A 57,671-nucleotide genomic window follows, 5' to 3' on the forward strand; every position below is an offset into this window, starting at 1 on the left:
CCACGGCGACGATCAGCGCGGGTAACCCATTCGCCGCAAACGACGTGATCCGCATCGCCGGGGCGACCGGTGCGCTGTCGGCGCTCAATGGCGATTGGCGTCTGAGTTCAGGCGCCGCAACGACCGTCACGTTCGACGTCGGCAGCATGCCGGACGGGAGCGCTACCGGCACGATGACCGCGCTGCGCGCCCCGGCGGGCTGGGTCCAGGCCTTTTCTGCGACAAACAAGGCGGCATTCAAGTCGGGGGATGTAACGGCAACCGGGAAGCTTCTGCGCCTCGACGATTCGGCTGCCACCTATGCGCGCGTGATCGGCTACGAAACGATGTCGGATGTGGATAGCGGAACCGGGCCGTTTCCCACCGAGGTACAGCAGGCCGGCGGCGGATATTGGGGCAAGAGCAGCGTGTCCGGCGCGACGGTGCGTGCGTGGCGTATTCGGGCCGATGCGCTGGGATTCGAGATTTCCGTACAGTATGACGGCACGAACTGGATCACCGCGTGGTTCGGCGACTTGATTCGCGAATTTCCAACGGACGAGGCCGCGGTACTGCTGACGTGCGGCGCCTCCGCGACAGTTTCAAATATGGGGCTACTGCCCCTGTTTGGCGCGACTAGTGGTCATTTCATGCCCAGAGCCTGGACACAGGCGGCTGGGGCCATTCAGGCGCGGAAGTTCGGGCACCCGAATAGCTCGGCGGGCGCGGGTTATGCCGGGCTCGACTATCCCGCCCCCGGCAGCGGGCTGTTGTATGCCACGCCCATCGAGGTATGGGAGTCCGGCGCTGTGCTCCGCGGCGTGCTGCCTGGGCTTTATGCACCGATCCACCCTGCCGCACAACTGACGGACGGAAGCGCGGAGCCAAGCGTTTCAGGAATGCCCGGTCGGCGGTTCGTCATTCAAAGAACGTCCTACGCCGGATCGAACTACGCCTTCGCAATTGACACGACGGGGCCGTGGAGATGAGCGGAAAAATTCTGCGCCGTCTGGTGGTGACCGATGCTGTCGCCGGCGGTCGAGGATTCCTTGAGGGGACGACCAAGGTAGTGGGTACGCCAGACGCGCCCGTGAGTCGGCGCGTGCATCTGATTATGCAGATAAGCGCTCGTGCCGAGCTGGCATTCCCCGGTCGAATCGCCCGCAGTGCGTGGTCCGATCCCGTCACCGGCGCGTGGCGGTTCGACTATATCAACGCGGCGGCCAAGTTCGCCGTACTCGCGTATGACCACACCGGCGTCAATGACCCCGCCGCAAAGGTCGGGCTTATTCCAACCCCCATGCCGGACGTTATCTGACTATGGACATCTCGACCGCGCACTCTAACGCCCGCAACGCAGCTGCCCGACTGCCCGCACTGCAGGCCTCGTTCGATCTCCTCGACTCCGGCCCCGGCGCACCCTACATCGAACTCTACGGCACCGTTCGCCCAGCCCCTGGCGCCGCCCCCGGCGGTTCGCCGCTCGTCACCTGCACCATGTCCAATCCGCCCGGCACCGTCGACGGCGCGCTGTTCCGCATCGTCCTCACGACGCCGATCGAAGGGCAGATCGCCGTCGCGGGCGACGCCGTGTGGGCGCGCATCTACGACGGCGCGGGCGCCTGGTGGGCCGACGCCTCGGTCTCCGACGATGCCGGCAGCGGCGAAATCAAGCTGCAGGTGGTAACGCTCGCCGTGGGGGCCTTCGTGCGCATCACGTCCGCGACCTTGCAGGGGTAATCGGTGGCCGTCGATCTGCGTTTCTGGCGTGCGGTTACGACGACCCCTGGGGCCGTCGAGCTCCGCTTCGCCGACGCCCCCACGCAGACCGACGTTACCGGCTCGCTCGCCGCAACCCTCCCCGCGGCACAGCCGCCCGCACTGGCCCTCGCCGCCACGGGCGACAGCTATGTCCTGGTCACCGGCACGCTGTCGGCCAGCCTCCCGCCGCCGACGCTGTCGCTCACGCTGGATGCGATCGAGGCCCCCGTTGGCGTCACAATCGACGCGACGCTACCCGCGCCGATTCTCCCGGCCCTCGAGCTGGCTGCCCTCGGCGAGCAGCTGCAGGCCGTCACCCTCGCGGCGACGTTCCCCGCCCCACAGATCCCGGCCCTGTCGCTCGACGCCGCCGTGACCTACGACAGCGCGCTCCCCGACGCCGTCGGGCCTCGCACCGCTCCCCGTCACGCCTCGGCGCTCGCCATTTCCGCGGGCCTCGCGGCGCACCAGCAGGCAATGCTGGCTGCGCACACGCCGGGCAACGCCACGCATGCACAGGCCCTGCCGCTGGCGATCGGGGCCCGGCCGCGCGACCAGGGAATGCTGCCCGCGCAGCGCCCGCTCAACCAGCGCCACCAACACGGCGGCGCCCTCGCGTCCGCCCTGCGTCCGCGCCATGCCGACCATGAGCGCGCCCGTCGTGCGCTCCGGCAGCGGCATCAGTCCGGACTCGCCGCCGCTGCTGGTTCCCGGCCCCGTCATGCGGAGCAGATCCGCACGCGGCAGCACCGGCGCGCCGATCACCAGTCGGGGCTGCCACTCAACTGTGCCGCCCGTACGGCCGCCCACAACGGCCTGCCCACCTCCACCCGTCGCAGCGTCCGCCACCAGCAGGCCATTCCGTTGCCAGTGGGGATGTGGCGCCCCGACCCCGGCGTCGAGCCGCCGGTTCCGAATCCCTACAGCAGCCCCGTTCATCTGCTGTTCTGGCGTCTCAATGACGGCACGACGAATCTGCGGTTCGGTAACCGGCCGCCGGCGCCTGGGGTCGTTATCCCCGTTCCGGAGTACTACTTTGTGATCAACACCGTTACGTTCGTTCGCGCCGACACGGGAGCCCCTGTCGCTGCTCGCCAGTTCTCGGCCAGCATCGACGTCGATAGCTGGACGTGGAGCTGGAGTGCGACGTTGCCCATCACTGAACTCGGCGCCGTGAAATCTCCTGCCCTGGGTGAGCAGTTCGAACTCATCGCCACCTTGAACGGGTCCCCCCTGCGCCTGGTCGTCGAAAAAATCAACCGCGATCGGCGCTTCGGTGATGGCAGGGTCAGGGTGTCCGGCCTCGGCCGCGCTGCGTGGCTTGCGGATCCGTACGCGGCCGTCGAGACCCGCTCAAACGCCCAGGCACGAACCGCCCGCCAGCTCCTCGAGGACGCGCTCACGACCAACGGAGTCTCTATTGGCTGGACCGTCGATTGGCGTATCACCGACTGGCTCGTCCCCGCTGGCGCATGGAGCCATCAAGGCACCTACAAGGACGCCGCGAATCGTATCGCCGAAGCGGGCGGCGCGTACGTACAGGGCCACGACACCGAGCAAACTCTGATCGTGCTGCCGCGCTATCCGGCTGCCCCGTGGGCTTGGGCCTCGCTCACGCCCGACCTCGAGCTGCCCGAGGATGTCGTCGAGGTGGAAGGCATCGAATGGACCGATCGTCCCGCCTACAACGCCGTCTATGTCACGGGCGGATCCACCGGCGGCCGCCACGACCGCATCCTGCGCACCGGCACCGCCGCCGACCGCATCGCCCCGCAGATTGTCGACTCGCTCGCAACGGCCCCCGAGATGACTCGGCAGCGCGGTCTCGCCGCGCTCGCCGACACCGGCCGCCAGGCGCGCATCACCCTTCGGCTGCCCGTCCTGCCCGAGACCGGCCTGATCACCCCGGGGAAGCTCATCCGCTACGTCGAGTCCGGCACGTCTCGTCTTGGGCTCAGTCGCGCCATCGAGGTGAGCCACGACTTCCCGCAACTCTGGCAAACGATACAGGTGGAAACACATGAGCTGGAACCCGTATAAGCGCCTCCTCGCACTCCTCCCCGGCGCGCCGCTCCTCACCGGCGAGGTCGTGGCCGCGCACGCCGACGGCGTCACGATTCAGCTCAGCGACGGCGCACAGCTACGCGTCCGCGGCGAAGCGGCAGTCGGGGAACATGTGTATGTACGAGCGGGAGTGATCGAGGGTCCGGCACCCGCCCTGACGGGCGTCGATCAGACGGTGTAACTCGCCGACAAGGTGTTGGATCAGGCGCAATTCGTTTGCGCAGGGTCCAAGCTCAAGCGAGCGTCAATTTTCGCGCAATTCAGTGCCAATTATCGCGCGCCGCTACAATGAGCGGGATTTTCCGGTCCCGACGGGGCATGCCGGGCGTGACATGCTCCATGGGTATAATTCCCGATTTGCATGTCCGCGGGCGGCTGCCGTCCGCGCGGGCGCGAGGTGTCGGGCGAATGACGGTAAGGAAGCGCGGGATGCGAAGCTGGATCATGTGGTTGGCACTGCTGGCCTTACCCGCGTGGGCGGGCGAGGACGAAGTCGTGCTCTATCCCGGCTACGGGGATGTGCGCGGGGCTGCCGTGGAGGGGCGCGTGATCGAACGCCACGAGTCGGGCGAGGCGCGCGTCGACGATGGCAGCTGGCGCAATCTCCGGCGCAACGCGCGCTTGCTGAAGAACGACGAGCGCGGGCAGCGCCCCGTGACCGTCACGGTGGCCAGCCGCGAGTGGGAAACGCAGAGCGATGACGAGGGCTATTTCCGTGTCGAGCTGGATGCGGCGGCGCCCCTGGCCGAAGGCTGGCACGAGGTGCTTGCCCGTAGCGGCGATGCGTCGGGCCGCGGCGAACTGCTCGTGGTGCCGTCGGCGAACCGCAGCGGGCTGGTCTCGGATATCGACGACACGATCCTCGTCAGCGAGGTCAATGACAAGCGGCGCCTGCTGGCCAACAGCCTGCTGAAGAATCCGGCGCAGCGGCAAGCCGTGGCCGGGACGGCCGGGCTGTACGCGCAGCGTGGCGCGCTCAATCCGCAGCCGGCGGCCGCGCCACTGTTCTACCTTTCCGCATCGCCGCGGCAGTTGCAGCGGCCGGTCGGCGAATTCCTTCAGCGCAACCGGTTTCCTGCGGGGGTGCTGCTGATGAAGCGGGTGACCGACGACGACAGCAGCGATCCCCTGCTCGACCAGTTCGCCTACAAGACGCGCCGGATCGAGGAGATCTTCCGGCGCCTGCCCGATGTCCGCTTCGTGCTGGTCGGCGACGACGGTGAGCGCGATCCGGAGATCTACGACCGGGTACGGCGCCAGCACCCCGGTCAGGTCGAGGCGATCTGGATCCGCCGCGTACACCCCGATCCGCGGCGGGAAAGGTACGAGGGCCAGCGCGACCTGGCCGAAGTGCTCCGCCAAGCTGCCATCCGGTGACGAAATGAAGCGATACCTTCTCGCAATACTTGCGTGCGTTCCGCTGCTGGCGACGGCCGGCACGGGGACCTTTTCCCTGCAGTCCCTTTCCGCCGACGAGCTGCAGTCGCGCCAGCAGGCGGACCTGGCGGCCGTTCTGCGTTATCGCAGCGGCCTGCGCTCGGTGATCGAATTCGCCGCCGGTCAGCCCCGGCTGTTCCCCGCCGTGCGGGCGTCGGACAAGCGTCTGCTGTCGCAGGAGGAGCGCGATGCGGTGCGGGCGGTGTGGCGCCGCCTGCGGGATTACTTCGTCGCGCTCGACTCCATCGCCGCCCTGCACGCGGATTACCGCCGACTGGGCGACGAGCGGCAGCGTGCCGCGTCCTTCCTGGTCAATCAGGCGGCCTTTCTGGCCCAGTACCGCAGCGCACTGGAGTTCATCGATGTTGCACGTCACGAGCCCGGTCTGGACGTGCTGTTCAATGAGCCCTTGCCCGATGCGGGCGGCGCGCCGCGCAGTTTCGACCGTTTCAAGTTCCGCTTCCTCAACGTCGCGCGGGCCACGGAGTTCGCGGCGCGGGAGGTGTTGTCGCGCCACTACGGTGGCGCCGCGGACCCGGCGCTGGCCGACGTCGTCCGCGAGGACGCAGGAGTCATCGCACGCATGGGGCGTGGGCGCGGCGAGACGATGACCGTTGCCAATGCCGTGGACGTGGTGCGCAAGAGCGGGTTCGGCCTGTGGTTTCCGGTGCAGGCGGGCGTGGCCGAGTGGATGGGCGACACCAAGGTGCTCCGTCTGCAGCGCAGCCTGATTTCGGCCGAGCAGATCGCGACCCTGCCGGGCCGGCTCGAGCCCGGCGACATCCTGCTCGAACGCCGCGAGTGGTATGTGTCGAACGTCGGTCTGCCCGGCTTCTGGCCGCACGCGGCGCTCTACATCGGCTCTCCGGCGGAGCGCGAAAGCTACTTCGATACCCCCGAGGTGCGCGACTGGGTGCGTGCGCAGGGAGAGCCGTCGGGCTCCTTCGAGCGCCTGCTCGCCCGCCGCCACCCGCGGGCGCAGGCCGATGGCGCGGCGGAGCATGGGGGGCATCCGGCGCGTGTCGTCGAGGCGATCAGCGAAGGGGTGGCCTTCACCACCATCGAGCATTCGGCCGATGCGGATTCGCTGGCGGTGCTGCGGCCGCGGGTGTCGCGCGTGGACAAGGCGATGGCGCTGTTGCGGGCCTACGGCTATGCGGGACGGCCGTACGATTTCAACTTCGATTTCCGCAGTGATGCGGCGCTGGTGTGTTCGGAACTGGTCTTCAAGGCCTACGAGGCCGAGGGCGGGCGCCGCGGCCTCGCGTTCCCGGTGAACGAGGTGCTCGGGCGCCTGGCGACCTCGCCCAACGACATCGTCGAGCAGTTCGACAGCCAGTTCGGCTCCCCCGCCCAGCAGACGGACCTGGTGCTGTTCCTCGACGGCCAGGAGCGGGCGGGGCGGGCGGTCGATGCGACGCTGGAAGAATTCCGCCGCAGCTGGCGGCGGCCGAAATGGCATCTGCTGACCCAGGCCCGCGTGACCGGGCAGGGGCTGTGAGCGCCCGCGACACGCCCTGTCCGTTCAAGGCGGTGTCGGCGATCGCTCTCCGACCCGACGGACGTTACCATTGGACCGTTCGTCATCACGGTGGTGACGGTGATTACCGATTCGGCAAGGGAAGGGAAATGTTTGGAGACAGCGAGCGCGAGCTTACGCATACGCGCCAGATCACGTGCCGCGCCTTTCGGCGCAAGGACGGTCTGTGGGAAATCGAGGCGACGGTAGTGGACGAGAAGGGCGAGGACGTCCCGTTCCGTTCGCGCGAGCCGGTACGTGCCGGTGAGTTCATGCATCACATGGGCATCAATTTCCTCATCGACGAGAATTTCACGATTCTCGACGTACGGGCCGCGATGCAGGCGACGCCGTGGACGGGGTGCGGCGAAGCGGTGGATGCCTACCGCCGCCTGATCGGGCTGCAGATCGGGCCGGGCTTCGGGCGGCTGATTCGCGAGCGTATCGGCAGCGAACACGGCTGCGCCCATCTCACCGACCTGATCACGCAGGTCGGCAACACCTACACGCAGGCTTCGTGGCCCGACCGCGTGGCGCGGCAGGTCGCCATCGACCCGGACCCGCGGCGCTGGCCGGATTCGCGTGCCTTGGCCTTTGTCGGCGAATGCCGCGTGTGGAAACGCGACGGCGACACGCTGCGGCAGGAATATCCGGAACTCGCCCAGCAGTGAGGCCGGCCCGGCGTCCGCGCGGATCGATGGGCGCAGGACGCCGCAGGTCGGCCGCGGGGCGGTGAAGGTTCCGCGGGCAAAATGAGCCGCCTCGACAGCGGCGGATCGGCGGTCTAGGCTGAGTCGGGTGCGGCCCTTTCGTCGCCGTGCCGTTTGCGGTGGGGATGCAGCATGCCGACACCAGCCTCCGATCCTTCACCCAAGGTGGTCGCGCTGCGGCCCGACCGGGAAGTCCTCACGCGACAGCGGCTGCCTTATTTCGTCGGGATCTCGGGCGAGACGGCCGGCAGCCGCGGGCTGTCCATGCACATGGTGGTGATTCCGCCGGGCGGGGTTGCGGCGCCGCATCGGCACCGCGGTTACGAGACGGCGATCTATGTGCTCGAAGGTCGCGTCGAGACGCGCTTCGGGCCCGGTCTGCGCGAGCGGGTCGTGAGCAGCGCGGGGGAGTTCCTGTTCATCCCGCCGGACGTCCCGCACCAGGCCTTCAATCTCAGCGACACCGACCCGGCACGGGCGATCGTCGCGCGCAACGATCCTGCGGAGCAGGAGAACGTCGTGCCCTACGACCCCGCCGAAGATCCCCGCGCGGGCAGCGGCTGAACCGGTTCCGGGCCGGCCGGCGGGCCGTCGCCGCAGTGCGGGGCGCAGTGCGGGCAATTCTTTCCTACGATAAGGTCTACCCACCCGTGAGGGGCCGGATAGGGCTGCGGCGCCTCCGGGCGGCGGAAGGCTGCATCGTGGTGCATAGTATGGCGATGCACATTGAATGGGCGGCGTTTGCACCGCCGTAGTGCGGCCGCGTGTGAAATTCGCTGGAGCGGCACGGAATGGTGCTTTGCCTGTGGGGAATTTCACCCTGGCATGGTCTTCGCTGATGTCCGATGAATCGCAACCGGATCGAATCATCATGACGACGCTGTTTTTCGACGAAATGCACGACGGGGACGCGACGACGCGCCCGCACTACCTTCCGTTCGAAACCTGGGCTCGCGGGCTGTCGCCGGATGTGATGGCGCGCAAGCGGGCGGAGGCGGACCTCGCGTTCCGCCGCCTGGGCATCACCTTCGCCGTGTATGGCGAGGAAGCCGGCACCGAGCGGCTGATTCCCTTCGACACCATCCCGCGCATCATCCCCAATGCGGAATGGAAGACGCTGCGCGCCGGGTTGAAGCAGCGCGTGAAGGCGTTGAACATGTTCCTGGGCGACATCTACAACGGCCAGGACATCCTGCGTGCAGGCCGCATCCCGGCCGACGAGGTGCTCGACAACGCGCAGTTCCGTCCGGAGATGAGGGGCTTCAAGGTGCCCAACGGCATCTACGCGCATATCGCGGGCGTGGACATCGTGCGCGCGGGGGCGGGGGAGTTCTACGTGCTGGAGGACAACCTGCGCGTGCCCTCGGGCGTGTCCTACATGCTGGAGAACCGCAAGATGATGATGCGGCTGTTCCCCGAGCTGTTCGCGCAGCAGAAGATCGCGCCGGTGGAGCACTACCCGGACCTGCTGCTGGAGACGCTGCGCGCGGTGGCGCCGGCCGGCGTGGATGATCCGACCGTGGTCGTGATGACGCCGGGGGCATTCAACTCGGCCTACTTCGAGCACTCCTTCCTCGCCCAGCAGATGGGCGTGGAGCTCGTCGAAGGCCGCGACCTCTTCATCGACCACGACGCCGTCTATATGCGCACGACCTGCGGTCCGAAGCGCGTGGATGTGATCTACCGCCGCATCGACGACGACTTCCTCGATCCGCAGGTCTTCCGCGCGGATTCGATGCTGGGCGTGCCGGGGCTGCTGAAGGCCTACCGCGCCGGGCGCGTGACGCTGTGCAACGCGATCGGCACCGGCGTCGCCGACGACAAGTCGATCTACCCCTACGTCGGCGAGATGGTGCGCTTCTACCTCGGCGAGGAGCCGATCCTCAACAACGTGCCGACCTGGCGCTGCCGCGAGAAGGACGACCTGCGCTACGTGCTGGCTCATCTGCCGGAACTGGTCGTGAAGGAGGTGCATGGCGCCGGCGGTTACGGCATGCTGGTCGGGCCGGCCGCGACGAAGGCCGAGATCGAGCAGTTCCGCGCGGTGCTCGTCGCGCATCCGGACAAGTACATCGCGCAGCCGACGCTGGCGCTGTCGACCTGTCCGACCTATGTCGACAGCGGCATCGCGCCGCGCCACATCGACCTGCGGCCTTTCGTGCTGTCGGGCAAGGAGGTTTCGCTGGTGCCGGGCGGGCTCACGCGCGTCGCGCTGCGCGAGGGCTCGCTGGTGGTCAATTCCTCGCAAGGCGGCGGGACCAAGGACACCTGGGTGCTGGAGAACGGCCATGCCGAACCGCACCGCTGAGTCCTCCCGCCTTCGCCCCCCGACCACGACCGCCGCGCCGGAGCCCGCATCATGCTGAGCCGCACCGCCGATCACCTCTACTGGATGGCCCGTTATTCCGAACGCGCGGAAAACCTCGCGCGCCTGCTGGACGTCAATTATCAGATGTCGCTCGTGCCGCACGACGCCGAGACCGAGCGCAGCAGCTGGAACGCGATCATCGCGCTGAACAGTCTCGAATACGCCTACGCGAAGCGGCACGACGAGGTCACTGCGACCAAAGTGCTGCACTTCATGCTGCGCGACGAGACGCATCCGTCGTCGATCTACAGCTGCCTGCGCGCGGCGCGCGAGAACGCCCACGCGGTGCGTGGCACGCTCACGGCCGAGATGTGGGAGACGATCAACGAGACCTGGCTGCAGCTGCGCGACCAGAGCTTTGCCGAGATCCATGCCGGCGGGATCGCCGCCTTCTTCGACTGGGTGAAGCAGCGCGCCTCGCTGCTGCGCGGTGCGATGTTCGGCACGATGCTGCGCGACGAGGCCTTCCAGTTCATCCGCCTGGGGGCCCTGCTCGAGCGCGCCGACAACACCGCACGCATCCTCGATGTGAAGTACCACAGCCTCGCCGGCGCGCAGCAGAGCCAGGGGGACGACCTCGTCGATGCCAACGATTTCTACCATTGGGGCGCGCTGCTGCGCTCGGTGTCGGCCTTCGAGGTGTATCGCAAGGTTTATCGCGACGTGATCACGCCCGAGCGCGTCGCCGAACTGCTGATCCTGCGCGAGGACCTGCCGCGTGCGCTGCATTCGTGCATGGGGGGGATCGTCAGGGTCCTCGAAAAGGTGCGCAACAGCCGCTCCGACGAGACGGTGCGCCGCGCCGGCCAGCTGTACGCGACGCTGCGCTACGGCCGCATGGACGACATCTTCGAGCGCGGGCTGCACGCGTGGCTGGACGCCTTCATCGATTCGATCGGTGATCTGAGCGTGCGGATCAGCGAGGACTTCCTCGTCGGCGCCTGAGCCGGGCGGGCGAAGCATATGACACGCCGCGGCGGGTGCCTTCCAGCCGCAGCACCGAACGAGCAATTGCCATGACCTACTGTGTTGCGATGCGCCTCGAAAAGGGGCTGGTATTCCTCTCCGACTCGCGCACCAACGCGGGCGTCGACCACATCAACACGTTCCGCAAGATGCGCGTCTGGCAGCGGCCGGGCGAGCGCGTGGTCGTGATGTGCACGTCGGGCAACCTGTCGGTGAGCCAGTCGGTCGTGAACATCATCAGCGAGCGGCTCGCACTCACCGATTCGGCGAACCTCTTCAATGCGCCGAACATGTTCGAGGTCGCGCGCCACGTCGGCGACGTCGTGCGCGAGGTGCACCGGCGCGATGCGGACGCCATGCACGAGTTCGGCGTCGAGTTCAACGCCTCGCTGATCGTGGGCGGCCAGATCTACGGCGAGGCGCCGCGGCTCTTCAACGTCTATGCCGCAGGCAACTTCATCGAAGCCACCGAGGACACCCCCTACATCCAGATCGGCGAATCGAAGTACGGCAAGCCGATCATAGACCGCGTGCTGCGCTACGGCTCCACGCTCGCCGACGCGGCCAAGTGCGCGCTGGTGTCGATGGATTCGACGATCCGCTCGAATCTGTCGGTCGGCCTGCCGCTCGACCTGTGCGTCATCGAGCGCGACGCGCTGACCGTCAAGTCGCACGTCTCGGTCAACCTGGATCACGCCTACTACGCGCAGATCCGCAGCCAGTGGGGCGAGCGGTTGCGCGAGGCCTTCGCCGAGCTGCCGAACCCGGACTGGCTCTGAGCACGCCGCGTCGCCGCGGTCCGCCTGGCGCCCGCAACCGGATCGCATCCCCGAACGTCGCCGGCGGCTTGTCCGGCGACGCCCCGACAATTAGCGGAGACCCAGCGTGTCGATCCACGTCGCCCTGAACCACGTCACCCACTACAAGTACGACCGCCCGGTCCGGCTCGGACCGCAGGTCGTGCGCCTTCGACCCTGCCCGCACAGCCGCACGCGCATCCTGTCGTATTCGCTGAAGGTGCTGCCCGCCAAACATTTCATCAACTGGCAGCAGGATCCGCAGAGCAACTACCTGGCGCGCCTCGTGTTTCCGGACACGACGCAAGCGTTCCGCGTCGAGGTCGACCTCGTCGCCGAGATGGCGGTGCTGAACCCCTTCGACTTCTTCCTCGAACCCGAGGCCGAGGATTACCCGCTCGCCTACAACGCGGAACAGCGCATCGAGCTCGCGCCCTACCTGCACCGCATGAGCGTCGGCACGGGGCTGGGCGAGCGCTTCGCTGCGTATCTGGGGGTGATCCCGCGCGACAGGCGCCGCACGGTCGACTTCCTCGTCGAGCTGAACGCGAAGCTGCAGCAGGATATCGGCTACCTGATCCGCCTCGAGCCCGGCGTGCAGACGCCCGAACAAACGCTGGAGAACGGCAGCGGCTCGTGTCGGGACTCCGCCTGGCTGCTGGTGCAGCTGCTGCGCCACCTCGGGCTCGCAGCGCGCTTCGTGTCCGGCTACCTGATCCAGCTCGCCGCCGACGTGAAATCGCTCGACGGCCCGAGCGGACCCGAGGTGGATTTCACCGACCTGCACGCGTGGTGCGAGGTCTATCTGCCGGGCGCGGGCTGGATCGGCCTCGATCCGACCTCCGGCCTGTTTGCCGGCGAAGGCCACATCCCGCTCGCATGCAGTCCGGAGCCCTCGTCGGCCGCGCCGGTCAGCGGCGTCGTCGACGATTGCGAATGCGATTTTTTCCATGCGATGAAGGTCGAGCGCATCCGCGAGGCGCCGCGCGTCACCAAGCCCTATACCGAAGCGCAATGGGCGCGCATCGAGGCGCTCGGTCACGAGATCGACGCACAGCTGGCGGCCCACGACGTGCGCCTCACGATGGGGGGCGAGCCGACCTTCGTGGCGATTGACGACCCCGACGGCGACGAATGGAACACCACCGCGCTGGGCCCCACCAAGCGCCTGCTCGCCGCCGATCTCTACCGCCGTCTGCGCGAGAAATACGGTGCGCAGGGCCTGATGCACTTCGGTCAGGGCAAGTGGTATCCCGGCGAGCAGCTGCCGCGCTGGTCGCTGAACGCCTTCTGGCGCCGCGACGGCGAGCCGATGTGGCACGACGCCGCGCTGTACGCCGACGAGCGCAACCCCGCCGGCGCCAATGCCGCGGCTGCGAGCCGCTTCCTCGCCGGCGTCGCCGAGCGGCTCGGGCTCGACCCGAAATACGTGTTCGACGCCTTCGAGGACGTGTTCTACTACCTGTGGCGCGAGCATCGCCTGCCCGCCAACGTCGATCCCTTCGACGCGCGTCTCGACGACCCGGCGGAGCGCGAGCGCCTGATGCGCGTGTTCTCGCACGGCCTGCCCAACCCCGTCGGCGCCGTGCTGCCGATTGCGCGCGACACCGCCGGCGAATGGGTCAGCGGCTCGTGGTTCCTGCGTTCCGAACGCTGCTGCCTGATCCCCGGCGATTCGCCCATCGGCTACCGCCTGCCGCTCGACTCGCAACCGTGGGTGAGCAAGAGGGACTACCCCTACCTGCATCAGCCCGACCCGGCGCAAGCCTTCCCGCCGCTCGCCGCGCATGCGCAACTGCTCCGGCAGCTGCGCGAGCATCCGGCGCGCGCCGGGGCGGGCGAGGACGCCGCCGAGCGCATCCCCGGCAGGCACGAATCCGCTGCCTGGGTCACGCGCACCGCGATGTGCGCACAGGCGCGCGAAGGCACCCTGTACATCTTCATGCCGCCCACCGCCGCGCTCGACGACTACCTCGCCATCGTCGCCGCCGTCGAAGCCACCGCCGCAGCGCTTGGCCAGCCGGTCATCCTGGAAGGCTACGCGCCGCCGTCGGATCCGCGCCTCGCGCATTTCAGCATCACGCCCGACCCCGGCGTGATCGAGGTCAACATCCACCCCGCCGCGAACTGGGACGAACTCGTCGATCGCAGCACCCACCTCTACGAGGCCGCGCGCGAGTCCCGCCTGTCGACCGAGAAATTCATGCTCGACGGACGCCACAGCGGCACCGGCGGCGGCAATCATTTCGTGCTGGGCGGCGCGACCACCGCCGACTCGCCCTTCCTGCGCCGGCCCGACCTGCTCAGGAGCCTGATCAGCTACTGGCACAACCACCCCTCGCTGTCCTATCTCTTCTCCGGCCTCTTCATCGGCCCGACCTCGCAGGCGCCGCGCATCGACGAGGCGCGCAACGACTCGGTGTACGAGATCGAAGTCGCGTTCCGCGAGCTGGAGCGGCAGATCGGTAGCCACGGGCCAGGCCAGTGCCCGCCCTGGCTCGTCGACCGCCTGCTGCGCAACCTGCTCATCGACGTCAGCGGCAACACGCACCGCGCCGAGTTCTGCATCGACAAGCTGTATTCGCCCGACGGCCCCGCCGGCCGTCATGGCCTGCTCGAACTGCGCGCCTTCGAGATGCCGCCGCACGCGCGCATGTCGCTCACCCAGCAACTGCTGCTGCGCGGGCTCGTCGCGCGCTTCTGGCAGCAGCCCTACGCGCCGGAACGCCTCGTGCGCTGGGGCACGGAGCTCCACGACCGCTACCTGCTGCCGCATTTCGTCGGGCAGGACTTCGCCGACGTCATCGCCGAGATGAACGAATTCGGCCTGCCTATCCGTGAGGAGTGGTTCGCACCGCATTTCGAGTTCCGCTTCCCCAAGGTCGGCGATTTCGCCGTGCGCGGCATCGAAGTCGAACTGCGCCACGCGCTGGAGCCGTGGCACGTGATGGGCGAGGAGGGCGGCGCCGGCGCCGCCGTGCGCTACGTCGACTCCTCGCTCGAGCGCCTGCAGGTCAAGGTGAGCGGCATGGCGCCGGACCGCTACGTGCTGGCGGTGAACGGCGCGGCGCTGCCGCTGCAGACGACCGGCACCGTCGGCGAGGCGGTCGCTGGCGTGCGCTACCGCGCGTGGCAACCGGCGTCGTGCCTGCATCCGACCATAGGCGTCGATGCGCCGCTGGTGTTCGACCTCGTCGACACCTGGATGAAGCGCTCGCTCGGCGGCGCCCAGTACCATGTCGCCCACCCCGGCGGACGCAGCCACGACACCTTCCCGGTCAATGCCTTCGAAGCCGAATCGCGCCGTCTGGCCCGTTTCTTCCGCATGGGCCACACTCCGGGCAGCCGTCCCGTGGATATCGAACCCGTGCGACGCAACGCGGAGTTCCCCTTCACGCTAGACTTGCGGGGAGTCCCCAAGGCCACGCCCTGATACCGACGATGCCGCACCAGCTGCTCTCGCTCTACGCCCGCCAGTCCGGCCGCTACGATGAAATGCTGGCGGACGCGGAGCGTTTGCGGCCGCACTGGCAGCCGCTGTTCGACGCGCTCGACGCCTCGACGCCCGACCAGATGCGCGCGCGCCAGGCCTTCGTCACCGAGCGCATCCGCGAGAACGGCACGACCTACAACGTTTATGCCGATGCGCAGGGAACCGACCGGCCGTGGACCCTCGATCCGCTGCCCTTCATCCTCCCCGCCGACGAGTGGGCGCAGATCGACGCCGCCGTCGCGCAGCGCGCGGACCTGCTGGATCAGGTGCTGGCCGACCTCTACGGCCCGCAGAACCTGATCCGCAGCGGTGCGCTGCCTGCCGCGCTGGTCTACGGCCATAACGGCTTCCTGTGGCCCTGCCTGGGCACTCGCCCGCCCTCGGGCCACTTCCTGCACGTCTATGCCGCCGACCTCGCGCGCTCGCCCGACGGCCGCTGGTGGGTCATCGCCGACCGCGCGCAGGGCCCCTCGGGCGCCGGCTACGCGCTAGAAAACCGCCTGATCGTCTCGCGCCTGTTCCCGGAACTGTTCCGCGACCAGCGCGTGCATCACCTCGCGGACTTCTTCCGCCACCTGCAGGACAGCCTCGCGCGCTGGGCTCCCGTCGATCACGGCGAAACGCCATTCGTCGTGCTGCTCACGCCCGGGCCCTACAACGAGACCTACTTCGAGCAGTCCTATCTTGCGCGCTATCTCGGTGTCCCGCTCGTCGAAGGCCAGGACCTCACCGTGCGCGGCGACACCGTGTATCTGAAGACGCTCGCCGGGCTCAAGCGCGTCCACGTGATCCTGCGCCGGCTCGACGACGACTACGCCGACCCGCTCGAGCTGCGCGGCGAATCCTCGCTCGGCGTGCCCGGCCTCGTCGAGGCGGCGCGCGCCGGCCGCGTGCTCGTCGCCAATGCGCTGGGCAGCGGCGTGCTGGAATCCTCGGGCCTGCTCGCCTTCCTGCCCAAGCTCGCCGAACACCTCCTCGGCGAGCCGCTCGCGATGCCAGCGGTCGCCAGCTGGTGGTGCGGCGAAGCCCCCGCGCTCGACTACGTCATCGAGCATCTCGCCGAACTCGTCATCAAGCCCGCCTATCCCTCGCAACGCCTGCAGCCGGTGTTCGGGCGCGATCTCGACGCCCGCGGGCGGGCGCATTGGACCGAACGCCTGCGCCATCGCCCGCACGCCTACGTCGGGCAGGAACTGGTCGAGCTGTCGCAGGCACCGGTGATGCCCGACTCCGGCAGCTCGACCCTCGACCGCCGCGTCGTCGCGCGTGCGATCGGCGTGCGCGTCTATGCGGTCGTCACGCCCGAGGGCTGGCGCGTGATGCCCGGCGGCCTCACGCGCGTCTCCGCCAGCAGCGATATCGACATCCTGTCCATGCAGCGCGGCGGGTCGTCGAAGGACACCTGGGTCCTGTCCGAGGTGCCGGTGAGCCAGTTCAGCCTGCTCAAGGGCGAGCTCGGCGCCGGCGACATCGTGCGCGCCGGCCCCGAGATCGCCAGCCGCACCGCGGAGAACCTGTTCTGGCTCGGCCGCTACGCCGAGCGCGTCGAAAACAGTGCCCGGCTGCTGCGCTTCGCCTGCGACCGGCTCAACGAGGAAGGCGAGGTGGCCACCGGTGCGGCAGTGCTCGGGGGAGCGGCGTTCGGCGGCGCTGGGGGCGATGTCCTCGGCGAACCGGGCGTCCTCGTCACCGCCGTCGGCTACTGCGAACTCTTCGGGCTGCTCCCGTCCGCGAAGGACCGGTCCGTGGCGCGCCGCCTGGTCGAAGGAGCGCTCGACGAGAACGGCCCCGCCAGCCTCGCCACCAACCTGCGCCGCGCCGTGTGGGCCGCGACCCAGGTGCGCGACCGCCTGTCGCTCGACCACTGGCACTCCCTCAACCGCCTGCACGACATCCTGCGCCGGCAGCGCCCCGAGGGCAGCGCGCCGGCAGACATCGCGACGCTGCCCTCGACGCTCGACCGTGTGCTGCTCGCGTGCATCTCGCTATCGGGCTTCGCGATGGACGAGATGATGCGCGACAGCGGCTGGCGCTTCCTGATCCTCGGCCGCCGCATCGAGCGCCTGCAATGCCGCAGCCGCATCGTTGCGCATTTCCTCGAGGCCTGCGGCGGCCAGCCGGCCGGCGTCGATGCCTTGCTCGAACTGGCCGACTGCGCCGAAGCCTATCGCCAGCGCTACCTGCGCACGCCAGACATCCTGCCGACGCTGGATCTCGTCGTGTTCGACGCCGACCACCCCCATTCGGTGGCGTTCCAGACCGACATGCTGCTGCGCTCACTTGACTCGCTGCAGCGCGAATTTTCCGCATCCCCGGCGGGCGACTACGGCATTACCGCGTTCCGCGACGCAGTGGCGGCGCTGAACGCCTTCTCGCTGCACGATCTCGAAACGGGGCGCCCGGGCGGCGGCGCCGTGCTGCAACGCTGCGCCAACTGCGCCGGCTGCAAGGATCTCGCGCGCCTGCTGCGGGTCGTTCACGACGCCTCGGCGACGCTGTCCAACCGCATCGCCGAACGCTTCTTCACCCACGTCCTTCCCGCCGCGCGGGTGCTCTCGGCCTGAACATGCGCTACCACGTCCAGCACACCACCGAATACCAGTACGCGCAGCCGGTGCAGACGGCCCGTCACCTGCTGCACCTCGTCCCGCAGCCGCTGCCCTGGCAGGCGCTCGAACTGCAGTCCTTGCGCATCGAACCCGAACCGACGACGCACGCGCGCAGTGCAGATCCGTTCGGCAACCCGGTCGACCGCGTCGAGTTCGCCGCTTCGCACGACCACCTGCGCGTCGAGAGCGAACTGATCGTCGCCGTCGGCGAACGCCCCTGGCTCGCCATGGCGAGCGACGGCCCAGCGTGGGAGCAGGTGCGCGACGCCCTCGACTACCATGCCGCCCCGCTCGGCGATGCCATTGCCGACGCCCAGCGCATGCGCTTCGAATCGCCCGGCGTGCGCGTCAAGCGCGAACTCGAAGACTACGCAGCCCCCTCGTTCGGGGCCGGCCGCCCGGTGATCGATGCCGCCCGCGATCTCATGCGCCGCATCCACGCCGAGTTCCGCTACGATCCCGAAGCCACCGAGGTCGGCACCTCCGTCGTCGAGGTGCTGGAAAACAAACACGGCGTCTGCCAGGACTTTGCCCACCTCATGATCGGCTGCCTGCGCTCACGCGGGCTTGCCGCACGCTACGTCTCCGGTTACCTGCGCACCGACCCTTTGCCGGGGCAGGCACGGATGACGGGCAGCGATGCATCGCACGCCTGGGTCGCCATGTTCGTCCCCGAAGCCGGCTGGATCGAATTCGACCCCACCAACGACTGCCTCGCAGACGAACGCCACATCGTCATTGCCTGGGGCCGCGATTTCGGCGACGTGTCCCCTCTCCGTGGCGTCATCCAGGGCGGCGGCGAGCACACACTGAAGGTCGGCGTCACGGTCATGCCCGAGGGCGACGGGGTCAAATTCACTTCCGATCAGAACCGCGGCGCCGCCTGATCCGGCGACCACCGCCAGCAGGTCCCGTTGCGAAGGGTGAGGCGTCAGCGCCGGGAAGTGTCGCCGTAGGCCAGCGCGAAAGCCTCGCGCCAATGAGGCTGCCAAGTATTGCCAGCAAGCAGCCAGAAGCCTTCGTGGTAGCGCAGTGCTTCCGGTCCGCCGTTCAGCAGGTCGGCCAGGGGCAGGCGTGCCGGGAGCGTTTTCACGTCCTCCCGCCACCAGTCGTCGCCCACCTGCCGATAATCGATGCTGTCGCCGGACCAGGTCTCGAAAATCGGCATGCAGCCCAAGGAGATTTCGGAGTAGATCAGGCGTCGGTCGCAATCGACGAGCCGCGCCTTCCACGCGGTATCGCGGTAGTCGGGATGGCCTCGCGGGACGCGGTTGGTGACCACGAGATAGCGACCGTCTTCCGACCAGATCATGCCGACCCCCAGCTCCTCCAGACAGATGCCGTCGGAAGTGATGGCCCGGGCCTGGTAGCGGCAGCATTGCGCGCGGTCGTAGTCGTCCTGATACTCGTTGCGGGCGCCGAACACGAAGACCGATCTGCCTCCGGACGGTGCGTGGTAGTGGAAATCGAATGCGGCGTTGGGGTAGGGAGGGCGCGTCAGGACCACCTGCTTGGACAGGGGGCCAATGAGCTGCTCGCCGCCGTCATCGATGCGGAAGCGCAGGCCTTCCGTGAGTAGCCATTCCCCCAGCAGGCTGCCGTCCGCCTCGGGGCGGGGCGGCGGATCGACCGCTGCGAAGGGGTCGAAGCTGAAATGGATATCGGGTACCTTCCCTACGACGATGCCCACCTGCAACTCGCCGCAGGCCCAGCCCAGGAGTTGCAGGCCGCAACCGCGGAAACCGGTTTCCATGCGCCGTCCGGTGACGGTGTCGAGGACGAAGAAGCGGTCCGCTGCCTCGGCGCGGCTGCAATGAGGCTGCAGTGCCACATAGCGGCCGCAGTCGGACCAAAGGTGGAACAGGGCGACGTCCTTGGCGGCGGCAGCGCCAGCCTCCACCCGATAGGGGCGCAGGCCGCCGCCGGTCCAGGGCTGCGGGGTGAAGTGCGCGACGGCCGTCGTCGGGGTGGTGCCGGGCGTGGGGCGGGACTCGAGCGTCGCGTCGTCGCCGCGCCCGCCCCATGACAGGCGGACGCGCACCCTCGCCTCCGCCTCTGCGAGTTCCCGGATCACAAGGCGCCCCCGCTCGTCGGCCCCGGTGACCCACTCGCGGGGGGCGCCGCCATAGAAGCAGGACGGAAAACGCAAGTGGAGCGTGCGCTGCGGATAGCCGGTATCGCTTGGGCGGTTCATGTTCAGCTCAGCCCAGTAGCCCTCAGCGTCGATGGCGCTCACTCCGCGCATGTCGCCGGAAGGCAGACTGTCATTCACGTTCCACCTCAGGGGATCGACCCAGCCGGACGGTCCCTCTCGCCGCCACAGCCAATGGCTGCCGGCAGTGCCGGGCTGGGTGGGAAGAGCCGGTACCAGCAGCATGTCGCCGTCCTCGCTCCACACGATGCCCTTCGGCGACAACGCACGTACGGGCAGCGGTTCGCCGTCGAGACTGAGCGTGTAATCCCCTTTCAGGAGGTGGGCCAGAGGGTCGTCGGCCGCCTGCAGTGCCGCCTCGTCCAGCCTGCGCTCCATGTAAAGCCGCGTTCGACCCTGCAGGTCCGGGACGATGAACCTGACCGGCGGAATCTCCCAGTCCGGCCCCACCCAAAGACCGTGGACGCGAACATATTGGACGCTACCCGGCCGCCTCAGGAGATGCTTCACTTCGGAAAGCTGCGGTCCGGCAGCGCGGATCGCTTGAACCTCGCTATCCTCTTCGCAGTTACGGACAATGCCGTTTTCCAGGTCGGCAAGCATGACGGGCTTGCCGTGGCGCAGATCATCGCAGGCCGCGTAGCGGCCATCGGCTGAGAGGGTCAGGGCGCCGGTACCCAGCACGATGCCGTTGGAGAAGAGGTGGTAGGAGGTGACGGGGCCGCCCATGCAGATTTCGCCACCCTCGGTGGTGCGAAAACGTAGGCCATTGGGCAGATTGCACCACTCGATCTCAGGCGCTGGCGGGGCGATTAAGGGGGGCGGCGACGGCGTTTCTGTGTCGCGCAGGAAGCGCAGGCGCTCAAGACGCGAATGGAGCGCTCCCGGCAAGCTGATGGCAAGCAGGCAAACGAGCACTGAGATAGCGTTTTGCAGAATGCCGTCAGCCAGCGGAAACAGGCGGCGGCCCAGGCTCACGCTCAGGGAAAAGGGGGCCAGCGCCGCCAGCACACCGGGAATGGGCAGCGTAGGGGTCTTCGTGACGTAGTGCCGCCATGCGCAATGGATAAGCCATACGGTCAGGCTGGCGAGGTAGAACACGCCGGCAACGACCGGCGGCTGCAGGGCCGCCCAGGCGATGGCGAAAAATGTGGCAGGCAGCGAAAGCAGGACCAGGATTGCAGGGAGCATCGGTTGGGTCTGCCATCCGGCGGCGTCATCGTTCTCGCCGCTGTGGCGGGGAAGTGCATAACGACCTTGCGTTTGGTTCTGATGCGCCGGCGGGGATGGGAGGTATGTGCGTGATAATGCCGATATGCTACGCGATATGCGTAGATGGACGCCCGCGTCGCTTGACGCATCATCACCGGGCACGCCCCCGCCGCCGTCCGCCACACGCTCGACGAGCGTCCACACGGTGTCGACCTCGTCGATATTCTGGCCTGTGTTGGGGTCGTAGCCGACCGAGGCGGACGTTGCAGGCGGGCCGGCGTAGAAGAACTGGGCGCAACTGTCGTCGGCGTCGGGCAGATAGACGCCGGTGACCTTGACCGTTTCGTCGGTGGCGACGCGAACTGCAGGATTGAGCCGGTAGATCGGCCAGGACGGAGGGGCATTCAGCGGGCCGCGGCTGTCTGCGTTGTAGCGGGTGGACAAGCTACCCTTGATCCAACCGATGAATGCGGTAAAGGCGATGTTGCCGGCATACGTGCTGCTCTTCACATAGCCGTTCATGAAGCGTGTCAAGAATGCGGAGGGCATCCAGTCACAAGGATAATCCCTCCCTTGGCCGGCGAACGCGGTGTTGACATTGCCGGCCATCTCGATGGCAGAAAGGTCGCCGCGCAACAAGGCGAGATAGGCGCCCTCCACCATCTGGAGCGTGTCGCGGAAATTCGGCAGCACGACGCCCCCCCAGGTGATGTCCGGCTGTTGCCAGCGCGGGCGGCGACGGTATTCGCGCGGCAGGGTGCGCATGATCTCCGCCAGGGCGTCCTCGGCGGCCTGCACCGTCTCGGCGAAGGCGTCGCGCAGCTTCTTGAAGTATTCCGCGCTGGTGTAGCGTTCGATCAGGTAGATTTCCTGTGGGATCAGGGGAGTCATGTGGTCAGAGCCGCGGCGCGGATTGGTCCGGTGACCACTGCCAGTAGGTGTCGCCGTAATCGCCGCCGAGCGCGGGCATTAGCACCCCTTCCTGGAAATACCGTCGGCTGTTCGCCAGGGCGGGTGAGAACCACCATCCGGCCTTAGGGCAGGGCTGGCCAGCGGGCACGTTGAGGCGAGCATCGGCGGAAGGCGAGTGTGCGCCGTCTGCCCCGCCGGGCCGGAATTCCTGCCACGGCGGTGCGGGATGTTCGGGGCAGCGGAAGGTATATCCGGCCTCCTCATCCGGGATGGTGCCGTCCTCATAGCGGTCGTCGCGCCAGAGCAGCTGCCACACGGTGGGGCGGCCGTCGTCGCGAGGTGTGTCGCCTTCGAAGGAGATGTTGGGCGCGGGCGATCCGCCATGCAGGTAATTCATTGTGCCGTCGAGCGGAAGGCGCGCGCCCGGCGGGATCATCGGTTTGCGGAACAGGCCGAGGAAGCCCTCGGAGAAATCGACCCTGACCGGCTCCCAGATGCCCGAACACGGCACCAGGTCGCCGCGCTTGATCAGCCGCGCCGGTTCGGCCAGCGGTACGGGCGGCAGGGGACCGTCAGGGAACGTGGTCCTGTCGCGCAGGAAATCCGGGCCGCGGAAGCCCATCAGTCCCAGCGGTGCAGCGGTGTCGATGTAGCGGTCTTCGAGGATATAGCGTGCGATTTCTGCCCAGGATCGGGCGACATGGGCACGGTCGATCTGGAAGTCTGTCCACAGCGGGGACGCCATCTCGTCGACGATGACATCGCCGGTCTTTTCGAAAGCCAGAATCTGTCCCCAGTGACTTATAGGGATGCTTGCCTGACAGAAATAGCCGTGCTGCCCGAGAAACTTGAAGGGACGCTTATCGCCGCGCCGCAGTCGTTTGAGGCATTCGGCAAAGCCGCAGCAGCTGCGGAAATCGGCGGGGTAGTTGTAGAAAAGGAGCTCCGACCGATTGGCGCTGCGTGCTTCCTCGTATGCCTTCCTGTAGGTCTCCATCCAGCGGTCGTAGTAGGTCCCGACCTGCGCCCAGGCGGTGTAGGAGGAGTTCTTCTTCAGCATGTAGAAGATGCGGCGGCGCTCTTCGTCGCAGGGGAGGGTGTCGCGGTGGTAGGTGAATTCGCTCATCATTGATGGGGACGCGCGAGGAGTGGCATTGCCCGGATCTGCGACATAGTCACCATGCCGTGGCTGGCCCCGTTGCGCCCGATAAGCTCAGGCCGATGTGCCGCACATTTCCTGAAGATGCTCGTCGAGCGCGCTCTTGCCGTTCGCGTCGAGTGCTTCGTACATCTTCAAGTACCAGTCGCGCACCTCGGATTCGGACATGCACCGGCGCAGGACCGGCAGCGAGCGCGCCAGAAACTCGGGGAAGAAAGGCAAGCCCCATGTCCAGAGAAGCGTCGAGTCGGTCAAGTTTACGGATCGGTACGCGTCGGCCAGCCAGTTCAGATGAGGCAGGATTGCCGCGAATTCACCGCGTTTTTCCAGCGCCGAGATGAACCCCGTGCGCAGCCGTGCCGCCGACATTTCGCGCGATTCCTGATTGAGCGCGTCGGCCTTCTCGAACCATGCCTGCCCGCGTGCCAACTCCCCGGTCATCACCGAGGTGGTCGCCACCTGCAGGGCATTGAAGGCCGAGGGTTCATATTCGAAGAGTGCATGGAAATGGGCAAAAGCCTGCTCCCACTGCGCAAGCCCGGAATGGGCGAGCGCGCAGACGCGCAAGGCGTCGGTCTTGACCAGCGGTTCAGGGTGCTGGCAGTGCGAAGCCGCCAGCGCGATCGCTTCGGAATAGGCGTTCGTGTTCAGGGCGGCGACGGCTGATTCCAGTTCGCGCGGGGTCGGCCGGCCGGCACTCGTCCAGGACTCGCCATGCCGTTCGCCGGGCGCCACGTGCTGCATCACCAGGACATAGTCCTCGGCGGTGACGTGCCACGCCGTCACGACGTCCGTGGTTCTTGTCTTGATCTCCCCATTCGGAGTTCTACGGTGTGTCAGGATCGACACGGTGAGCCACCGGGCCGCCGGGTCGGCGCGCACTGCACGTCCCTGGACCGATACGGTCCACCATTCCGAGGCCGTCATCATCGTTTCGAGGCTGGTCGCGACCTCCATCGAAGCAAGCAGTTGGGGCCCCTGCGTGGCGAGCTCGCGGGCCAGTTCGCTGCTGTGTCGGCCGTTCCAGTACAACTCTCGCCCCGTCACCGGAGTGGCCCAGCGGCCGGCGGATTCGCTGTATGGATCACGGGCCGTGCTGCGCGCAACGAACGTGCAGATAAGGCCGACTATCGCCAATTCCAGCAACCAGATGATGCATTGCATCGTCGGTGCGAAGGTCGCCGGATTGCGCATGGCCGCCTCGACGGCTCGATGCCACAGCATGGCAGCCCACCCCGTCACGCCGGACGAGGCGAACTTCAATGCCTCGGCCGAGCCGAGCTCATTAAACGTCACCACCCAGCGCACCCACAGGGCAAACAGGCTCAGCACCGGCGCAAGGGCCGTGTTGACCCCCACCGAACGTGAATGTCCGCCCTCCAGCGCCAGCATGATCGCGAACGAGCAGATCACTGCAAAGATGAGAGTGGCAATCGGGGCCGTCATGACGGAAAGCCCCAGCATGAGCGCTTTGGCGTACAGCCACGCCGCGGCGGCGACCGCCGGTGCTGCGCCTAGCAGCGTGTACGCGGGCAATCGCCAGCTGATCCGGCCCGAAGGCGAATAGGAGTCGAAGTGAGGAGTGCTGTCAGTCATGGATGGATCATCGTGCCGTGATGGGGGAGGGCGGTCATGCAGGCGGCGCCTGTTCCGCAGACCACTGCCAGTAAGTGTCGCCGTAATCGCCGCCGAGCGCGGGCATGAGCTCCCCGTCCTGGAAGTAGCGTCGGCTGTTCGCCTGGGCGGGCGAGAACCACCATCCGGCCTTGGGGCAGGCTTGGCCGGCGGGGACGTTGAGGCGGGCATCGGCGGAAGGCGAGTGTGCGCCGTCCGTCTCGCTAGGCCAGAATTCCTCCCACGGCGGTGCGGGATGTTCGGGGCAGCGGAAGGTATATCCGGCCTCCTCATCCGGGATGGTGCCGTCCTCATAGCGGTCGTCGCGCCAGAGCAGCTGCCACACGGTGGGGCGGCCGTCGTCGCGAGGCGAGTCGCCTTCGAAGGAGATGTTGGGCGCGGGTGATCCGCCATGCAGGTAATTCATCGTGCCGTCGAGCGGAAGGCGCGCGCCCGGCGGGATCATCGGTTTGCGGAACAGGCCGAGGAAGCCCTCGGAGAAATCGGCCCTGACCGGCTCCCAGATGCCCGAACACGGCACCAGGTCGCCGCTCTTGATCAGCTGCGCCGGTTCGGCCCGCGGCACGGGCGGCAGGGGACTGTCGGGGAGCGTGGTCCTGTCGCGCAGGAAATCCGGGCCGCGGAAGCCCATCAGTCCCAGTGGTGCAGCGGTGTCGATGTAGCGGTCTTCGAGGATATAGCGTGCGATCTCTCCCCAGGATCGGGCGAGGTTTTCAAGGTCGGCGTCGAATGCCGACCACAACGGGGAAATCATCTCCTTGACAATGACATCGCCGGTTTGCTCGAGAACCAGGATGTGGTCCCAGTGATTCATCGGGATTCTTGCCTGATAGAAGTAGCCATGTTGTCCGAGAAACTTGAAGGGGCGTTTGTCGCCGCGCCTCAGTCGTTTGAGACATTCGGCAAAGCCGCAGTAGTTGCGGAAATCGACAGGGTAGCTGTAGAAAAAGAGCTCTGACCGATTGGCGCTGCGTGCTTCCTCGTATGCCTTCCTGTAGGTCTCCATCCAGCGGTCGTAGTAGTTCCCGACCCGCGCCCAGGCGGTGTAGGAGGAGTTCTTCTTCAGCATGTAGAAGATGCGACGGCGCTCTTCGTCGCAGGGGAGGGTGTCGCAGTTGTAGGTGAATTCGCTCATTCTTGATGGGTCGGCGTGTCGGGGATCGGATCGCGTTCGTCCTTGGCGGCAAGCTCGCGGGCGCCGAGGCGGGCGGTCTGGATGACGGCGGGGCCGGGCATGCGGAGATAGCCCCACACGCCATTGGCATCGGTCCAGCCGGTCGCGCGCAGCTCGAACTCCATGCCGCCGGATTTGACGATCTGCGGCTTGCCGCTGGCGATGACTGCATCGCCAACTGCCCCATCGGGACGATCCTGTCCGGCCCCGGCAGCGAATCCTTCCGGACGGAAACCGCAATGCACCCGTTCTGCGCGTTTCAATCCGAGCGGTGGCGGATAGACGCTGAAGGCCAATGCACGGTCACTCCGGAGGGGCTGCCGACCGTGCGGTCAGAGCCGCGGCGCGGATTGGTCCGGCGACCACTGCCAGTAGGTGTCGCCGTAATCGCCGCCGAGCGCGGGCATCACCTCGCCCTGCCGGAAATAGCGTCGGCTGTCGGCCTTGGCAGGCGTGAACCACCAACCGGCCGCGGGGCAGGGCTCTCCTGCGCCGACGTTGGGGCGCGACTTCGAAACCGGCCCGAGTGCGGCAGCAACGACCTCCGCCGGCAGTTCATTCATCCAGTTCGAAGGCCAGTCGATGGGGCCAGTCAAGTCGGTGTCCAATATGTCGTCATCATCCCATCCATCTTCTACGGTAATACGAATATTCTCTTGAATGCGCAGCATTTGCCCAACTAGCTCGTTCAGCCTTTGTCGTTCCGCTCCAGACAATTCTTGATATTCGTTTACCCCGGCGTAGTCCATGCCGCGATTGAAATTGTAGGAAATGGTGTTGGCCCAACCGGTTTCCTTTCCCGCCTTCCATGAGTTCCGTGGAATGGTTCCGGGTTTGGAGATGCGGTCCAAGTTGAAGAATACGGGGCTGATCATGCCCTGGTAGTCTCCTGGGTGGCGCTTCTGCAGCTCGGGATCTGACCAATGGCGTTTCAGACTCGTGAGGTACTCGTCATGAAGTCGCAGCAGCTCCTCATGGTAATCCCACGATCCGAATTTCTGTTTGAGCCATGCCTTGCGCAGCTGTTTTTCGGTTTCCGGTGTCATTGGTATGCAAGTTGTCTTGAGCCTTGGGGAGGAAGAACGGCCTGATCGAGAGGGATGTTCTCGAACAGCAGGCTGTCGACATGAATGATGTTGCCACGGCTGCCATCTGCATTCACTACAGAGGGATCATAATCTTTGAAATTGGTCGGTTTGCGTTCGCTGATGAAGCCGCGTTTCTTGAGGACTTCCATCTGCTTCGGATCGAAGTACAGTTGTTCGGAACCTCCGGCCAGATAAAAGTGGTCGGGAACGGTCTTGCCTGTGTTCGGATCAGTGAATTCGTATCGCTGGGAGGCGGCTGGCCCCTCCCAGCCCTTGAGCGAAGGATTGTCGGGGTGTTGCCCTAACTCCTTCCATACCGGATGGCCTGTCGGCGGGACGGTTAGCTCAACGTAACTTCCATCCTTGTTCCAAGCTTCCTTAACGGCAGTGTTTGCGCGCAGTTGTCGCCCATCTTCGGGAAGCTCACGGGTCCAGAACGCGCCAGAGTCGGAATACGGTTCTGCGTCGTGAGCGACGACCCGAACCATTGTGTCGCCGGGTTGAAGGTCGGCTTTGCGTAAGCCCGAGAAGGTGTCGTAGTGAGTGGTTGGCCGTCCCTTGTAATCCGGTGCTGTCAGATCCGGGTAACCCTCTTCGGTAGCTCCACGGTGTTTTCGCCAATCCTTGGCCTTTAGCTGGGGGTTTTCAAGAACGGTCTTCCCCTCGTGAAACGGCTTCGCACCAACCGGAATTCCTTTGTTGTTGACGTACTTGAATTCTTGGCGATGCTTCGGAACGCGGAATTCGACGATCCTACGTTCCGGCAGACGACGAGTATTGCCTGGTTCGGGCGTTGCAGTGCGACCGCGTCCGGGGTGGTGCTCATCCGGGACTGCACGTTTGACCTTTGGTGCCGATTGGCCGCTGATGATCATGTGGGTGGCTTGTGTGGCGGCACGCAGGTTGCCGGCCAGAAGCGCCGCGAGGCGATTGTCCATCTCGATGAGCGCCAGCGGGATCATCCTGCGCCCGGTGGCTCGAACTTGTTCGAGTTGCTTGATGAGGGTTGGGGCATAAGCGATGGCTTGCATCATCCGCGCGCGCCCAGGAAGCCAGCGGGGAAGGGAGTCGGGAGAAAGCGCTTTCAGGCGGGTCTGGAATTCGTGCACAAGGTTGGTGAGCTTGTCGATCTGTGCGTTCAAGCCATCGACGACTGCCTGCCGGTACCGGCTGAACTTGATTTCGCCGAGGGCCGCGGCCGCGTTGCCGTAGCCGTGCCCTTGGAGAAACTCGAGGATGGCCTTCAGCCCGACGCCGCCTTTCTTCACCAGCATCAGGGCCACGGCTCGCAGGAAGCCACCCAGCTCCGCACCGACCAAGGCGCCGACGCCTACTACGACTGCACCGAGGACGGTCATGATCAGCGGGAACAGCATGGCGATGAGCAGAATCCACTCGTCGACGTTTTCGCGCTTCTCGGGATGCTTGGCCAGACGCACGATGACGGCAATCAGATCGCGTAAGGTGATGACGCTGCCGATGCCGGGCATCATGCCGGCCAGCGCATCGCTGACTATCTGGCTGGTGGACTTGTTATCTTCCCATTCACCGAGGATGACGCCGCGAAGCCACTCCCAGGCTTCGCCCATGCCGTTCCAGGTGCGATCGAGGATTTCATCCATGACTAGTTATTCGCATTGATCTGTTGTTCAGCATCCGTCGCCAGGATGGAGAGCTCATGCGGCACCCCGCAACAACACTCAGCCCTTGATCCAGGTGTCGAGGTCTTCATCCGGCCGGGCCGGCAGCTTGAAATTCGTGTAGGGCCGGATGTCGCTGCCCACACGGATCTCGACGCCTCCGGGTTTGACGTTTTCCAGGTGCATGTAACCCTGCTCGTCGAGGCGGCCGTGTCGCGTGGAGCCGTCTGACAGATAGGCGGAATACTCCGCACCCTTGACGGGTTCTCCGTCGTGGTACGCATAGCGGAATTCGACGTTCTCGGGTGGGACGCTGACTTTGTCGGAGGGTAGGTGAGCAGCGGCGACGGGATTCGTGGCCGGCCCCTCGAACGCGTGCCCCGCCCCCTTCACCGAAAACGTCCCCGGGCAGGCGAAAGTAATATCCCCGCCCTGCAGCGTCACCGATGACTGACCCGCCTGCAGCACGATGCGGTCCTTGGCGAGGACGTGGATCTCGTCGTTCGAGCTGGTGACGCTTACCGACTGGTCCGCGAGGATCTCCATCGCGTCGGTGTGCGCCTGGATCGTCTGGCTGCCGGCCGCCGCGATGCTCCTGATCCCGCCGGAGTGACTGAACCAGCTCGCGCCGGCGCCGACCGTGGCGCTGAAGCTGCGGGCAGCAGCGGCGTGGAAGTCCTTCTGCGCCGTTGCGTGAAGGTGGGCACCGGCGAAGAGGAGCGTGCTGGCCGGGGTGGACAGGCCGATGTCGTCCGGCCCTTCGGTGACGATGAATGGCTGTGCGAAGCGTTCCGTGGGGGCATCGGGCTCGCGGCTGCCGGGGCGGGCCTTCATGGCATCCTGTCCGCCGATTCTGCCGTTGAAGTGCCCTTCGCGCGCGGCATCGATGGCGTCGATGAACGCGCTCTGCCTGGTGTTGGCGGCAAGCGGGCGGGCAGATTGCGCCATCGCGGCGTCGGAAAGGGCCTGCGCCGTCTGCTCGGCGCCGCGCAGCTGCGCGACCGCCTCGGCGACGTCCATCTGGGTCGATGCGCCCTGCGGGCGGGCGGTGGATGAGATGAGCACGCCGTCTCCGGCGCGCAGGGCCAGCCAGCCGTCGGTGCGCAGTTCGAGGCCGGCGCCGCGCCATGGGCCGCGCACGAGGCTGTGCGGTGCCTGCTCGACCAGATGGCCGAGCGACAGTTGCGACGCCGCGTGACTGGTCGCGAGGCGGGTGCGAAGCTGTCCCGGCGTGTCGTCGGCGAGCCACTGGTTGAAGCCCTGTCCGTTCCCCGCGTGAGTGTCGCTGCTCCAGCCGGAGATCACGCCAGGGTGGTTGGCGCCGCTCGCCTCGCCCGCGCTGAAGGGGGGTAGATCGATGCCGCCATAGAGCTGGCCGACGACGAGCGGGCGGTCGATGTCGCCATCGACGAAGTCGATCAGCACTTCGGTGCCGGTCCGCGGCAGGAAGTGGCTGCCCCAGTCGGGGCCCGACAGCCATTCGGCCACGCGCACCCAGATGCCGCTGCGCTCGTCGCCGGGCGCGTGTTCGTCGCCGTTAGGCAGGTTGGTCGTCGCAAGGCCGCCCGGGTTGGGGCGTTCGCCACGTTGCCAGTGGAACTGGATCCGGATGCGATGATCGCGATCCGTAGTCAGCGCGGCGCCGGCTTCGCCGACCACGAGGGCGGTTTCTGGCTGAGCGGCCGGCTTTCTGCGCGGCGTGGGCAGGATGGGGGCTGCCGAGGGCTGGAGGACGAATTCGTTGCGGTAGCTTCCTCGCTCGACGCCGCGGGTCGGCAGGAGCGCCGCTACGCCGCTGCCGAGATTGTTCGCAGCCCGGTGCTCGACGCTCAGGACGGCGAAGCTCGCGTTTTCGCCTGAGAACTGGGCGTGCCCCTCCAGCGTGAAATGCGTGCCCGCGGCCAGGCTGCGCACGCTGCCACCGCCTCCGAGGCGCCGGTAGCGCGCCTCGTGCCCGGAGAGGACGAGTCCGGCGTGCTCGGCGGCTTCGGCTTCCGATGCGTAGCGGGATGCGCCGCTGCCGTCATGATCCTCGAGCGCGGGCAGGTCGCTGTCGCCGGCCCCGCCGGAGGCCTGCGCGGCCGCTGCAACCAGGGCGCGGTAATTCCACGAGCTGCGGCTGACGGCGTTGGCGCCGACGCGGTGCTCGTCCGTCAGAGTCTGGATAGTGTCGTCGGCTTCGGTGGCGTCGGCGCGATGGAAGCGGATGCGCTCCTGAGGCCCCGGCGCCGGTGCGGCGCGGTGGTCGAAGAGCACCATGCAGTGGCGCGCGCGTTCGGCGGTCTTGTCGTCCTGCTCCGTCTGCTCGTGCTCGAAGCGAAACGAAATGCCCTCTTCGGCGAGCAGTCGCAGGAGGAAGTCGAAATCGCTCTCGCGGTGCTGGATGCGCAGAGCGCGCTGGCGCAGCGTCCGGGTGAGGTCGAAGCGCCAGTTCGCGTGCATGCGGTAGCCAGCGAACAAGGCATCGCACAGGCCGCGCAGGTCGAGATCCTGAAAGACGCGGTTGCGCCGTCCCTGGGCGAGCAGTGCAAGCCAGGGCTCGAGGGTGAGGCGGTAGCGCGCGAGTCCGCCGTCGCTGCCGAGCGGCGCCGCGTGGGTACAGTACCCGTGCCATGTCCGCAGGTGCCCGTCGGCGAGGCGCAGGCGCAGTGAAAACTGGATCCCGAGCAGTTCGGACAGCGGGAGGTAGGCATTCGTCGCGACGCAGTCGACGTCGAAGCGGAACAGCTCGTTGATGGCTTCGCGCCCCGACATGCTTTCGACGAGCAGCGGCGCCGGCGCTGCCGAGCGGATCTCGACCAGCCGCGAATCCTGGGACAGCAATGCCTCTAAGACGGTGCCTTGCATCGTGTTCAGGGCAGGGTGATGGTGATGTGGGGACGCTTCGCGGCAAGCTTGATGATGTCGCGGTATTCGGCGAGGGTCGCCTGAGTTTCGTGCGCAAGGTGGGTGCGGATGCCGATGTACGCGACCAGCGCGCTGAGTGCCACCACCGCGACGGTGACCCACGCGGGCAGGCTGCGGCGCAGTTCGTGCACGATGCTGTCGGGGCGCGCACCGTGGGGGGCGAAACTCGCCTTGCGGCCCTTGATGTGGGCGATCTGCTCCCCGAGGCGGGCCGTCAGGTAAGCCAGCTTCTCGGGGCCTTCGAGCAGGTACTTGCCACGGAAGCCCAGGAGCAGGCACATGTGAAACACTTCCAGGGCCTGTATCCGCCGCGCACCGGCGTCGCGGGCCGCGCCGAGCTTGTCGAAGAAGTATTCACCCGCGAGCTGGTCGCCGAACAGGCTCAGCTGCAGCGGGCGCCGCTCCCAGTCGTCGCGGATGGACAGGCGCGAGGACAGGATGGCTTCGTCGACCGTTGCGCAGAAGGCGTACTTCGCATCGAAGATGTCCTCGGGCGCGAAGTCCTGTTTCTTTGCCTGCCGTTCGAAGTCGGTGAGGAAGCCCGTGACGCTCTCGGAAAACTCGCGCGCGTCGCGGGGCGTCTTGTTGTTCTTCAGCAGGAACACCATGTAGAAGCCCTCGTACAGCAGGTCCGCAAGCGTGCTCCTGGCAGCGGAAGACGTGTGCGCCGTGCGGGCAGGGGCGTTCTCGGCGAAGATTGACGGATTGGCGTTCATGAAATGACGGCGATGAGTTCGAGCTTGAGTTCGGGGTAGCCGGCCGGCGCGTAGATCGTGATGCTGCGCGCCTTGAGCATGCGTTCGTAGAGAGGGCCGTGCGGATCCAGGCTGAAGTAGCAGGCCCCCGGGCGCACCGGGATCGCGGGCGGTACCTGGGCGCAGTGCGTGAGCGAGACGCCGCCCATGGCCGAGAGCACGAGCTTGTCGACGTCGTCGGGCGCGCCGGCCTTGAAGCGCGCGGGCACCGACTCGATGATCTCCGACAGCGGCAGCGTTGCCGACACCGCGAGGAAGAACCGGGTGTCTTGCGTGATCTTGTCCGAATCGACGCGCCCCAGATGGAACGAGGGTTTCTGCTCGTCCAGGCTGATCGCGAAATAGCGCGTCGAGATCACGGTTTCGAGCAGATTGCGCAGTATCCCGTCGATCTTCCCGAAGCACGACGTCGGCCGTCCGTGCTCGTAGGCGGGCAGGTCGGCGAGCGTGTGCGTCTTCGAGAACGTCATCAACCCGCCCGCGAGGCGGAGCAGTTCCTGATACAGGCGCTCGGGATGGAGCGACGGATTCCTGTGGATGTGTGCGAGGGCCGCAAAGGCGCTGCTCGCCGTATGCAGCAGCCAGAAGGATGCGATGTCGCCGGAACGGAATTCGATGACATTCTTCGACGGCTCGCGGTGGAAGCCATACAGGGCGTCCACCTTCGCCTGGAGGGAATCGAGCAGACGCCGCAACATCAGGTGCAGGGCCGGAGCACTGTCTACGCGCAGGCTCGGCGCGATGAAGGCCGGGTCGATCTCGTAGCCGTTGGTCGTGGTCCTGCGGATGCGCACGAGCGGAAGCGTCAGGTATTGATCGGGCGCCTGTGTGCCGGCGATCAGCCGTGCCTGCTTGCGCAGCACGCCGACTTCGGCCTGGACAGCGTCCGTGAACAGGTCCGACACCTGGCAGGTGTCGAGCACGTAACGGCAACCGGTGGCGTTGCCGTCGCCCGAGTCGTAGTTGTTGCCGAAGTCGCGCAGGTGATGGAGCGCCAGGTGGAGATCGACGTGGCCGGCGCCCCAGTCGAGCTGATCGAGCGCGAGCGGTGGCGGAAGACGGTCCTCCCCCGGCGCGAGATAGATTTCGCCATCGGGCAGCACCACGTCGAGACGGTCGATGCGCAATGACCCGCTCGTGAGCGCATCGCGATCGATCTCCAGTGCGCGTACGCCCCAGGCGAATGGTTCGGCCGTCAGCATGGCCCTGCGGATGCCGGTCTCATGACGGGCATCCTGCTGCTGGAAATGCTGCGGGCGGAGGAAGAGTCCTTCGCCCCATAGGATCTTGTGGGGTGTCACGGTGTTTTGCGTTTCCTCGGTCAGGTACAGCGGACGCCCGACAGCGAGCGGACGGAGGCTGTTGTTGCGGGTTGGGCGAGTTCGCCGGTCCCGGTTGTCATCGCGCAGGCGTGGAATGCGATCGCGATGCCGGTCTTTTGCGATGCCTCGCGATCGAAGGCGAGTTTCCAGCGGTTTGCGGCAGGGTGATGGAACTGTGCCGCGACGCCTATCACCTTCACCTGGTCCGGCACCTGTTCCTCGAACCGGTAGGTCTTGCCGGGCAGCAGGGTCAGCTCGCGCACCGTCACCAGGTCATCCTGCAGCGCACCGCGTTCGGCTTCGGGTGTGCTGGCCTGTGCGTAGGTGAGACGCGCAAAAGCCGTGTTGCTGCGCAGCTGGTAGATGCGCACGACAAGGGCGAGCGCTTCGCCGTTGCGGGTGGCATTGGTCGCAGGGCCTGTCGAAAAGGTCATCGCGACCGGATGCACGGTCTCGGCGGCGGGACGTTCGTCGGCCTTCTTCAGTCCGGCCGCTTCCAGCGCCACGCCCGCCACGGTTCCGGCGATCTGCAGTGCCGACACGGTCGAACAGCCGGCCGCCAGGGGAATCAGGATGGCGGTGAGTGCGGCAAGCAGGGAGACGGGCAAGAGCCTTGCCGATCCTGCGCAGGAATCATCTGTGGACGCATATAGCATAAAAAAGAATGCCAAAGGATTGCATTTTGTGTCGATGCAAATGTACTATGCCGGGCTTTGCGGCGCAATGCCGTTATGACGAAACAATTTTTCGGGGTTTGTAATGACGATCGGAAATCCGGGAAAGGTGGCCGCTCTGGCGATGGCTCTGCTTGTTACGGGGTGTGCGTCGACGCCGCAGAAGATGTCTCAGGACGACTATTCGCAGTACCTGAAGACGACGACCGTACAGGTCGATCAGCTGCTTTCCGAGAGCAAGCGGGATGAGGCTGTAGGCCTGCTGTCGAAGGCAGCGGAACTCGGTCCCGAGTCGAAGGAGCCGTGGGTGCGCATCGCGCGGATCCAGTTCGATGGCGGCAAATACGGCGAAGCGATCGTGGCGGCAGGAGAGGTGCTGCAACGCGACCCCGCGGATCGCGTCGCCAAGAGCGTGCGGGCCGTGAGCGGACTGCGCGTGGCGACGGAATCCCTGGCGGATTTGCGCAATGACACGGAAATGACGGGGTCCGCGCGCGGCGACGCTGTTGCGCTGGCCAAGGTGATGCGCGAGTCCTTGGGCGAATCGGTGCTCATTCCCCCTCCCACGCCGGAAGAGCTCGAAGCGCGCCGGCTGGAGGAAGAGCGCCAGAAGAATCAGAAGCCGAAGGTCAAGCCGAAGGCTCGCGTGAAGAAAACCATGCCTGCCGCGAGCGCAGGGCAGCCGCCCGCAGCGACTGCCGCGAGCGGTTCGGGGCCGTTCGGCGCGCTGAAGTAAGCGACACCGACGGGGGCGGCGCAGGGCGCGCCGGTGACTTGCCAGGAGGCTATTGTGTCCAGGAAGGAAAGTATTCAGAAGCGTCTGCAGAAGGTCAGGCCGCCGCGTGTGCAGCTCACCTACGACGTGGAAAAGGGTGACGCAGTCGAGCAGAAGGAATTGCCGTTTGTGGCGGGCGTCCTCGGCGATTTCGCGGGACAAAGCGAGGCCGGCGAGGCAAAGCTGCGCGACCGGAAATTCGTCGCGATCGACGTCGATAACTTCGACGACGTGATGGACGCCCTCGCGCCGCGAGCGGCATTCCGGGTCAAGAACCGGCTGTCCGACGAGGGCGGCGAACTGGCTGTCGATCTCACGTTCCGCAGTTTCGAAGACTTTCGCCCCGAGTCGGTTGCGCGTCAGGTGGAGCCCTTGCGCAAATTGCTGGAAGCGCGCGCCCGGCTCGCGGAACTTCGCAACAAGCTGGCGGGCAACGAGAAACTCGACGACCTTCTGAGCGACGTCCTCGGTAACACCGAGAAGTTGCGCTCCATCGGTGCCAGTGCCCCCACCGGCGACTCGGGGGAAGAGCAATGAGCACGATGGCGCAAACGTCCGCCGATCCGGTCAGCGGCAGGGCCGACATTCCCCTGCTGGATCGCATCATCGAGGAGAGCCGGGTCGCCCGCTCGGAATCGGAACGCAGCCATGCTCGGGACATTATCGGAGAGCTGGCCAGGCAGGTCCTGGACGGCGAGGTCGTCGTGTCCGAAAACCTCTCCGCCTCGCTCGATGCACGCCTGGCCGATCTCGATCGGCTCATCTCGGCGCAGCTCAGCGAGGTGATGCATGCCGCCCAGTTCCAGGCGCTGGAGAGTGCCTGGACCGGGCTGCATTATCTCTGCCACCAGACTTCGACGGGTCCCCAGCTGAAGATCAAGATGATGAACGCGACCAAGCGCGATCTCGTCAAGGACTTCAAGACCGCGATCGAGTTCGATCAGAGTGCGCTCTTCCGCAAGGTGTACGAGGAGGAGTTCGGCACCTTCGGCGGCTCACCCTTCGGCGTCCTGCTCGGCCAGTACGACATGACGCGCCAGCCGGAAGATCTCTACCTGCTCGAACAGATGTCGCACGTCGCCGCCGCCGCACATGCGCCTTTCATCACGGCTGCCTCGCCCGAACTCTTCGGTCTCGAATCCTACGTCGAGCTGAGCAGGCCGCGGGACCTGTCGAAGGTGTTCGATACCGTCGAATACGCGAAGTGGAAATCCTATCGCGACTCGGAGGATGCGCGTTACGTCGGTCTCACGCTACCGCGTTTTCTCGGGCGCCTGCCGTACAACCCGATCGACGGAACCACCACCGAGGGGTTCAATTTCGTCGAGGACGTCGACGGCGCGGATCACTCGAAGTACCTGTGGTGCAACGCGGCCTTCGCTTTCGGGGCGCGCCTCACCAACGCTTTCGAGAACCACGGGTGGTGCGCGGCAATCCGCGGCGTGGAAGGGGGCGGCCTGGTCGAGGACCTGCCGGCGCACACCTTCCGCACGGGTGAAGGCGAGGTGGCGCTGAAGTGCCCGACCGAGGTGGCGATCACCGACCGGCGCGAAAAGGAACTCAGCGATCTCGGCTTCATCCCGCTCGTCCACTGCAAGAACACCGATTACGCGGCCTTCTTCGGTGCGCAGTCGACGCAGAAGGCACGGCGTTACGACACGGATGCGGCCAATGCCAACGCCTCGCTCTCGGCACAGTTGCAGTACATCTTCGCCGTGTGCCGCATTGCGCATTACATGAAGGCGATGATGCGCGACAAGATCGGCAGTTTTGCCAGTGCCGCCAACGTCGAGATGTACCTGCAGCGGTGGATCGACCAGTACGTCACCGCCGACGACACGGCTTCGCAGGAAACCAAGGCGCAGTTTCCCCTGCGCGAGGCCTCCATCGAGGTGGCCGAAGTTCCCGGACGCCCCGGCGTCTACCGCGCCGTTTCGTTCATCCGTCCCCATTTCCAGCTCGACGAGCTTTCGGTTTCGCTGCGGCTGGTTGCTGAGCTGCCGCAGTCCGGCAAGGCCTGATTGTTCGACTAATACAAGGATCTGAAGGCAATGAAGGATATCTACATCGAATTCAAGGGTAGCGACCTCAAGGGCGATTCTCGCGACACCAAGCACAAGGACCAGGTCGAGGTGTATTCGTGGTCGCACAACATCCGCCAGCCGAAATCGGCCACGGCGTCGAGCGCCGGCGGACACACGGCCGAGCGCTGCGAACACGGCGAGATGATCTTCGTGAAGGATATCGACGGCGCCAGCCCAAAGCTCTACCAGGCCTGCTCCTCGGGACTCATCATCAACGACGCGATCGTGTATTTCTATCGTGCGTTCGGTGGCAAGAACACCACCGGAAATCCGAGCGGCGCGCAGAACCGGCACCAATACCTGAAAATCGAGCTCAAGAACGTATTGATTTCGTCGGTATCGCCGACCGTGTCGAGCGAAGGCATTCCTACCGAAACCTTCGCGCTGAAGTATTCGGCGGTGAAGTGGACCTACGACGAGCTCAATATCGACGGCAGCAAGTCGGGCAAGGTGAACATCCAGGGCGCCTGGAACCTTGCGAAGAACGCTCCGAGCCTGAGCTGATACGTCCGGTGCTTACGGGCGGCACAGGGGCTGCCCGGTCGGCGGCGTCATCATGAAAGGGTTCGAACCGACCTTCTTCGACAAGCTGTTCGACGACAGCCCGGCCGGCCCGACCCGGCCCGTGCTGTCGCTCGAACAGCTGAAGGACTCGGTTGCCCGTGATCTTGAAGCGCTTCTCAATGCCCGCACGACGGTGGATGAATCGCTGGCCCAGTCTCACCCCGAGGCGGCGCAATCGCCGCTCACCTACGGGCTGCGGGATTTCGCGGCGATGAGTCTGAACAATCCGCACGATCGTGCGGCGATCTGCCGTTCGATCGAAACGGCAATTGCCCGTCACGAGCCGCGGCTGCGCAATGTCGACGTCCGGCTCGAATTGGATCGACGCTCGGTCAATGCGCTGTACTTTTCGATCAAGGCCTTGCTCGTCGTCCGTCCCGCACGTGAGCCGGTGAATTTCGACGCTTTGTTGCAGCCGACGACCCTTCTCTATTCGGTCAATCGGCAGGCCCCGCGAAGCGGTCAGAATTGAAATGGAAGACCTCCTTCCCTATTACGAGCGCGAGCTCGCATTTCTGCGCGGCCATTCTCGCGAGTTCGCCGAGCGCTATCCGAAGATTGCCGCGCGACTGCTGCTGAACGGCGAGGGATGCGATGATCCGCATGTCGAGCGGATGATCGAATCCTTCGCGCTGCTGTCGGCCCGTATATCGAAGAAACTCGAAGACTCGTACCCGCTGTTTACCGAGGCGTTGCTGCAGGTACTGTATCCGCACTATCTATGCCCTTTCCCGGCATGCTCGATTGCGCATTTCGACAGCGAGGGCGGGGAGTCGCAACTTTCGCGTCCGGTCGTGTTCGAGCGGGGAGCAGAGCTGCGGTCGCGGCCGGTGAATGGCGTCTCCTGTCGCTTCCGCACCGCATGGCGGGTCGAGCTGTTGCCGCTGCGCATCGAGGAATTCCGCTTTCAGGCCGTAGCGAGCATTCCTGCGGCCGTGCGCGCGCCGCTCGGCGTTTCGGGCATGCTGTCGTTGCGGCTGGCCGTTCAGGGAGCCGGAGGGTTGGGCGGTGTCGAGCGGGTGCGCCTGTACATCGATGCGGAACCGTCCGTCGCAGCCGCACTGCGTGATGCGCTGTTCCTGCGGGTGTTGCGGACGTGGGTGGAAACCGGGGATGGTGTCTGGCATGCCGTCGAGGGCGCGGTGATCGGGGAGGTCGGTCTGGCGGCCGATGAAGCGCTCGTCGATTTTCCCGACAGCGCCCACGACGCCTACCGTCACCTGACCGAGTACTTCGCCTTTCCGGAGAAATACAACTTCTTCGACGTGCTTCTTGCCCGACTGCCGGCGCACGCGCGTCGGGAGGGGCAGATCCGCATTCATTTCGCGTTCAAGGACGTGCGACCGGACGGCGAGATCGCGCGGCTTCTCGGCGGACTGAGCGGCGATTCGCTCAAGCTCGGCTGCGTGCCGGTCGTCAATTTATTCCAGCGGCCCGGCGACCCGATCCGCCTCACGGGGCGCACATCCACGTATCCCGTGGTCGCCGACGGACGACAGGCGCATGCCTACGAGGTCTACTCGATCGATGCGGTGCGCCGCGTGAGCCGCAGACCGGATGGCGAGGCGCAGACCGAATATCGCCCGTTCTTTTCCCTGCGCCACGGCGAAACGCCTGAGCGGGACGGTCATTACTGGCATGCACAACGCGACGCACAGGTGGCGGAGCGCAGTCCCGGTTACGAGACCGCGCTCACGATCGTCGATACCGGATTCGATCCGCTCAAGCCCGGCACCGACATCCTGAGCGTGTCGCTGACGTGCACGAACCGCGATCTTCCGGCGCGGCTCGCGATCGGCCTCGAGGGCGGCGACCTCCACGCCGAAGGCGGCGCGGCACGTGCGATCCGGTTGCTGCGCGTGCCGACGATGTCGTGTCGCTTCAGCCATGAACGGGATGGTCTGTGGCGCCTGATCTCGCACCTGTCGCTCAATCACCTTTCCCTTACCGGGAACGGCCTCGCTGCCTTCAAGGAAATGCTCGGTCTTTATGATGTGCGCCGGACGGCCGTGTCGCGACGCCAGATCGACGGCATCCGCGGCATTGAGCAGCAGGAGAAGACCTGTTGGATGGCAGGGCGTCCCTTCGCAAGTTTCGTTCGGGGGGTCGAGGTGCGCCTGACGGTCGACGAGGACAGTTTCGTCGGCGCCGGTCTCGACGTCTTTGCGCGGGTCATCGACCGTTTCCTCGGTCTTTACGTGCAACTGAACAGTTTCGTGCAACTCGTGCTCGTTTCGGTCAGGACAGGGGAGGAGCTCGTTCGATGCGAGCCGCGCTCGGGCGATTCGATCCTGGCCTGATCGAGCAGCTCGTCGAGGCGCCGTACCGGTTTGAATTCTTTCAGGCCGTACGTCTGCTCGACGGCCTGTTCCGCGACGAGGGGACCGAGCGCCGGCACGGCGCCGATGCCCTGTCGGCGCGCATCCGTTTCCGCAATACGCTGCACCAGGGCTTCGCTCCTGCCGAGATCGAAGCCCTGGAGGCGTGGCGGCACGATGACGAGAGCCACGTCGGACCGCCCCGCTTGCGCAAGGTCGAGATCACGCCGTATGCGATCGGGCTCCTGGGGGTGCATGGCGCCTTGCCCGCCCACTACACCGAGCGCATCTCGGAACGTGAGCGCATTCACCGCGATCGAGCCGCGCGTGCCTTGCTCGACATCTTCGCCAACCGGGCGGTCGCGCAGTTCTACCTCGCGTGGAAAAAGTACCGCCTGCCGCTGCAGTACGAAAGCGATCGCCGCAACCGCTTTCTGCCGCTGGTGCTGTCGGTGGCGGGACTGGGATTCGACGCCCTGCGGGAGCGGATGCGGGACGGCGCGGGGCGCATCGAGGACGAGGCGATTGCCCGCGTGGCGACGCTCCTCTCGCAGCGGCCGCTGTCGGCGAAGGCGCTCGAACGCATCCTCGCCGGGCATTTCCGCGTACCTGTGCGCGTCGAGCAGTTCGTCGGAGCGTGGTATGCCCTGCCGGACGATCAGCGCACAACGCTCGGCGGCCGCAACGCCCTGCTGGGGCGCACCGCACTGTCGGGCGAACGGGTCTGGCAGCGCAATCTGAAGGTCAGGATCCACGTGGGGCCGCTTGCCGCAGCCGATTACCACGCGTTCCTTCCCGGCGGCGACTCGGCGGCCGCGCTTGCGAAACTGTTGTTGCTGGCGACCGGGCATCAGTTCGAATACGAAATCCGGCCCAGCCTGCGTGCCGTAGATGTCAGACCCGCGGCGCTCGGGGCCGACTCGCCGCCGCGCCTCGGACGCGACGTCTTCCTCGCCTCGCGCCTATCCGCGTGCGATCGGGACGATGCCGTGTACTCGCCCGGCGCCCTCCATTGAGCATCGATTACTAACCTCCACTTCGCGCTGCCATGAGTACATCCCTCAAGACGCTGATCTGCAAGCTCAACACGATTTGTCGCGGTGCCGTCGAACGTGCCGCCAACCTTTGCATGGCGCGCGGCCACTACGAGGTGGATCTCGAACACGTGTTCCTTGCGTTGTGCGAGCAGCCGGCGAGCGACTTCGCGGTCGTACTGGCGCGGAGCGGGGTCGGGGTTCCGGCCGTCCAGCGTGATCTGGAGCGCGAGGTCGGGCGGTTCCGCAGCGGCAATGACCGGACCCCGGTGTTTTCCCCACGGCTGCAACTCCTGTTGGAGCAGGCCTGGCTGATCGCATCGCTCGATGCGCGCACGCCTCGCATCCGCTCGGGACATCTATTGCTGGGGATGTTGACCGAACCCGGGCTGTCGCAGCTCGCCGTGCGCGCTTCGGCGCTGTTCGGTCGCGTGCGCGCGGACGACCTGAAGCACAACTTCGACGAAGTCACCGCAGAGTCGGCGGAGTCGCGTGAGGTCTGCGGCCTGGGGGCGGGGGCCGACATGGGCGCGGCGGACGGCAACGAACCGTCGGCCGCCGACGGGCAGCGTACGAACCCCGCGCTGGAACGCTACACGACCAATCTCACGCGAAGCGCGCGCGAAGGCAGGCTCGATCCGGTGATCGGGCGCGATGCCGAGATCCGGCAGGTGATCGACATCCTCATGCGGCGCCGGCAGAACAATCCCATCCTGACGGGCGAGGCCGGTGTCGGCAAGACCGCCGTCGTCGAAGGGCTGGCGCAGCGCATTGCCGACGGTGACGTTCCCGAGGCGCTGCAAGGCATCGAGCTCCATACGCTCGACATGGGGCTGCTGCAGGCCGGCGCGAGTGTAAAGGGCGAGTTCGAAAACCGGCTGCGCAGCGTCATCGACGAAGTGCGGTCGAGCCCGGTGCCGATCGTGCTCTTCATCGACGAGGCTCACACGATCATCGGTGCCGGCGGGCAGGCGGGGCAGAACGATGCGGCGAACCTCCTCAAGCCGGCCCTTGCGCGCGGAGAATTGCGTACCGTCGCGGCGACGACGTGGGCGGAGTTCAAGAAGTACTTCGAAAAGGATGCGGCGCTGGCGCGTCGCTTTCAGGTCGTGAAGGTCGAGGAGCCTTCCGAAGACGTCGCGTCGGCAATGCTGCGGGGCATCGTGCCCCTGATGGAGCGGCATTTCGGTGTGCGCGTGCTCGACGAGGCGGTGACCGAGGCCGTGCGCCTGTCGCACCGTTACGTCAGCGGCCGGCAGCTTCCGGACAAGGCGATCAGCGTACTCGACACCGCTTGCGCCCGGGTGGCCCTGTCGCACAGCGCGGTGCCGGGTCGTATCGACGATGCCGAGAAACTCCTCGCGCGCCTGCGAGCGGAGGCGGCCTCGCTGGAGCGCGAGGCGCAGGACGGCGCCGGGCACGGAAAGCGCCTGACCGAGATCGGGCAGCAGATCGCGTCTGTGGATGCGGAACTGCTGGGCCTGCGAGCTCGTCATGAGCGCGAGAAGTCGTTGGTCGCGCAGATTGGCGCCTTGCGCGGGCGTCATCGCGGCGAATCCGGGGCGGACGCTCCGGAGCGGTCCCTGCAGTCCCTGTCCGACGAGCTGCGTTCCCTGCAGGGCGAGGATCCGATGGTGCCGTTGCAGGTCGACGGAAACGTCGTGGCTGGGATCATCTCGGCGTGGACCGGCATTCCGCTCGGCAGGATGGTGAAGGACGAGATCGCGACGGTGCTTCAGCTCAAGCCTCTGCTGGAGGAGCGCGTGATCGGCCAGTCCCATGCCCTGGAGGCGATCGCGCAGCGCGTTCGCACCGCGCGCGCGAACCTGGAGGATCCCGACAAGCCCAAGGGCGTGTTCCTGTTCGTCGGTCCCTCGGGGGTCGGAAAGACCGAGACCGCCTGCGCGCTCGCAGACATCCTGTATGGCGGAGAGCGCAAGCTCGTGACGCTCAACATGAGCGAGTACCAGGAGGCGCACTCGGTGTCCGGCTTGAAGGGTTCGCCCCCGGGCTACGTGGGCTACGGCGAAGGCGGCGTGCTGACCGAGGCGGTGCGCCGGAACCCCTATTGCGTGGTGTTGCTGGACGAGGTCGAGAAGGCGCATCCGGACGTTCTGGAATTGTTCTTCCAGGTGTTCGACAAGGGCGTGCTCGACGATGCCGAGGGCAGGGAGGTCGATTTCCGCAACACGCTCATCATCCTTACCAGCAACGTCGGCTCGAGCCAGATCATGCATGCCTGCCTGAACAAGGCGAAGAAGGACATGCCTTCGGCGAACGAGCTCGGCGACTCCCTGCGTCCGGTGCTGTACCAGAACTTCAAGCCGGCATTTCTGGGGCGCATGAAGGTGATTCCCTATTACCCGATTTCCGACGAGATGCTCGCCGAGATCATCCGGCTGAAGCTGCGCCGGATCGGCGCGCGGGTGGCGGCCAACCACCAGGCGAGCTTCGAGTGGGACGAGAAGATCGTCGGCGCGGTGCTGCAGCGCTGCACCGAGACCGATTCGGGCGCGCGCAACGTCGACCACATCCTCAACGGCAGTCTGCTGCCGGACATCGCGGAGACCGCGCTCGTCCGCATGGCCGAAGGGGTCGCGATCAACGCGATCAAGGTGAGTGCCGACAAGCGCGGGGCGTTCCGCTACACCGTTCGCTAGCCGACAATCCAAATTTCGGTCGAACGGCGGCCGTGTGCATCGGGAAAGACGAAGGGGTTACACCGTTATGGTGTAACCCCTTTTTTTGGTGGGCCCCCTGGGAGTCGAACCCAGCACCAACGGATTATGAGTCCGCTGCTCTAACCAGGCATGAGCTAGAGGCCCTTGAACTGATTGTCTACCCCAGTGCTTGCTTGCCAAGCCGACTGAAGCATCGGCCGGGAAAGCGGACGCCCGCCGGAGCGGGCGTGGGGACATCAGGCGTCGCTGTCGAGGAAGCTGCGCAGGCGCTCCGAGCGGCTCGGGTGGCGCAGCTTGCGCAGGGCCTTGGCTTCGATCTGGCGGATGCGCTCGCGGGTGACGTCGAATTGCTTGCCGACTTCCTCGAGGGTATGGTCGGTATTCATTTCGATGCCGAAGCGCATGCGCAGCACCTTCGCTTCGCGTGCCGTAAGGGAATCGAGCACTTCGCTGGTGGCGTCGCGCAGGCTGGAGTACATCGCCGCGTCGGCCGGGGCCAGCGTCGCCTGGTCCTCGATGAAGTCGCCCAGATGCGAGTCGTCGTCGTCACCGATCGGCGTCTCCATCGAGATCGGCTCCTTGGAGATCTTCATGATCTTGCGGATCTTCTCCTCGGGCATCTCCATCTTCTCGGCGAGCGTCGCGGGATCCGGCTCCTGACCCGTTTCCTGCAGGATCTGCCGGCTGATGCGGTTCATCTTGTTGATCGTCTCGATCATGTGAACCGGGATGCGGATCGTGCGTGCCTGGTCGGCGATCGAGCGGGTGATGGCCTGGCGGATCCACCACGTCGCGTAGGTCGAGAACTTGTAGCCGCGGCGGTATTCGAATTTGTCCACCGCCTTCATCAGGCCGATGTTGCCTTCCTGGATCAGGTCGAGGAACTGCAGGCCGCGGTTCGTGTATTTCTTCGCGATGGAAATCACGAGACGCAGGTTTGCCTCGGTCATCTCGCGCTTGGCGCGGCGCATCTTGGCCTCGCCGGTCGACATCTGGCGGTTGATGTCCTTCAGTTCCTTGAGCGGGATACCGATGCGGGTCTGCAGGTCGATGAGCTTCTGCTGCTCCTCGAGCACTGCGGGATGCACGCGCATCAGGCCCTCGGCGTAGTTCTTGCCGACGCCGATCTCGTCCTTGAGCCAGTCGAGGTCCACTTCCTTGCCCGGGAAGACCTTGATGAAATGCTGGCGTGGCATGCCCGCGCGGTCGACGCACAGCTGCAGGATCTGGCGCTCGTGGCCGCGCACCTGCTCGACCATGTGGCGCACGGAGTCGCACAGGCGTTCGATCGACTTGGCGGTGAAGCGGATGTTGAGGAGTTCGTCCGAGATCTGCTGCTGCAGGGACAGGTAATCCGCGTCCTGCGAGCCGCGGTCGGCGAGGGCGGCCATCTTGCGCTCGTTCAGCGCGCGGATGACCGCGAAGCGCGCGAGGGCTTCGTTCTTCAGTTGCAGGAGCGTCGCGGCGTTGGCGGCGGCTTCCTTTTCCTCGGAGCTTTCGTCGTCGTCGTCGCCGACGTCTTCGGCGCTCTCCTCGTCCTCGGCATCCTCGTCGCCCTCTTCGCCTTCCGACATGGCTGCTTCCTCTTCCGCGGAAGCAGCGTTCGGGTCGATCAGGCCATCGACGAGTTCGTCGATGCGCATTTCATCCTGTGCGACCTTGTCGGTGAGCCCGAGCATTTCGACGATAGTGGTCGGGCATGCGGAGATCGCCTGGACCATGTGGCGCAGGCCGTCTTCGATGCGCTTGGCGATCTCGATTTCGCCTTCACGGGTAAGCAGCTCGACGGTGCCCATTTCGCGCATGTACATGCGCACCGGGTCGGTGGTGCGCCCGAATTCGGAGTCGACCGACGACAGCGCCTGTTCCGCTTCTTCCTCGGCGACATCCTCGTCCACCGTGCTGGGCACGGCGTCGGACATCAGCAGGTCTTCGGCGGCCGGGGCCGCGTCGAACACCCGGATGCCCATGTTGTTGAAGGTCGCGATGATGCCTTCGATCTGCTCGGCGTCGGCGACGTCGTCGGGAAGGTGGTCGCTGATCTCCGCGTACGTGAGATAGCCGCGCTCCTTGCCGAGCGTGATCAGGGTCTTGAGGCGGGTCCTGCGGATTTCGGCGTCGATGGGCCCGAGTTCCGGCCCTTCGGCGATCAGAACGGCCTTGTCCTTGGCCTTGGAGGCACGTCCTTTGGGGCTATCCTTGCGCGAATCCTTGGTTTTTTCGCGGGCCATGGCACTCCTTGAATCGGGCGAAATATGAATTGGGTAACCTGCAATTATACTAAACGTCCAGCTGTTTGCGGGCGTTGACAAGACTCATTTTTTCGAGCAGCAGTTCAGCGAGCCGATGTCGGTCCATCGCGGAAAGCCCCGCTTCACGCTCCTGCGCCGTCAGGGCGGCAATCTCGCGGGCGATCGCATTGGCGTGGAGCTTGTTCAGGGTGTCCGCGAAGAGCATTTCGACGACGTCTTCGTCAAATTCCGCGTCGACCAGTTCCGCAGCCACGCGCGCCAGCGTCTCGGCGTGGGGCGTGTCGCGGAACTGTTCGACCAGCGCGCCCAGTCCGGCGTTCATTGCCAGGTCGCCGGTGCTCGACAAGTCGATGATCGCAACCAGCGCGCGGCCTTCGGCGGTATGGACGGGGATGAGGTCGACCGGCAGCCGTGCGGCCCACGCGGGATGCTGCAGGACAAGACGCAAGAGGGTGTTTGCTTCCGAGGGGGGGCGTCTGCGCTGGCGGTTCGGGGGCGGGGCGGAGAAATCCTGGGTGTTGCGGTCGCGCCGGCCGTCGAATGCGCCCTCGCGCGACTGACGCGAGGTGGCTTGCGGTTTGAGGCCGAAGGCGGTTTCGACTTCACCCTGGCTGAATCCGGAGGCGTCTGCGATCGCCTTGATGATCTGCAGGCGCAGCATCGGCGCCGCGATGCGGGTGACGAGAGGCTTTGCGTCATGCACGAGCCTGGCGCGGCCTTCTGCGGTGTCGAGCGCGCATTCTGCGCGCAGTTCGTTGAGCAGAAACGCCGTCAGCGGTGTGGCGTCGTTAGCGGCCTGATTGAACGCTTCGGCGCCGTACTCGCGAACGAAGGAGTCCGGGTCGTGCCGTTCGGGCAGGAACAGGAAGGCCAGCGTAACGTCGTCGCGCAGCGCCTCGAGCGCGGACTCGAGCGCGCGCCGCGCCGCCTTGCGTCCCGCGTTGTCGCCATCGAAGCAGAAGACGATGCGCTGCGACTGGCGCAGCAGCGTGTTGATGTGATGCGGGGTGGTCGCGGTTCCGAGGGTTGCGACGGCATTGGCGACGCCGAATTGCGCAAGAGCGACGACATCCATGTAGCCCTCGACGACAATCGAGTAGCCGGCGTCGCGGATCGCCTTCTGCGCCTGCGGAAGGCCGTACAGCTCGCGTCCCTTCTCGAACAGCGGCGTTTCGGGGGAGTTGAGGTATTTGGGTTCGCCTGCGTCGAGGACTCTGCCGCCGAACGCGATGATGCGCCCGCGGCGGTCCTGGATCGGGAACATGATGCGGTTGCGGAAGCGGTCGTAGCGGCGGCCGGCGTCGTTTTCGATCACTAGGCCGGCATCGAGCAGGGTCTTGGCGTCGTAGTTCGGAAAGGTGCCGCGCAGCGCTTGCCAGTCTTCGGGTGCGAAGCCGATGCCGAAGCGGGCGGCGATCTCCCCCGACACGCCGCGTCGTTTGAGGTAGTCGATCGCAACAGGCGCCGTCTTGAGTTGTTCGCGATAGAAGCGCGCGGCGGCGGTCATGGCCTCGACCAGTCCCTCGTGAGCGGACGGCGCTTCGGGCCGGAAGCCGGGGCGGGTTTCCTGTGGAACCTGCAAGCCTGCGTGGGATGCGAGTTCCTTGACTGCCTCCACGAAAGAGAGCCCGCTGTATTCCATCAGGAAGCCGACAGCGCTGCCGTGCGCGCCGCAGCCGAAGCAGTGGTAGAACTGCTTGCTCGGGCTGACGGAGAACGATGCGGACTTTTCCCCGTGGAAGGGGCAGCAGGCGAAGTAGTTCGCGCCACTCTTCTTGAGGGTGAGGTGGCGTTCGATGACGTCGACGATGTCGACGCGCGCGAGCAGGTCCTGGATGAACGACTGCGGGATCATGGTTGCCGCCGCCCGCGCTCGGGCGGGCGGTAGGCGCTCAGGTCGAAAGTCTGGCGCGCACCCTGCGCGAGGCTTCGGCCATGTCCGCACGTCCGGCAAGGCGCGCCTTGAGCTGCGGCATCACGCGGCCGAGGTCGGCGATGCTCGTCGCTCCGGCATCGGCGATGGCGGCGGCGATCTCGGCGTCGAGTTCGGCGTCCGACAGCTGGGCGGGCAGGTAGGCCGACAGCACCTCGATCTCGAAGCGCTCGTTGGCAGCGAGGTCGGGGCGGTTTGCGGCGTCGTACTGGCTCGCCGAGTCGCGGCGCTGTTTGACGAGCTTCTCGACCGTGCTCAGGATGCCGGCGTCGTCGAGCTGGATCCGGTCATCGATCTCGCGCTGCTTGATTGCGGCGATGAGCAGGCGCACGGCAGAGAGGCGTGCGCTATCCTTGGCGCGCAAGGCGGCCTTCATGTCGTCCTGGATGCGTTGCATGAGAGACATGGGCAATGCTCCGAATGGAAATACAAAAGCCACGCCGGGCGCAAGTCGAATGACTTGCGCCCGGCGTGGGTGACCGGTTGCTGGATCCGGAAGGGATCAGTACAGCTTCGGCGGCAGGGTCTGACTGCGCAGGCGCTTGTGGTTGCGCTTGACCGCGGCGGCCGACTTGCGCTTACGCTCCGCGGTGGGCTTTTCGTAGAACTCGCGGGCGCGCAGCTCAGTCAGCAAACCGGTTTTTTCGATGGTGCGCTTGAAGCGGCGAATGGCGACTTCGAACGGCTCGTTCTCCTTGACGCGGATACCCGGCATTGCGAACTTCCTTGTGTGTCTGGTAGGCGGAAAACGCGGATTATATCCGTTCGATTCCGACAAGCCAAGTACAAACTTAGCTTTCCGATTGCCGGCCCGTTAGAATGGCGCTCTGTCCCATCGGCGAGGCTGCTGGCTGCAAATCATGAGAGTTCTGGGAATCGAAAGCTCCTGCGATGAAACGGGGGTGGCCGTGTTCGACGTCGAGGCAGGATTGCTCGGGCATTGCGTGCATTCGCAGATCGATCTGCATGCGACCTATGGTGGTGTCGTTCCGGAGCTGGCTTCGCGCGACCATATCCGCCGCCTTCCGGCCCTCGTGCGACAGGTGCTTGCCGAGTCCGGCTGCAGCCTCGCGCAGATCGATGCGATCGCCTACACGGCTGGGCCGGGTCTCGCGGGGGCGCTGCTGGTCGGGGCGAGCTATGCGGAGGCGCTCGGGATGTCGCTGGGTGTGCCGGTGTTGCCCGTGCATCACCTCGAGGGACATCTGCTTTCTCCGCTGCTGTCAGCGGATCCGCCGGAATTTCCGTTCGTGGCGCTGCTGGTTTCCGGCGGACATACCCAACTCATGCAGGTGACGGGTGTGGGGGAATACGTGCTGCTGGGTGAGTCGCTCGACGATGCAGCGGGCGAAGCATTCGACAAGACGGCCAAACTGATCGGCCTGGGATACCCTGGCGGCCCGCAGTTGGCGCGGCTGGCGGAGCGCGGGCACCCGGGCCGGTTCCGTCTTCCGCGGCCGATGCTCAAGTCGGGCGATCTTGATTTCAGCTTCAGCGGTTTGAAAACCGCGGTGTTGAACGTCGTGTCCGGCCCTGAGTGGAAGCCTGAGGACGCCGCGGATCTGGCAGCCGACTTTCAGGATGCGGCGGTAGACGTGCTGTGCGCAAAGGCGCTGAAGGCTCTGGAATTGACCGGCCTGTCGCGACTGGTGGTGGCCGGCGGCGTCGGCGCCAACCGGCAGTTGCGCCAGCGCCTCGATGTGGCGACGCGGCGCAAGGGTTGGCGGGTGTATTACCCGGAGCCGGAGCTGTGCACCGACAACGGAGCGATGATCGCATTTGCCGGTGCGCGCCGGCTGGCGGCCGGCGAGGTGCCCGGCATGGCTTGTGCGGTCAAGGTTCATCCGCGCTGGCCTCTGGCGGCGCTGCGTGCTCCCGGGGCGGCCTGACGCGAACTGGCGAATGTCAGGCCTTGCGGCCGCCGATGCGGCCTTCGGTGCCGTCGAGCAGTTTGCGGATGTTGGTGCTGTGCCGCCAGATAAGGATTGCGGCGACGAGCGCGAGAATGCCGACCACCGGGGTCGGTCCGAGCAGGACGTAGCCGGCGATGGGGGTGGCCAGGGCGGCGCAGAGCGCAGCGGCCGACGAGTAGCGCGTTGCGAATGCGATCGCGAGCCAGGTTGCCAGCGCGGACAGTGCGACCCATCCGTTGATTCCGAGCAGTACGCCGAGTGCGGTTGCCACGCCCTTGCCGCCGTTGAAGCGCAGGAACACGCTGAAAACGTGTCCGAGGAAGGCGGCGAGGCCGGCGAGGGCGGTGTCGGTGGCGTCGAAGCCGAGACGGGATGCGCCCCAGACTGCGAGCCATCCCTTGGCGCAGTCGCCCAGCAGGGTCAGCAGGGCTGCGGACTTGTTGCCGCTGCGCAGGACGTTGGTGGCGCCCGGGTTGCCGGAGCCGTACTTGCGCGGGTCGGCGAGACCGAAAATGCGGCTCGAAACGATGGCGAAGGGAATGGAGCCGAGCAGGTAGGCGGCCAGCAATAAAGCCAGTAGGGTCATTTTTTCACCTAGAATTGCCGCGATTCTAATCGGGAAGCGACATGGATTTCATTTTCATCGAGGAACTGAGGGTTCAGGCCTGGGTCGGCATCTATTCGCGCGAAAAGGCCGCGCCGCAGACGCTGGAACTCAACCTCACGTTCGGGGTTCCCGATTCGGCGGCAGAGCAGGACGATATCGCCGACACGATCGACTATGCGGAAGTGATCGAGCGAATCCGCAAGGAGCTCGGCGAGCGCCACTTCAACCTGATAGAAACCCTCGGCGAATTCGTCGTGAAACTCCTGTTCGACGAATTCGGCGCTCCCTGGGTGAAGATCCGCATCGCCAAGCTGGGAGTCATGAAAGGGGTGCGGCGAGTCGGGGTATATATCCAGCGCGGCCGGGAGGGGATTTCCCTTCCCCCGGCTACGAGCTGAAAGAGGAAGCCTTGACCGGGGCACCGAGTGCCCCGAATCGGCTTATTTCGCTGCGACGGCCTCGAGTTCGGCGAGCGGCTTGTTCTGGGCAAGCCAGTCGATCACCCACTGCGGCTTGCGCCCGCGGCCGCTCCAACCGATTACCGGATTTGCCGGGTTGCGGTATTTCACGGCGACAGTGGCGGTCTTCTTGACGACAGCTTTCGCCTTGCGCTTGGTCGGCGCATTCTTTTCTTCCGCGGCAGCGTTGGGCAGCAGGTCGCTCAGCGACAGGCCCTCTTCGGCAGCCATCTTCTGCATTTTCTTCAGGAGGTCGCGACGGGCGGAATCGCTGCGTCGACGGATCTCCGTTTCGACCTTGGATTGCAGGCGGCGCAATTCGGTCAGCGACATCTTGGCCAGTTCCATGTTTTCTCCGGTTTCAATTGTTATTGATCTGATCTCTGATCTGGACAATCGTCCTCGTCCGCGTTGCGGGCTACGGAGCGTTCGGATGATTGGCTGCGCATATTCTGCCAGCTATTCCGGGGAATTAGAATCGGAAAATGGATCGAAATCGTAATCGGAGTCGGGTGACGGCGTTCAAATGGATGCGCTGACCAGTTCCGGTTGCAATACGCGCATTATCTCGTGGGGGCTGACTCCGACCAGAAAGCCGCGCCGGCCGCCGTTGATATAGACGAGCGCGAGGTCGAGAATCGTCCTTTCCATGAATATCGGCATGCGCTTGCGCAAGCCGAAGGGGGATGTGCCGCCGACGAGGTAGCCGGAGTGCCGGTTGGCGGTTTCCGGGGCGCATGGTTCGACGCGTTTTCTTCCCGTCTGGCGCGCCAGCTCCTTGGTGGAAACCTTGCGGTCGCCATGCATCAGCACGATCAGCGGAGCGGCATTTTCATCTTCCATGACCAATGTTTTGACTACCGCGTGTTCGGGAACATTGAGTTCGCGCGAGGACACTTTTGTTCCCCCGTGTGCCTCGTAATCATAGAGATGCGCTGAAAAGGCGACGGAGTGCTGCTTGAGAAAACGCGTGGCCGGCGTTTCGGGTGCGTGCGCGTCCTGTTTGCTCATGATGATGCTCCGGATTGCGTATCGAATTTGAAAGCGTATTTGACGAAATGATTCATCCACGCGGGTGATGCCGCGCATGCAGTGCTTTCAGGCGCTCGCGCGCCACGTGCGTGTAGACCTGGGTGGTCGATATGTCGGCGTGGCCCAAAAGCATCTGCACGACGCGCAAATCGGCGCCATGGTTGAGCAGGTGGGTCGCAAAGGCGTGGCGTAGCGTGTGGGGCGAGATGCTTTCGGCGGGAATGCCGGAAGTCGTCGCGTACTGTTTTATGATGCGCCAGAACATCTGGCGCGTCATGCCGCTGCCCCGCCTGCTGACGAAGACGTCGTCGCTGCTCTTTCCGGCAAGCAGCGCGGGGCGGGCATTGCGCAGATAGCGGGCGAGCCAGTCGATCGCTTCTTCGCCGAGCGGAACCAGCCGTTCCTTGCTGCCTTTCCCCATTACCCTGACGACACCGTCGGAAAGACTCGCGGAAAATATCTTGAGTCCGACGAGTTCCGAAACTCGTAACCCTGTGGCATATAGCACTTCCAGCATGCTGCGATCGCGCAGGCCGATGGGGTTGTCGACATCGGGGGCTGCGAGCAGGGAATCGACCTGGGCTTCGGTAAGGGTCTTGGGGAAGCGCTCGGTGCGCATCGGCGGATCGAGCAGCGTGGTGGGATCGTCGTCAATGCGTCCCTGCACGAGCAGGTGGCGGTAGTAGCGGCGCCAGGCTGCGAGCAGGCGTCGCTGGCTGGCAGGTCTGGACCTCAGGCTGAATTCGGCGAGGTAGGCCGCCAGGTCCGGCGCACGCGCATGCGGTAGCTGTGCGCCTCGCTCCTGAAGCCAGAATGCGAATAGGGCGAGGTCGCTGCGATACCCGGCGAGGGTGTTGCGTGACAGGCCATGTTCGAGCCACATCGCGTCGTTGAAACTGTCGAGTTCGGACCGGTTGGCGGGGTCGAGGCGGTTCTCGACGCTCACCGGCCGGCCTCGAACTGGAGCAGCCAGCGTTTGGTGTCGAGAAGGTAACCGCCGGTGGAATTGGCAAAGCCGCCGAGTCCCCCTCCCGCGGCGACCACGCGGTGACAGGGGACGACGATGGGAAAGGGGTTGGCTCCACAGGCTTGGCCGACCGCGCGCGCGGCGCTGTTCATGGTCGCGGCAATTTCACCGTAGGTGCGATGGCTGCCGCGCGGGATGGCGGCAATCGACGACCACACGCGCCGCTGGAACGGCGTGCCGCGCTCCGCGAGCGGGAGGTCGAAGGGGCGGTCGGGGTCGTCGAGCCAGGCGAGCAACTGCATTGCCGCCCGTTCGGCAAGCGGGCTGTCGGGGGCGCGGGCGAGCGTCCCCGGCGGGAGGAAGACCAGTTCGCGGATGCAGTTGTGGTCGGCGCGCACTCCCAGCCCGCCGAAGGGCAGCGTCAGGATGGCCGAGAATGTGGTCCTCGCGGAGGTGTTGCGGTCGGAATTCATCGGATTGATTGTGCAGCGCGTACTTGCAGGTGAACGTCGTACCGAAATGACCGGCCGTATTACGAAGGCTTGCCGAGCAGGTTCTGCTTGAGCTCGGCGTCAGCGGGAACGTCGCCGATCCAGATGCGCAGCAGCGCGGGGAAGAAACGCTCGTCGGCGATGTCTTCGCCACGTCGCTTCCCTGCCACGGTCAGGCGCGTGATGCCATTCCACGATTCGATCAGGACTTCGGTATTCGCGGGCGCGTCCTTGATCTCGAGCATGCCCTTGCGGAACGCTCCGAGCGCAGGTTCGAGTGCGGCGAGCGCTTCGGCGGTGTGATTCTTCTTCAGCCCCTCGACGAGCGCTTCGAGGAACTGCTCGGCGCTCAGATCGCGCAGCGTGACGATGCGGATGCGCTTGCTTCCGGGCTGGCTCTGCAGCGTGCCTGCATCATTGGCGCGTTGCGGTACATACAGACCCATCGCATAAACCTTGAACAGCAGGCGCGTGCGCACGCCCGCGCCGTTGATAACCAGTGTCTGGCCGGCGACGCTGGCGGTGTCTTCGAAAGTCACGCCGGCCACGTTGGTCGCAGCGGCGGCGAGGGAAACATGTGCCGTCGCGGCAGCGAATGCGAGCGCAGCAAGCAGGGGGCGATGGTTCATCACAGCGTCTCCTCGGTTTTCCGAATCATCTTCTCTTGCCGCATGAAAACGCCCGTGCGGGGACGGGCGTTTTCATGCGGGTTGGGCGGCGGCCTGCGTCGGGCCGTTGTCAGCGGCGTGTTTCTCCATTGCCGAACACGATCCACTTCTGGCTCGTGAGGCCTTCGAGGCCGACCGGGCCTCGTGCGTGGATCTTGTCGGTGGAGATGCCGATTTCGGCACCCAGTCCGTACTCGAAGCCGTCGGCAAAGCGCGTCGAGGCGTTGACCATTACCGAGGACGAATCGACCTCGCGCAGGAAACGCATCGCGCGGGTGTAATTCTCGGTGATGATCGCCTCGGTATGCCCCGAACTGTAGGTATTGATGTGCGCGATCGCCTCGTCGATATTCGACACCACCTTGATCGCGATGATCGGCGCAAGGTATTCCTCGCTCCAGTCCTGCTCGGTTGCTGCGACGATGCGGGCGCCGGGAATTGCAGCGTCGCGCAGGATCGCGAGCGATTCGCTGCAGCCGCGCATTTCGACTTCCTTGGCGGCGAGCATGCGGGCGATCTCCGGCAGGAAGCGGGCTGCCACGGCGCGGTCGATCAGCAGCGACTCGGCGGTATTGCACGTGCCGTAGCGCTGCGTCTTGGCGTTTTCGACGATGGGCACGACCTTGGCCGGATCGGCCTCGGTTTCGATATAGACGTGACAGTTGCCGTCGAGATGCTTGATCACCGGCACGCGCGCTTCGCGCGAGATCCGCTCGATCAGCCCCTTGCCGCCGCGTGGAACGATGACGTCGACGAATTCGGGCATCGTGATGAGGTGGCCTACGGCGGCCCGGTCGGTGGTGTCCACGACCTGGACGGCCGTTTCCGGGAGTCCGGCGGCGGCGAGACCGGCGCGCACGCAGGTGGCGATCGCCTGGTTGCAGTGCAGGGCTTCCTTGCCGCCGCGCAGGATCGCAGCGTTGCCGGACTTCAGGCACAGGGCCGCCGCATCGGCGGTGACGTTGGGGCGCGCCTCGTAGATGATGCCGATGACGCCGAGGGGAACGCGCATCTTGCCGACCTGGATACCGGAGGGGCGACGCTTGACGTCGGTAATCTCGCCAACCGGGTCGGGCAGCGCCGCGACCTGTTCCAGGCCCTGGGCCATTGCCTCGATGCCCTTTGCGTTGAGGGTGAGGCGGTCGATCATCGCCGGCTCGAGTCCGGCCGCGCGAGCTTCTTCGAGGTCGTGCGCGTTGGCGGCGAGGAGCTCCTCGCGGCGCTCGCGGATCGCGGCGGCCATTGCGCACAGCGCCGCGTTCTTGTCGGCGGTCGATGCGCTGGCGAGCTGGCGCGAGGCGGCGCGTGCCTGGCGGCCGAGCGTCTGCATGTATTCCTGAATGTCCATGGAAATTCCGGTGTTGCCGTGCAAAAGAACATTAAAGCACCGAACGGTGCCGTGCGGCCAGTGCCGGAAGGAGCTCGCTAGTGGCGGACCAGCCGGAGCGCGAGTTGGAGGAACTCGTCCCACACGTCGCCCGGGGCGAGGCCCTTGATGATGCGGTCGATGCGTGCGGCGTGCAGCAGCGCGGCGCGTAGCGTCGCGGGTTTGAGGCGCGGCAGGGCGCGCTGGATCGCCTGGCGGCGTCGTTCGTCGAAGACGCGCTCGGCCTTGAGCAAGGCCGGCAGTTGCTGGCCGGACGCGATACCGGAGCTGAGACTTGCGAGGGTGCGGACTTCGTTCGCGAGGGCCCACAGCACGAGCGGCGGGGCCGTTCCCTCGCCCTGCAGGCCTTCGAGCAGGCGCGTGCAGCGCACGGGATCGCCTTCGAGGAGCGCTTGGCGCAGCTTGTCGATGTCGTAGCGGGCGACGTTGAGAACCGCGTCCTGCACGTCCTCCAGTGTCAGGCGCCCTTCGCCGTGCAGCAACCCGAGCTTGAGGATTTCCTGGTGCGCCGCGAGGAGGTTGCCTTCGACGTGCTCGGCGACGAAGGCGAGCGCCTCGGCCGGCGCCGATTGGTCTTGGCGCGCGAGACGGCCGGCGATCCAGTCCGGCAGCCGCTCGCGTTCGGGCGCGTTGAGTTCGACCGCGATGCCGGCGTCGCACAGGGCCGTAAACCATGAGGCCTTGCGCGCAGCCCAGTCGAGTTCGGGCAGGGTGATGAGAGTGACGATACCGCTGCCGGGGTTGCGCGCATGCCGCTGCAGCGCGTCGCCGCCCTCTCGGCCGGGCTTGCCGTTGGGGATGCGCAGGTCGATGAGCTTGGAGCCACCGAAAAGCGAGAAATTGCCGGCTGCGGCGTTCAGGCTGTCCCAACGGAATCCTTGTCCGGCGACCAGCGTTTCCCTTTCCTCGAAGCCCTGTCTGCGCGCCGCCGCGCGGATCAGGTCGGCCGCTTCGAGCACGAGCAGCGGTTCGTTGCCGTGTAGCAGGTAAAGCGGGGCGAGCGGCTTGTCGAGGAGGGCGGGCAGCTGCTCCGGACGCAGGATCACGGCTTGACGGCGGCGAGTCGGCGCATGAGCTGGTCGACGAGATCGCCCTGCATGTCACGGTAGAGCAGGGCTTCTTCCTGTTCTTTCGCGAGCACCTGCGAATCGTCGTAGGTGTATTCGCGCTTGGCGGAAATCGTCGTCGGCCGGATGCGTTCGTTGCCCGCGCGATCGACCAGCCGGAAGGTGAGGACGTGGCGCAGCTCGTATTCGCGCACCTTGCCCGCTCCCGTCAGGGTCAGGATTTCGCGCTCGGGCTGATTGCGCAGGATCTCGAGTTTCACCTCGGCCTTGGCCGGGTCGTCGACGATCTCCGTCGTGCCGCTGGTGCGAATGCGCCGGCGCAGCGCCGCGCCGAACTCGCCCTGGGCGCTGACGCCGACGTGGATGGTCGCGAACGCGAGCGGACGCGGTCCGCGCAACTGGAATCCGCAGCCGGCCAGCGGCGCCACGGCGAGGGCGCCGAAGGCCAGCAGCAGGCTGCGGCGGGTGCGGGAAGGAGTCATCCGCTGGAGTCCTCAGACCACGATGTTGACGAGACGGCCCGGCACGACCACGACCTTGCGCGGCGGCTTGCCTTCCATGAATTTCTGCGCCGCCTCGGAGGCCAGGGCGATTGCCTCGATCTGCGACGAGCTCGCATCCGCTGCGACCTTGATGTTGCCGCGCAGCTTGCCATTGACCTGCAGCACGAGGTCGAGCTCGTCCTGCTTGAGTGCGGCGTCGGATGGCTCCGGCCAGCTTGCGTCGAGGATGTCGCCGGCGAAGCCGCAGTCCTGCCACAGTGCGTGTGCGACGTGCGGCGTGATCGGGGCGAGCAGGCGCAGCAGGATCGACAGGCCTTCCTCGGCGACCTCGGCGTGGGCGGCGGCGTTGTCGCGCGGCGCCTTCTCGAGTGCGTTGAGGGTCTTCATCGCCGCCGAGACGACGGTGTTGAACTGGTGCTTGCCGAAGTCGTAGTTCGCCTGCTTGAGGCAGGTGTGAATCTCGCGGCGCACGGACGCGAGGGTGTCGGGCAGCTGGGCCGTTGCCAGCGTGCGCGTGGCCGGGAGCTGAGCGCGGAATTCGTTGGCGAAGCTGTGGCCGAAGGCCCACACGCGTCGCAGGAAGCGGTAGGCGCCCTCGACGCCC

50 protein-coding genes and 1 tRNA gene (2 of these 51 running past the window's edge) are annotated in these 57,671 nt (G+C 66.0%); 25 read left to right on the top strand and 26 right to left on the bottom strand.

All coding sequences use genetic code 11. The features are described 5' to 3' along the window. The 15 genes from BW991_RS13655 to BW991_RS13725 all read left to right on the top strand — a co-directional run. Positions 1-968, top strand: the 3' portion of a protein-coding gene (locus tag BW991_RS13655; RefSeq protein WP_076602657.1) for a hypothetical protein. Its footprint begins 163 nt before the window's first position; only the last 968 of its 1,131 coding nucleotides appear in the window; its start codon lies beyond the left edge, outside the window; it ends in the stop codon at positions 966-968. After that, a complete protein-coding gene (locus BW991_RS13660) occupies positions 965-1,297 on the top strand; it encodes a hypothetical protein (protein ID WP_139335937.1) in 333 nt (110 codons plus the stop codon). The genes BW991_RS13655 and BW991_RS13660 overlap by 4 nt, the downstream gene beginning before the upstream one ends. 2 nt (positions 1,298-1,299) lie before the next feature. Further along, a complete protein-coding gene (locus tag BW991_RS13665; RefSeq protein ID WP_076602659.1) occupies positions 1,300-1,719 on the top strand; it encodes a hypothetical protein in 420 nt (139 codons plus the stop codon). A 3-nt stretch (positions 1,720-1,722) separates the two neighbouring features. Next, positions 1,723-3,780: a hypothetical protein gene (locus BW991_RS13670; protein WP_076602660.1), complete on the top strand. Its 2,058-nt coding sequence runs from the start codon at positions 1,723-1,725 to the stop codon at positions 3,778-3,780. Continuing rightward, on the top strand, positions 3,761-3,985 hold the full coding sequence (locus BW991_RS13675; protein ID WP_076602661.1) for a hypothetical protein: 225 nt from the start codon (positions 3,761-3,763) through the stop codon (positions 3,983-3,985). Before BW991_RS13670 ends, BW991_RS13675 begins: the two co-directional genes overlap by 20 nt. A gap of 248 nt (positions 3,986-4,233) precedes the next feature. After that, positions 4,234-5,181, top strand: a complete 948-nt coding sequence (locus tag BW991_RS13680) for a phosphatase domain-containing protein (RefSeq protein ID WP_076602662.1) — start codon at positions 4,234-4,236, stop codon at positions 5,179-5,181. Between the two features lie 4 nt (positions 5,182-5,185). Beyond that, positions 5,186-6,742, top strand: coding sequence for a YiiX/YebB-like N1pC/P60 family cysteine hydrolase (locus BW991_RS13685; RefSeq protein ID WP_076602663.1), 1,557 nt, complete (start codon positions 5,186-5,188; stop codon positions 6,740-6,742). 128 nt (positions 6,743-6,870) lie between these two features. Next, positions 6,871-7,431, top strand: coding sequence for a DUF2889 domain-containing protein (locus BW991_RS13690; RefSeq protein ID WP_076602664.1), 561 nt, complete (start codon positions 6,871-6,873; stop codon positions 7,429-7,431). 171 nt (positions 7,432-7,602) lie between these two features. Further along, positions 7,603-8,034: a cupin domain-containing protein gene (locus BW991_RS13695; protein WP_076602665.1), complete on the top strand. Its 432-nt coding sequence runs from the start codon at positions 7,603-7,605 to the stop codon at positions 8,032-8,034. 307 nt (positions 8,035-8,341) lie between these two features. Then, positions 8,342-9,778 (top strand): circularly permuted type 2 ATP-grasp protein, encoded by a 1,437-nt coding sequence (locus BW991_RS13700; RefSeq protein WP_076602742.1) that lies wholly within the window; start codon positions 8,342-8,344, stop codon positions 9,776-9,778. Positions 9,779-9,829: 51 nt separating this feature from the next. Continuing rightward, positions 9,830-10,783, top strand: a complete 954-nt coding sequence (locus BW991_RS13705) for an alpha-E domain-containing protein (RefSeq protein ID WP_076602666.1) — start codon at positions 9,830-9,832, stop codon at positions 10,781-10,783. Between the two features lie 71 nt (positions 10,784-10,854). Beyond that, positions 10,855-11,583, top strand: a complete 729-nt coding sequence (locus tag BW991_RS13710; protein ID WP_076602667.1) for a proteasome-type protease — start codon at positions 10,855-10,857, stop codon at positions 11,581-11,583. A gap of 106 nt (positions 11,584-11,689) precedes the next feature. Then, a complete protein-coding gene (locus BW991_RS13715) occupies positions 11,690-15,034 on the top strand; it encodes a transglutaminase family protein (protein ID WP_076602668.1) in 3,345 nt (1,114 codons plus the stop codon). An 8-nt stretch (positions 15,035-15,042) separates the two neighbouring features. After that, positions 15,043-17,658 (top strand): circularly permuted type 2 ATP-grasp protein, encoded by a 2,616-nt coding sequence (locus tag BW991_RS13720; RefSeq protein WP_076602669.1) that lies wholly within the window; start codon positions 15,043-15,045, stop codon positions 17,656-17,658. Between the two features lie 2 nt (positions 17,659-17,660). Continuing rightward, the gene (locus tag BW991_RS13725) at positions 17,661-18,590 is read left to right on the top strand and encodes a transglutaminase family protein (protein WP_076602670.1); all 930 of its coding nucleotides are present in this window, start codon (positions 17,661-17,663) and stop codon (positions 18,588-18,590) included. A 44-nt stretch (positions 18,591-18,634) separates the two neighbouring features. Here BW991_RS13725 and BW991_RS13730 read toward each other — a convergent pair whose 3' ends face one another. The 11 genes from BW991_RS13730 to tssJ all read right to left on the bottom strand — a co-directional run bounded on the left by BW991_RS13730 (position 18,635) and on the right by tssJ (position 34,267). Beyond that, entirely contained in the window at positions 18,635-21,958 is a 3,324-nt protein-coding gene (locus BW991_RS13730) for a hypothetical protein (protein ID WP_076602671.1), read from the bottom strand. Positions 21,959-21,962: 4 nt separating this feature from the next. Beyond that, positions 21,963-23,105 (bottom strand): Imm71 family immunity protein, encoded by a 1,143-nt coding sequence (locus BW991_RS13735; RefSeq protein WP_170879104.1) that lies wholly within the window; start codon positions 23,103-23,105, stop codon positions 21,963-21,965. A gap of 87 nt (positions 23,106-23,192) precedes the next feature. Further along, entirely contained in the window at positions 23,193-24,734 is a 1,542-nt protein-coding gene (locus BW991_RS23525; protein WP_139335938.1) for a hypothetical protein, read from the bottom strand. Between the two features lie 34 nt (positions 24,735-24,768). Further along, a complete protein-coding gene (locus tag BW991_RS13745) occupies positions 24,769-25,908 on the bottom strand; it encodes an Imm71 family immunity protein (RefSeq protein WP_076602673.1) in 1,140 nt (379 codons plus the stop codon). Next, a complete protein-coding gene (locus tag BW991_RS13750) occupies positions 25,905-26,243 on the bottom strand; it encodes a hypothetical protein (protein ID WP_076602674.1) in 339 nt (112 codons plus the stop codon). The genes BW991_RS13745 and BW991_RS13750 overlap by 4 nt, the downstream gene beginning before the upstream one ends. 36 nt (positions 26,244-26,279) lie before the next feature. Next, positions 26,280-26,993, bottom strand: a complete 714-nt coding sequence (locus BW991_RS13755; RefSeq protein ID WP_076602675.1) for a hypothetical protein — start codon at positions 26,991-26,993, stop codon at positions 26,280-26,282. Next, entirely contained in the window at positions 26,990-28,657 is a 1,668-nt protein-coding gene (locus BW991_RS13760) for a hypothetical protein (protein WP_076602676.1), read from the bottom strand. The genes BW991_RS13755 and BW991_RS13760 overlap by 4 nt, the downstream gene beginning before the upstream one ends. Before the next feature lie 78 nt (positions 28,658-28,735). After that, positions 28,736-31,522 (bottom strand): type VI secretion system Vgr family protein, encoded by a 2,787-nt coding sequence (locus BW991_RS13765; RefSeq protein ID WP_244551692.1) that lies wholly within the window; start codon positions 31,520-31,522, stop codon positions 28,736-28,738. Positions 31,523-31,527: 5 nt separating this feature from the next. Next, positions 31,528-32,298 (bottom strand): type IVB secretion system protein IcmH/DotU, encoded by a 771-nt coding sequence (gene icmH, locus BW991_RS13770; RefSeq protein ID WP_076602678.1) that lies wholly within the window; start codon positions 32,296-32,298, stop codon positions 31,528-31,530. Continuing rightward, the gene (gene tssK, locus BW991_RS13775) at positions 32,295-33,638 is read right to left on the bottom strand and encodes a type VI secretion system baseplate subunit TssK (RefSeq protein WP_076602679.1); all 1,344 of its coding nucleotides are present in this window, start codon (positions 33,636-33,638) and stop codon (positions 32,295-32,297) included. Before tssK ends, icmH begins: the two co-directional genes overlap by 4 nt. Positions 33,639-33,658: 20 nt before the next feature. Continuing rightward, positions 33,659-34,267: a type VI secretion system lipoprotein TssJ gene (gene tssJ, locus BW991_RS13780; protein WP_170879105.1), complete on the bottom strand. Its 609-nt coding sequence runs from the start codon at positions 34,265-34,267 to the stop codon at positions 33,659-33,661. Between the two features lie 175 nt (positions 34,268-34,442). Here tssJ and BW991_RS13785 point away from each other — a divergent pair, with 175 nt between their 5' ends. The 8 genes from BW991_RS13785 to tssH are packed head-to-tail and all read left to right on the top strand — an operon-like array spanning position 34,443 to position 43,768. Further along, a complete protein-coding gene (locus BW991_RS13785; protein WP_139335939.1) occupies positions 34,443-35,069 on the top strand; it encodes a tetratricopeptide repeat protein in 627 nt (208 codons plus the stop codon). A 54-nt stretch (positions 35,070-35,123) separates the two neighbouring features. Next, entirely contained in the window at positions 35,124-35,645 is a 522-nt protein-coding gene (tssB, locus tag BW991_RS13790; RefSeq protein ID WP_076602681.1) for a type VI secretion system contractile sheath small subunit, read from the top strand. Positions 35,646-35,650: 5 nt separating this feature from the next. Next, entirely contained in the window at positions 35,651-37,129 is a 1,479-nt protein-coding gene (gene tssC / locus BW991_RS13795; RefSeq protein ID WP_244551693.1) for a type VI secretion system contractile sheath large subunit, read from the top strand. A gap of 30 nt (positions 37,130-37,159) precedes the next feature. Beyond that, a complete protein-coding gene (locus tag BW991_RS13800) occupies positions 37,160-37,696 on the top strand; it encodes an Hcp family type VI secretion system effector (RefSeq protein WP_076602683.1) in 537 nt (178 codons plus the stop codon). Positions 37,697-37,748: 52 nt separating this feature from the next. Continuing rightward, entirely contained in the window at positions 37,749-38,228 is a 480-nt protein-coding gene (gene tssE, locus BW991_RS13805) for a type VI secretion system baseplate subunit TssE (RefSeq protein ID WP_076602684.1), read from the top strand. A 1-nt stretch (position 38,229) separates the two neighbouring features. Continuing rightward, positions 38,230-40,056: a type VI secretion system baseplate subunit TssF gene (gene tssF, locus BW991_RS13810; RefSeq protein ID WP_076602685.1), complete on the top strand. Its 1,827-nt coding sequence runs from the start codon at positions 38,230-38,232 to the stop codon at positions 40,054-40,056. Continuing rightward, positions 40,020-41,090: a type VI secretion system baseplate subunit TssG gene (gene tssG, locus BW991_RS13815; protein ID WP_076602686.1), complete on the top strand. Its 1,071-nt coding sequence runs from the start codon at positions 40,020-40,022 to the stop codon at positions 41,088-41,090. The genes tssF and tssG overlap by 37 nt, the downstream gene beginning before the upstream one ends. Positions 41,091-41,122: 32 nt before the next feature. Further along, positions 41,123-43,768, top strand: a complete 2,646-nt coding sequence (tssH, locus tag BW991_RS13820; RefSeq protein ID WP_076602687.1) for a type VI secretion system ATPase TssH — start codon at positions 41,123-41,125, stop codon at positions 43,766-43,768. An 86-nt stretch (positions 43,769-43,854) separates the two neighbouring features. Here tssH and BW991_RS13825 read toward each other — a convergent pair. From BW991_RS13825 to rpsU, 5 genes are all read right to left on the bottom strand, one after another. Continuing rightward, a tRNA-Ile gene (locus tag BW991_RS13825) sits at positions 43,855-43,933 on the bottom strand. Positions 43,934-44,025: 92 nt separating this feature from the next. Further along, positions 44,026-46,020, bottom strand: a complete 1,995-nt coding sequence (gene rpoD, locus BW991_RS13830; RefSeq protein ID WP_076602688.1) for an RNA polymerase sigma factor RpoD — start codon at positions 46,018-46,020, stop codon at positions 44,026-44,028. Positions 46,021-46,069: 49 nt separating this feature from the next. Continuing rightward, positions 46,070-47,896 carry a DNA primase gene (dnaG, locus tag BW991_RS13835; protein WP_076602689.1) on the bottom strand — a complete coding sequence of 609 codons (1,827 nt, stop codon included), beginning with the start codon at positions 47,894-47,896 and terminating at the stop codon, positions 46,070-46,072. Positions 47,897-47,933: 37 nt separating this feature from the next. Continuing rightward, positions 47,934-48,380: a GatB/YqeY domain-containing protein gene (locus BW991_RS13840; protein ID WP_076602690.1), complete on the bottom strand. Its 447-nt coding sequence runs from the start codon at positions 48,378-48,380 to the stop codon at positions 47,934-47,936. Positions 48,381-48,476: 96 nt separating this feature from the next. Then, complete coding sequence (rpsU, locus tag BW991_RS13845) at positions 48,477-48,689, bottom strand: 30S ribosomal protein S21 (RefSeq protein ID WP_011238288.1); 213 nt, start codon at positions 48,687-48,689, stop codon at positions 48,477-48,479. Positions 48,690-48,834: 145 nt separating this feature from the next. On the opposite strand from rpsU, the gene tsaD reads away from it, so the two are divergent. Continuing rightward, positions 48,835-49,863: a tRNA (adenosine(37)-N6)-threonylcarbamoyltransferase complex transferase subunit TsaD gene (tsaD, locus tag BW991_RS13850; protein WP_076602691.1), complete on the top strand. Its 1,029-nt coding sequence runs from the start codon at positions 48,835-48,837 to the stop codon at positions 49,861-49,863. 16 nt (positions 49,864-49,879) lie between these two features. On the opposite strand, the gene plsY is transcribed toward tsaD, so the two are convergent. Next, a complete protein-coding gene (plsY, locus tag BW991_RS13855) occupies positions 49,880-50,473 on the bottom strand; it encodes a glycerol-3-phosphate 1-O-acyltransferase PlsY (protein WP_076602692.1) in 594 nt (197 codons plus the stop codon). A 41-nt stretch (positions 50,474-50,514) separates the two neighbouring features. Between plsY and BW991_RS13860 the strand changes: the two genes are divergently transcribed. Then, entirely contained in the window at positions 50,515-50,892 is a 378-nt protein-coding gene (locus BW991_RS13860; protein ID WP_076602693.1) for a dihydroneopterin aldolase, read from the top strand. A 42-nt stretch (positions 50,893-50,934) separates the two neighbouring features. Here BW991_RS13860 and BW991_RS13865 read toward each other — a convergent pair whose 3' ends face one another. The 9 genes from BW991_RS13865 to leuS all read right to left on the bottom strand — a co-directional run. Next, complete coding sequence (locus BW991_RS13865; protein WP_076602694.1) at positions 50,935-51,300, bottom strand: H-NS histone family protein; 366 nt, start codon at positions 51,298-51,300, stop codon at positions 50,935-50,937. A 174-nt stretch (positions 51,301-51,474) separates the two neighbouring features. Further along, entirely contained in the window at positions 51,475-51,963 is a 489-nt protein-coding gene (locus BW991_RS13870; RefSeq protein WP_076602695.1) for an aminoacyl-tRNA deacylase, read from the bottom strand. A gap of 52 nt (positions 51,964-52,015) precedes the next feature. Further along, positions 52,016-52,930, bottom strand: coding sequence for a site-specific tyrosine recombinase XerD (gene xerD, locus BW991_RS13875; RefSeq protein WP_170879106.1), 915 nt, complete (start codon positions 52,928-52,930; stop codon positions 52,016-52,018). After that, positions 52,927-53,424, bottom strand: coding sequence for a methylated-DNA--[protein]-cysteine S-methyltransferase (locus BW991_RS13880; RefSeq protein ID WP_076602697.1), 498 nt, complete (start codon positions 53,422-53,424; stop codon positions 52,927-52,929). The genes xerD and BW991_RS13880 overlap by 4 nt, the downstream gene beginning before the upstream one ends. A gap of 59 nt (positions 53,425-53,483) precedes the next feature. Then, on the bottom strand, positions 53,484-54,071 hold the full coding sequence (locus BW991_RS13885) for a chalcone isomerase family protein (RefSeq protein WP_076602698.1): 588 nt from the start codon (positions 54,069-54,071) through the stop codon (positions 53,484-53,486). 109 nt (positions 54,072-54,180) lie between these two features. Then, entirely contained in the window at positions 54,181-55,458 is a 1,278-nt protein-coding gene (locus tag BW991_RS13890; RefSeq protein WP_076602699.1) for a glutamate-5-semialdehyde dehydrogenase, read from the bottom strand. 77 nt (positions 55,459-55,535) lie between these two features. Then, positions 55,536-56,543 (bottom strand): DNA polymerase III subunit delta, encoded by a 1,008-nt coding sequence (gene holA / locus BW991_RS13895; protein WP_076602700.1) that lies wholly within the window; start codon positions 56,541-56,543, stop codon positions 55,536-55,538. After that, a complete protein-coding gene (locus tag BW991_RS13900; RefSeq protein WP_076602701.1) occupies positions 56,540-57,046 on the bottom strand; it encodes an LPS-assembly lipoprotein LptE in 507 nt (168 codons plus the stop codon). The genes holA and BW991_RS13900 overlap by 4 nt, the downstream gene beginning before the upstream one ends. Positions 57,047-57,058: 12 nt before the next feature. Then, a protein-coding gene (leuS, locus tag BW991_RS13905; RefSeq protein WP_076602702.1) for a leucine--tRNA ligase crosses the window boundary here: on the bottom strand, positions 57,059-57,671 show its 3' end. It continues 2,009 nt past the right edge of the window; only the last 613 of its 2,622 coding nucleotides appear in the window; its start codon lies beyond the right edge, outside the window; its stop codon occupies positions 57,059-57,061.

It is taken from the genome of Aromatoleum tolulyticum (assembly GCF_900156155.1).
In the GTDB taxonomy this organism is placed as follows: Bacteria; Pseudomonadota; Gammaproteobacteria; order Burkholderiales; family Rhodocyclaceae; genus Aromatoleum; species Aromatoleum tolulyticum.

Coding starts and splice junctions, on each gene's coding strand:
- BW991_RS13660 (WP_139335937.1), top strand. CDS start 965: ATGAGCGGAAAAATTCTGCGCCGTCTGGTGGTGACCGATGCTGTCGCC.
- BW991_RS13665 (WP_076602659.1), top strand. CDS start 1,300: ATGGACATCTCGACCGCGCACTCTAACGCCCGCAACGCAGCTGCCCGA.
- BW991_RS13675 (WP_076602661.1), top strand. CDS start 3,761: ATGAGCTGGAACCCGTATAAGCGCCTCCTCGCACTCCTCCCCGGCGCG.
- BW991_RS13680 (WP_076602662.1), top strand. CDS start 4,234: ATGCGAAGCTGGATCATGTGGTTGGCACTGCTGGCCTTACCCGCGTGG.
- BW991_RS13685 (WP_076602663.1), top strand. CDS start 5,186: ATGAAGCGATACCTTCTCGCAATACTTGCGTGCGTTCCGCTGCTGGCG.
- BW991_RS13690 (WP_076602664.1), top strand. CDS start 6,871: ATGTTTGGAGACAGCGAGCGCGAGCTTACGCATACGCGCCAGATCACG.
- BW991_RS13695 (WP_076602665.1), top strand. CDS start 7,603: ATGCCGACACCAGCCTCCGATCCTTCACCCAAGGTGGTCGCGCTGCGG.
- BW991_RS13700 (WP_076602742.1), top strand. CDS start 8,342: ATGACGACGCTGTTTTTCGACGAAATGCACGACGGGGACGCGACGACG.
- BW991_RS13705 (WP_076602666.1), top strand. CDS start 9,830: ATGCTGAGCCGCACCGCCGATCACCTCTACTGGATGGCCCGTTATTCC.
- BW991_RS13710 (WP_076602667.1), top strand. CDS start 10,855: ATGACCTACTGTGTTGCGATGCGCCTCGAAAAGGGGCTGGTATTCCTC.
- BW991_RS13720 (WP_076602669.1), top strand. CDS start 15,043: ATGCCGCACCAGCTGCTCTCGCTCTACGCCCGCCAGTCCGGCCGCTAC.
- BW991_RS13725 (WP_076602670.1), top strand. CDS start 17,661: ATGCGCTACCACGTCCAGCACACCACCGAATACCAGTACGCGCAGCCG.
- BW991_RS13730 (WP_076602671.1), bottom strand. CDS start 21,958: ATGACTCCCCTGATCCCACAGGAAATCTACCTGATCGAACGCTACACC.
- BW991_RS13735 (WP_170879104.1), bottom strand. CDS start 23,105: ATGAGCGAATTCACCTACCACCGCGACACCCTCCCCTGCGACGAAGAG.
- BW991_RS23525 (WP_139335938.1), bottom strand. CDS start 24,734: ATGACTGACAGCACTCCTCACTTCGACTCCTATTCGCCTTCGGGCCGG.
- BW991_RS13745 (WP_076602673.1), bottom strand. CDS start 25,908: ATGAGCGAATTCACCTACAACTGCGACACCCTCCCCTGCGACGAAGAG.
- BW991_RS13755 (WP_076602675.1), bottom strand. CDS start 26,993: ATGACACCGGAAACCGAAAAACAGCTGCGCAAGGCATGGCTCAAACAG.
- BW991_RS13760 (WP_076602676.1), bottom strand. CDS start 28,657: ATGGATGAAATCCTCGATCGCACCTGGAACGGCATGGGCGAAGCCTGG.
- BW991_RS13765 (WP_244551692.1), bottom strand. CDS start 31,522: ATGCAAGGCACCGTCTTAGAGGCATTGCTGTCCCAGGATTCGCGGCTG.
- icmH (WP_076602678.1), bottom strand. CDS start 32,298: ATGAACGCCAATCCGTCAATCTTCGCCGAGAACGCCCCTGCCCGCACG.
- tssC (WP_244551693.1), top strand. CDS start 35,651: ATGGCGCAAACGTCCGCCGATCCGGTCAGCGGCAGGGCCGACATTCCC.
- BW991_RS13800 (WP_076602683.1), top strand. CDS start 37,160: ATGAAGGATATCTACATCGAATTCAAGGGTAGCGACCTCAAGGGCGAT.
- tssE (WP_076602684.1), top strand. CDS start 37,749: ATGAAAGGGTTCGAACCGACCTTCTTCGACAAGCTGTTCGACGACAGC.
- tssF (WP_076602685.1), top strand. CDS start 38,230: ATGGAAGACCTCCTTCCCTATTACGAGCGCGAGCTCGCATTTCTGCGC.
- tssG (WP_076602686.1), top strand. CDS start 40,020: ATGCGAGCCGCGCTCGGGCGATTCGATCCTGGCCTGATCGAGCAGCTC.
- tssH (WP_076602687.1), top strand. CDS start 41,123: ATGAGTACATCCCTCAAGACGCTGATCTGCAAGCTCAACACGATTTGT.
- rpoD (WP_076602688.1), bottom strand. CDS start 46,020: ATGGCCCGCGAAAAAACCAAGGATTCGCGCAAGGATAGCCCCAAAGGA.
- dnaG (WP_076602689.1), bottom strand. CDS start 47,896: ATGATCCCGCAGTCGTTCATCCAGGACCTGCTCGCGCGCGTCGACATC.
- BW991_RS13840 (WP_076602690.1), bottom strand. CDS start 48,380: ATGTCTCTCATGCAACGCATCCAGGACGACATGAAGGCCGCCTTGCGC.
- rpsU (WP_011238288.1), bottom strand. CDS start 48,689: ATGCCGGGTATCCGCGTCAAGGAGAACGAGCCGTTCGAAGTCGCCATT.
- tsaD (WP_076602691.1), top strand. CDS start 48,835: ATGAGAGTTCTGGGAATCGAAAGCTCCTGCGATGAAACGGGGGTGGCC.
- plsY (WP_076602692.1), bottom strand. CDS start 50,473: ATGACCCTACTGGCTTTATTGCTGGCCGCCTACCTGCTCGGCTCCATT.
- BW991_RS13860 (WP_076602693.1), top strand. CDS start 50,515: ATGGATTTCATTTTCATCGAGGAACTGAGGGTTCAGGCCTGGGTCGGC.
- BW991_RS13865 (WP_076602694.1), bottom strand. CDS start 51,300: ATGGAACTGGCCAAGATGTCGCTGACCGAATTGCGCCGCCTGCAATCC.
- BW991_RS13870 (WP_076602695.1), bottom strand. CDS start 51,963: ATGAGCAAACAGGACGCGCACGCACCCGAAACGCCGGCCACGCGTTTT.
- BW991_RS13880 (WP_076602697.1), bottom strand. CDS start 53,424: ATGAATTCCGACCGCAACACCTCCGCGAGGACCACATTCTCGGCCATC.
- BW991_RS13885 (WP_076602698.1), bottom strand. CDS start 54,071: ATGAACCATCGCCCCCTGCTTGCTGCGCTCGCATTCGCTGCCGCGACG.
- BW991_RS13890 (WP_076602699.1), bottom strand. CDS start 55,458: ATGGACATTCAGGAATACATGCAGACGCTCGGCCGCCAGGCACGCGCC.
- BW991_RS13900 (WP_076602701.1), bottom strand. CDS start 57,046: ATGACTCCTTCCCGCACCCGCCGCAGCCTGCTGCTGGCCTTCGGCGCC.